Genomic DNA, 57,671 nt, shown 5'->3' on the forward strand with positions numbered 1-57,671 from the left:
GGGCAAGGCTCCGATGCCAACTGCCCGGGCGCTGTGCAGATGCCGTATATTCGCGGCAGCGAACCGCCACCCGGTGCAGCCTGTGGTGGTCAGAATCCCGCCGAATCGGTGATGGATTGGGTCAAGGACTGGATGAATTAAGCAAAGAGGGTTTCAAGTGAACAAGTGGTTGATTCCAGCGGTAACCGCCGTGGCTTTGCTCAGTGGCTGTTCCACCGTACAGCGCGGTTCGATTCCGGTCGTCGACTCCGGTACGGCCGTTTCCAATAGCGAGCGAGTCTCGGCCAACGGTGGTTTCCGTCAGACGACGGTCAAACGGCCAGTACAAGGCCAGGCGCAGGCGATTCCCCAAGGGGACACCGGCGTGGTGGTAATGGTGCCGGGAGGTGGCGCCACCACGTCGGCACCGATCAGCAGCACGCCGATCACGCCGGGCCCGATCACGCCTGGACCTATCGAAACCTCGCCGATCAACCAGGGCAGCTACAGCATGCCATCGACGCCGAGCAGTGTCCCATCGGCCAGTTCGGGTGGCTTGTCCGCCGATGAGCAACTGGACGGACCGGTATTGGCCCTGTTGACCACGGCGCAACAGCAGCAGGCGGGAGGGGATCTCAACGGTGCTTCCTCGAGCCTCGAGCGAGCCCAGCGTGTTGCGCCGCGTGAGCCGCAGGTTCTTTATCGTCTGGCCCAGGTACGCATGGCCCAGGGCGATGCGCCGCAAGCCGAACAACTGGCTCGTCGCGGCCTGACATTCTCCAGCGGTCGCCCGGCGCTCCAGGCGAGCCTGTGGGAATTGATCGCCCAGGCTCGCGAGAAGCAAGGCGATTCGGCAGGCGCGGCACTGGCCCGCCAGAAAGCCAAGGTTTCGCTCTGATGGATGTTCGGTTTCCCAAGATTGCCGATCAGCTACTGCTGATCGAGCGAGAGCTGCGGGTCCAGGGCTGGTGGAGTGATGTTTCGCCTTCGGCCGAGGCGCTGGCCAGTGTCGAGCCGTTCGCCGTCGACACCCTGGATTTCGAGCAGTGGCTGCAATGGATCTTTCTTCCGCGCATGAAAGCCATTCTGGAAAACGACCTGCCGCTGCCCAACGCCTCGGGTATTCTGGCCATGGCTGAAATGGTCTATGCCCAACGGCCAGGGCAGGGGACCGAGTTGCAGCGACTGCTGGCACAATTCGACCAGCTGATCGCCGACGTCAGCTGACGGTACTCACTGGCAGTTCTCGTCGATCTGCGCACGGGTTTCATCGATGCGCTGGCGCCGCTCTTCGTCGGTAAGCCGGCGCATTTCGCCTTCCACCTCTTCCCGTACCCTAGGGTTGTTCTGCAGCTGCGCCAGGTTTGTCCGTGCCTGTTCGCAAAACGCCTTGAGTTGAGCTTCCTGTTCAGCAACCTGCTGTTTTACCTGCTGATCGATGGTTTTCTGGTCGCCAATGACTCCTCCTGAAGCTGGCGCCGCAGGTTTGGGGGCGGGCGTCGCGGATTTGCCCACGGTGGTCGCTTGGACGCCCTCGGGCGGCTGGGCGCCGAAATGGGTCACGCCTTGGGCATCGACCCACTTGAAGATCTGGCCGGCCATGCTCATTGGGCTCAGGCCCACCAACAGGCTGGCCGTCAATAACATCATTCGCATGCTGTTTCCTTGTCCTGGGTTGCGCAATCGAAGCTAACAGAGTAGCCGTTTAAAGGTTTTTTCTTGCGTTCTCATGTGCTTACTTCAATAAAGCACATTGACGACTTGACTTGCAGAGGGCGAAACAGAAGAATCCAAAGTCCGCTGTAGAGGGACTGCCAGAAGCAGACCCACTCGGCAGATCATGAGGCGCACATCCGCGCCGACCTGTTACACCCGCAACGCGTTACCTCGCGCTGGGTGGGAAAGGCCCGCAACACTTGGGACGATCCCAATACTTGCTCAGTCAGTGCTGACGTAGTCGGCGACCACCGTCGCTCATGCTCTGCCGAGAAGTAAACCTATTAAGACCCGTCCCTTTCCCATGGGTCGGTATTCTGGCGTTTTAGAGGTGAACAACGTGGAGCTTTTATCTGGCGGTGAGATGCTCGTCCGCTTCTTGCGTGACGAAGGCGTCAAATATATCTACGGGTACCCCGGTGGTGCTCTTCTTCATGTCTATGATGCCCTGTTCAAAGAACCGGAAGTGACCCACATCCTGGTTCGCCACGAACAAGCGGCCACCCACATGGCTGACGGCTATGCCCGAGCCACCGGCAAGGCCGGCGTGGTTCTGGTGACATCCGGCCCCGGCGCCACGAACGCCATTACCGGTATCGCCACGGCCTATATGGACTCGATTCCAATGGTGATCATCTCTGGCCAGGTGCCCAGCACCATGGTCGGCACCGATGCGTTCCAGGAAACCGACATGATCGGTATCTCCCGGCCGATCGTGAAGCACAGCTTCATGATCAAGCACGCTTCGGAAATCCCGGAGGTCATGAAAAAGGCGTTCTACCTGGCCGAGTCCGGTCGTCCTGGCCCTGTCGTGGTCGACGTGCCAAAAGACATGACCAACCCGGCCGAGAAGTTCGAATACATCTATCCGAAGAAAGCCAAGCTGCGCTCCTACAGCCCGGCCGTGCGCGGTCACTCGGGACAAATCCGCAAGGCTGCCGAAATGCTGCTGGCGGCCAAGCGTCCAGTGCTCTATTCCGGCGGTGGCGTGATCCTCGGCGGTGGTTCTGAGCCCCTGACCGAACTGGCCAAGATGCTCAACCTGCCTGTTACAAATACGCTGATGGGGCTCGGCGCCTACCCAGGTACCGACCGCCAGTTCATCGGCATGCTCGGCATGCACGGCAGCTACACCGCCAACCTGGCGATGCACCATGCCGATGTGATCCTGGCCGTGGGCGCTCGCTTCGACGACCGTGTCATCAACGGTCCGGCGAAGTTCTGTCCGAACGCCAAGATCATCCACATCGATATCGATCCGGCGTCCATCTCCAAGACCATCAAGGCAGACGTGCCGATTGTGGGTCCTGTCGAGAGCGTGCTGACCGAGATGGTCGCGATCCTCAAGGAAATTGGCGAGGCTCCTAACAAAGATGCCGTGGCCAGTTGGTGGAAGCAGGTCGATGAATGGCGTGGCGATCGGGGCCTGTTCCCGTACGACAAGGGCGACGGCAGCGTAATCAAGCCGCAGACCGTCATCGAGACGTTGTGCGAAGTGACCAACGGCGACGCCTTCGTGACGTCGGACGTGGGCCAGCACCAGATGTTCGCGGCGCAGTACTACAAGTTCAACAAACCCAACCGCTGGATCAACTCCGGCGGCCTCGGCACCATGGGCTTCGGATTCCCGGCGGCCATGGGCGTCAAGTTGAGCTTCCCGGACAACGATGTTGCCTGTGTGACGGGTGAAGGCAGCATCCAGATGAATATCCAGGAGCTGTCGACCTGCCTGCAATACGGTCTGCCGGTGAAAATCGTCAACCTGAACAACGGTGTACTGGGCATGGTTCGCCAGTGGCAGGACATGAGCTACGGCAGCCGTCACTCGCACTCCTACATGGAGTCGTTGCCGGATTTCGTCAAGCTGGTCGAGGCCTATGGTCACGTCGGCATCCGCATCACTGACCTGAAGGACTTGAAGTCCGGGCTCGAAGAAGCCTTCGCCATGAAGGATCGACTGGTGTTTCTGGACATCCAGGTCGACACCAGCGAGCACGTCTACCCGATGCAGATCAAAGACGGCTCCATGCGCGATATGTGGCTGAGCAAGACGGAGCGTACCTAATCATGCGACACATTATTTCCTTGCTTCTGGAAAACGAACCGGGTGCTCTGTCTCGCGTAGTGGGCCTGTTCTCACAGCGCAACTACAACATCGAAAGCCTGACCGTGGCACCAACGGAGGATCCGACCTTGTCGCGTCTGACGCTGACCACCGTGGGCCACGATGAAGTCATCGAGCAGATCACCAAGAACCTGAACAAGCTGATCGAGGTGGTCAAGCTGGTGGACCTGTCGGAAAGCGCTCACATCGAACGCGAACTGATGTTGGTCAAGGTCAAGGCCACCGGTGCCCAGCGCGCCGAGATCAAACGCACTACCGATATTTATCGTGGGCAGATCGTCGATGTCAGCGCCAGCGTCTATACCGTTCAGTTGACCGGTACCAGCGACAAGCTCGACAGCTTCATTCAATCGATCGGCACTGCCTCGATTTTGGAAACCGTACGCAGTGGCGTCACCGGGATTGCCCGTGGCGACAAAGTACTGAGCATCTAAACCAAATTAGCGAATGGCCGGAACGGCCGGATATAGGGGAAATTCATGAAAGTTTTCTACGATAAAGATTGCGACCTGTCGATCATCCAGGGCAAGAAAGTCGCCATCATCGGCTACGGTTCTCAAGGTCACGCCCAGGCGTGCAACCTGAAAGACTCCGGCGTTGACGTGACCGTGGGCCTGCGTAAAGGCTCGGCCACTGTTGCCAAGGCCGAGGCCCATGGCCTGAAAGTCACCGACGTGGCTTCCGCCGTAGCCGCTGCCGACCTGGTCATGATCCTGACCCCGGACGAGTTCCAATCGTCGCTGTACAAGAACGAAATCGAGCCGAACATCAAGAAAGGCGCCACCCTGGCCTTCTCCCACGGCTTCGCGATCCACTATAACCAGGTTGTGCCACGCGCCGACCTAGACGTGATCATGATCGCGCCGAAGGCACCGGGCCACACCGTACGCTCCGAGTTCGTCAAGGGCGGCGGTATCCCTGACCTGATCGCGATTTACCAGGATGCGTCCGGCAACGCCAAGAACGTGGCCCTGTCCTACGCTGCCGGTGTTGGTGGCGGTCGTACCGGCATCATCGAAACCACCTTCAAGGACGAGACTGAAACCGACCTGTTCGGCGAGCAAGCCGTTTTGTGCGGTGGTACCGTTGAGCTGGTGAAAGCTGGTTTCGAAACCTTGGTTGAAGCAGGCTATGCGCCTGAAATGGCCTACTTCGAATGCCTGCACGAACTGAAGCTGATCGTTGACCTCATGTACGAAGGCGGTATTGCCAACATGAACTACTCGATCTCCAACAACGCCGAGTACGGCGAGTACGTGACCGGTCCGGAAGTCATCAACGCCGAGTCCCGTCAGGCCATGCGCAATGCCCTGAAACGTATTCAGGACGGCGAATACGCCAAGATGTTCATCAGCGAAGGTGCTACCGGCTATCCTTCGATGACCGCCAAGCGTCGTAACAACGCCGCTCATGGTATCGAGATCATCGGCGAGCAACTGCGCTCCATGATGCCGTGGATCGGTGCCAACAAGATCGTCGACAAAGCCAAGAACTGAGTCGCGAGCTTGATCGAAAAAACGCGGCCCAGGCCGCGTTTTTTCGTTTGGGCGTCGGCTTCTGGTATAAAGCTGCATCGTTTGGGGTCGAACCGTCGCCCCGGGCACCTGTCGAATTTTTCACACCGTTGCAAGGTACTGTCCATGAGCGAACGTCCCGACGAGCCGAACCAGGCTCCTGACGCCGAAAGCCTGTTGCCTATCGACGAGCATGTCGAAGAGGGGCATGACGCGGAAGGCCGTAAGGTCCGGCATCGTGGCATCTATCTGCTGCCGAACCTGTTTACCACCGCGAACCTGTTCGCCGGTTTCTATTCCATCATCAGCTCCATGAGTGCCCAGGCGGCATTAAGTGCGGGTGACAGCGCTGGGGCGAGTCGCTACTTCGCTTTTGCCGCGATTGCGATTTTCGTCGCCATGGTGCTCGATGGCCTGGATGGGCGCGTGGCCCGCATGACCAACACCCAGAGTGCATTCGGTGCCGAATACGATTCTCTGTCCGACATGGTTGCGTTCGGTGTCGCCCCTGCGTTGCTGGCATTCGGCTGGGCGCTGGGTGACATGGGCAAGGTCGGCTGGATGGTTGCCTTCATCTATGTAGCCGGTGCCGCGTTACGTCTGGCGCGTTTCAATACCCAGGTCGGCACTGCGGACAAGCGCTACTTCATTGGTCTCGCCAGTCCTGCGGCTGCAGGGGTCGTGGCGGGGGTGGTCTGGGCGTTCAGCGACTACGGGATCCAGGGCTCGAAGATGTCGTTTTTGGTCGCATTGTTGGTCGCGGCGGCCGGAATGCTGATGGTCAGCAACATCAAGTACAACAGCTTCAAGGAGCTGGACCTGAAGGGCCGTGTGCCGTTCGTGGCCATCCTGGCCGTAGTACTGGTGTTTGCGGTGGTGTTCAGCGATCCGCCACGTATCCTGCTGCTGGTCTTCCTCGCCTATGCCGCTTCCGGTCCGGTGCAATATTTGTTGCGTCTTCGCCGCCGCTAAATGTTGCCTTAATCTAATTTCCCCCATACTCCGCAGTCTATTGGTGCATCTCCCCCCAATGCTGCGGAGTCGTCATGCTGATCAAGATCCCCAAGTCGTCCGATTGTCATGAGTCGGACGTCACGCCCGAATCCCTTTATCTATCCCGTCGCCAGATGCTGGGGGCCGCCGTGGCTGGCGTTGCCATAAGCAGCCTGCCGCGCTGGGCCGGCGCCGCTGATGTGGCGCGTTATCCCAATGTGGAGCCTGGAAACGCGCCGTCCTGGTTTGCCGATAAGCTGCCTGCTACCCAATGGGATGCGGTGACCGCCAAGGGGGAGGCGATCACACCCTTCAAGGATGCCACCCACTACAACAACTTTTATGAGTTCGGCACTGACAAAGGCGATCCGGCAGCCAATGCGGGATCGTTGAAAACCGAGCCCTGGACCGTAGTGGTGGATGGCGAGGTGGGCAAGCCGGGGCGCTATGGACTGGAAGATTTCATGAAGCCTTATCAGCTCGAAGAGCGTATCTACCGTTTGCGCTGCGTCGAGGCTTGGTCAATGGTCATCCCTTGGATTGGTTTCCCCATATCCGCGTTACTCAAGCAAGTCGAGCCGACGTCCAAGGCCAAATACATTCGTTTTGAAACTTTGCAGGACCCCAAGACCATGCCAGGCCAGCGTTCAGGTTTCGCATTGATCGATTGGCCCTACGTGGAAGGTTTGCGGTTGGATGAAGCGATGAACCCGCTGGCCATCCTGGCGGTTGGTATGTACGGAAGGGAGCTGCCTAACCAGAATGGCGCTCCTTTACGGTTGGTGGTGCCGTGGAAGTATGGCTTCAAGAGCGTCAAGTCCATCGTGCGCATCAGCCTGGTGGGCGAGCAGCCCAAGACCACCTGGCAAAGCATCGCCTCCGATGAGTACGGCTTTTATGCGAACGTGAATCCCACCGTCGATCATCCCCGCTGGACCCAGGCGCGAGAGCGTCGTTTGCCAAGCGGTCTGTTGAGCCCCAATGTGCGCGATACCTTGATGTTCAACGGATACCAGGAGGAAGTGGCTTCTTTATATGCAGGGATGGATCTGAGGAAAGACTACTGATGCGTTTCCTGGCATGGCGGATAGGCGTTTTCGTCGCAGCGGCGATATGGCCATTGCTTTGGCTTTACGAAGCGTTGATGAATTCGTTGGGACCGGATCCAGGCAAGGTGCTGGTGGATCGACTCGGGTTGGGAACCCTGGTACTGCTATTGATCACATTGAGCATGACGCCGCTGCAGAAGCTGACCGGCTGGGCTGGGTGGATTGCTGTAAGACGACAGTTGGGGTTGTGGTGCTTTGCTTACGTCGTGTTGCATCTGGGTGGATATGCGGCGTTCATCCTGGGGTTCGATTGGTCGCAATTAGGCGTCGAGCTGAGCAAACGGCCCTACATCATCGTTGGATCGCTCGGCTTTCTTGGCCTGCTGGCCTTGGCAGTAACGTCCAATCGTTATAGTCAAAGGCGACTTGGAGCCCGCTGGAAAAAGCTGCATCGGCTGGCCTACCTGATCCTCGGGCTTGGTTTGCTGCATATGTTGTGGATCGTGCGAGCGGATCTCAAGGAGTGGTCGATATATGCCTTTATAGGCGGCGTATTGTTGGTGCTGAGGATTGGACCGGTTGCGCGGCGGATCCCTCGTTTAATCGGCAAGAAGATCCCGTCGGTAATAAAAACGAAATAAAGGGTTGACGGCAAATTCTGGATGTCTATAATTCGCCCCACTTCCGGCGCAGTCGAAACGGAAAACTCCTTGAGTTTCAATGAGTTAACTAAGTTTCGGTAAGTGCTTCGCTTCAGTTCATCGAAGCGCAGAAGGAGTGGGTAGGCCGGTTTGTTGGGCGCTATCGACGGTTCGATCCTCTCGGTCGAAAGCGGTAAAAAAGAGGTGTTGACAGCAGCGAGTAACGCTGTAGAATTCGCCTCCCGCTAACGAGAGATCGAAAGCGCAAGTGGTTGAAGTTGTTAAGGATTTCCAAGCGAAACTTTGAAAACTTCTTAAAATAACCGCTTGACAGATACACGGGGCGCTGTAGAATGCGCGCCTCGGTTGAGACGAAAGGCTCAACCCACCGCTCTTTAACAACTGAATCAAGCAATTCGTGTGGGTGCTTGTGGAGTCAGACTGCTAGTCAACAGATTATCAGCATCACAAGTTACTCCGCGAGAAATCAAAGATGTAACCAACGATTGCTGAGCCAAGTTTAGGGTTTTCTCAAAACCCAAAGATGTTTGAACTGAAGAGTTTGATCATGGCTCAGATTGAACGCTGGCGGCAGGCCTAACACATGCAAGTCGAGCGGCAGCACGGGTACTTGTACCTGGTGGCGAGCGGCGGACGGGTGAGTAATGCCTAGGAATCTGCCTGGTAGTGGGGGATAACGCTCGGAAACGGACGCTAATACCGCATACGTCCTACGGGAGAAAGCAGGGGACCTTCGGGCCTTGCGCTATCAGATGAGCCTAGGTCGGATTAGCTAGTTGGTGAGGTAATGGCTCACCAAGGCGACGATCCGTAACTGGTCTGAGAGGATGATCAGTCACACTGGAACTGAGACACGGTCCAGACTCCTACGGGAGGCAGCAGTGGGGAATATTGGACAATGGGCGAAAGCCTGATCCAGCCATGCCGCGTGTGTGAAGAAGGTCTTCGGATTGTAAAGCACTTTAAGTTGGGAGGAAGGGCATTAACCTAATACGTTAGTGTTTTGACGTTACCGACAGAATAAGCACCGGCTAACTCTGTGCCAGCAGCCGCGGTAATACAGAGGGTGCAAGCGTTAATCGGAATTACTGGGCGTAAAGCGCGCGTAGGTGGTTCGTTAAGTTGGATGTGAAATCCCCGGGCTCAACCTGGGAACTGCATTCAAAACTGTCGAGCTAGAGTATGGTAGAGGGTGGTGGAATTTCCTGTGTAGCGGTGAAATGCGTAGATATAGGAAGGAACACCAGTGGCGAAGGCGACCACCTGGACTGATACTGACACTGAGGTGCGAAAGCGTGGGGAGCAAACAGGATTAGATACCCTGGTAGTCCACGCCGTAAACGATGTCAACTAGCCGTTGGGAGCCTTGAGCTCTTAGTGGCGCAGCTAACGCATTAAGTTGACCGCCTGGGGAGTACGGCCGCAAGGTTAAAACTCAAATGAATTGACGGGGGCCCGCACAAGCGGTGGAGCATGTGGTTTAATTCGAAGCAACGCGAAGAACCTTACCAGGCCTTGACATCCAATGAACTTTCCAGAGATGGATTGGTGCCTTCGGGAGCATTGAGACAGGTGCTGCATGGCTGTCGTCAGCTCGTGTCGTGAGATGTTGGGTTAAGTCCCGTAACGAGCGCAACCCTTGTCCTTAGTTACCAGCACGTTATGGTGGGCACTCTAAGGAGACTGCCGGTGACAAACCGGAGGAAGGTGGGGATGACGTCAAGTCATCATGGCCCTTACGGCCTGGGCTACACACGTGCTACAATGGTCGGTACAGAGGGTTGCCAAGCCGCGAGGTGGAGCTAATCCCACAAAACCGATCGTAGTCCGGATCGCAGTCTGCAACTCGACTGCGTGAAGTCGGAATCGCTAGTAATCGCGAATCAGAATGTCGCGGTGAATACGTTCCCGGGCCTTGTACACACCGCCCGTCACACCATGGGAGTGGGTTGCACCAGAAGTAGCTAGTCTAACCTTCGGGGGGACGGTTACCACGGTGTGATTCATGACTGGGGTGAAGTCGTAACAAGGTAGCCGTAGGGGAACCTGCGGCTGGATCACCTCCTTAATCGACGACAGCAGCGGCTTCATGAGCTCCCACACGAATTGCTTGATTCATTGAAGAAGACGATAGAAGCAGCTTTAAGCTCCAAGCTGATAGCTCACAGCTAACAGTTACAAGCTCGAAATTGGGTCTGTAGCTCAGTTGGTTAGAGCGCACCCCTGATAAGGGTGAGGTCGGCAGTTCGAATCTGCCCAGACCCACCAATTTTGTTATGGGGCCATAGCTCAGCTGGGAGAGCGCCTGCCTTGCACGCAGGAGGTCAGCGGTTCGATCCCGCTTGGCTCCACCATAAACTGCTTCTGAAAGCTTAGAAATGAGCGTTCCATCCGCTGGATGATGAATGTTGATTTCTAGTCTTTTGATTAGATCGTTCTTTAAAAATTTGGGTATGTGATAGAAAGATAGACTGAACGTTACTTTCACTGGTAACGGATCAGGCTAAGGTAAAATTTGTGAGTGGCTCTTAGAGCCAGATCGAATTTTCGGCGAATGTCGTCTTCACAGTATAACCAGATTGCTTGGGGTTATATGGTCAAGTGAAGAAGCGCATACGGTGGATGCCTTGGCAGTCAGAGGCGATGAAAGACGTGGTAGCCTGCGAAAAGCTTCGGGGAGTCGGCAAACAGACTGTGATCCGGAGATGTCTGAATGGGGGAACCCAGCCATCATAAGATGGTTATCTTGTACTGAATACATAGGTGCAAGAAGCGAACCAGGGGAACTGAAACATCTAAGTACCCTGAGGAAAAGAAATCAACCGAGATTCCCTTAGTAGTGGCGAGCGAACGGGGACTAGCCCTTAAGCTTCTTTGATTTTAGCGGAACGCTCTGGAAAGTGCGGCCATAGTGGGTGATAGCCCTGTACGCGAAAGGATCTTAGAAGTAAAATCGAGTAGGACGGAGCACGAGAAACTTTGTCTGAATATGGGGGGACCATCCTCCAAGGCTAAATACTACTGACTGACCGATAGTGAACTAGTACCGTGAGGGAAAGGCGAAAAGAACCCCGGAGAGGGGAGTGAAATAGATCCTGAAACCGTATGCGTACAAGCAGTGGGAGCCCACTTTGTTGGGTGACTGCGTACCTTTTGTATAATGGGTCAGCGACTTATTTTCAGTGGCGAGCTTAACCGAATAGGGGAGGCGTAGCGAAAGCGAGTCTTAATAGGGCGTCTAGTCGCTGGGAATAGACCCGAAACCGGGCGATCTATCCATGGGCAGGTTGAAGGTTAGGTAACACTGACTGGAGGACCGAACCGACTACCGTTGAAAAGTTAGCGGATGACCTGTGGATCGGAGTGAAAGGCTAATCAAGCTCGGAGATAGCTGGTTCTCCTCGAAAGCTATTTAGGTAGCGCCTCATGTATCACTGTAGGGGGTAGAGCACTGTTTCGGCTAGGGGGTCATCCCGACTTACCAAACCGATGCAAACTCCGAATACCTACAAGTGCCGAGCATGGGAGACACACGGCGGGTGCTAACGTCCGTCGTGAAAAGGGAAACAACCCAGACCGTCAGCTAAGGTCCCAAAGTTATGGTTAAGTGGGAAACGATGTGGGAAGGCTTAGACAGCTAGGAGGTTGGCTTAGAAGCAGCCACCCTTTAAAGAAAGCGTAATAGCTCACTAGTCGAGTCGGCCTGCGCGGAAGATGTAACGGGGCTCAAACCATACACCGAAGCTACGGGTATCACGTAAGTGATGCGGTAGAGGAGCGTTCTGTAAGCCTGTGAAGGTGAGTTGAGAAGCTTGCTGGAGGTATCAGAAGTGCGAATGCTGACATGAGTAACGACAATGGGTGTGAAAAACACCCACGCCGAAAGACCAAGGTTTCCTGCGCAACGTTAATCGACGCAGGGTTAGTCGGTCCCTAAGGCGAGGCTGAAAAGCGTAGTCGATGGAAAACAGGTTAATATTCCTGTACTTCTGGTTATTGCGATGGAGGGACGGAGAAGGCTAGGCCAGCTTGGCGTTGGTTGTCCAAGTTTAAGGTGGTAGGCTGAGATCTTAGGTAAATCCGGGATCTCAAGGCCGAGAGCTGATGACGAGTTACCCTTTGGGTGACGAAGTGGTTGATGCCATGCTTCCAAGAAAAGCTTCTAAGCTTCAGGTAACCAGGAACCGTACCCCAAACCGACACAGGTGGTTGGGTAGAGAATACCAAGGCGCTTGAGAGAACTCGGGTGAAGGAACTAGGCAAAATGGCACCGTAACTTCGGGAGAAGGTGCGCCGGTGAGGGTGAAGCACTTGCTGCGTAAGCCCACGCCGGTCGAAGATACCAGGCCGCTGCGACTGTTTATTAAAAACACAGCACTCTGCAAACACGAAAGTGGACGTATAGGGTGTGACGCCTGCCCGGTGCCGGAAGGTTAATTGATGGGGTTAGCTAACGCGAAGCTCTTGATCGAAGCCCCGGTAAACGGCGGCCGTAACTATAACGGTCCTAAGGTAGCGAAATTCCTTGTCGGGTAAGTTCCGACCTGCACGAATGGCGTAACGATGGCGGCGCTGTCTCCACCCGAGACTCAGTGAAATTGAAATCGCTGTGAAGATGCAGTGTATCCGCGGCTAGACGGAAAGACCCCGTGAACCTTTACTATAGCTTTGCACTGGACTTTGAATTTGCTTGTGTAGGATAGGTGGGAGGCTTTGAAGCGTGGACGCCAGTCTGCGTGGAGCCATCCTTGAAATACCACCCTGGCAACTTTGAGGTTCTAACTCAGGTCCGTTATCCGGATCGAGGACAGTGTATGGTGGGTAGTTTGACTGGGGCGGTCTCCTCCTAAAGAGTAACGGAGGAGTACGAAGGTGCGCTCAGACCGGTCGGAAATCGGTCGTAGAGTATAAAGGCAAAAGCGCGCTTGACTGCGAGACAGACACGTCGAGCAGGTACGAAAGTAGGTCTTAGTGATCCGGTGGTTCTGTATGGAAGGGCCATCGCTCAACGGATAAAAGGTACTCCGGGGATAACAGGCTGATACCGCCCAAGAGTTCATATCGACGGCGGTGTTTGGCACCTCGATGTCGGCTCATCACATCCTGGGGCTGAAGCCGGTCCCAAGGGTATGGCTGTTCGCCATTTAAAGTGGTACGCGAGCTGGGTTTAGAACGTCGTGAGACAGTTCGGTCCCTATCTGCCGTGGACGTTTGAGATTTGAGAGGGGCTGCTCCTAGTACGAGAGGACCGGAGTGGACGAACCTCTGGTGTTCCGGTTGTCACGCCAGTGGCATTGCCGGGTAGCTATGTTCGGAAAAGATAACCGCTGAAAGCATCTAAGCGGGAAACTTGCCTCAAGATGAGATCTCACTGGAGCCTTGAGCTCCCTGAAGGGCCGTCGAAGACTACGACGTTGATAGGCAGGGTGTGTAAGCGCTGTGAGGCGTTGAGCTAACCTGTACTAATTGCCCGTGAGGCTTGACCATATAACACCCAAGCAATTTGTAGACTCGAAAGAGGCCAGATTGCGGTGTTGTGAAGACGAAACGAACCGAAAGTTCGAGATACTCACAAGCAACACGCTATCACATACCCATTTGCTGGAACGTGACCGTAAGGCACGCGCTGGCTACCGAATTTCTTGACGACCATAGAGCATTGGAACCACCTGATCCCATCCCGAACTCAGAAGTGAAACGATGCATCGCCGATGGTAGTGTGGGGTTTCCCCATGTGAGAGTAGGTCATCGTCAAGATTAAATTCCGAAACCCCTATCTGCTGATGCAGGTAGGGGTTTTGTTTTTGCTCGTCATAAAAATCCGCGACGGCTCATGTTAAATTTGCACAGTTATTTTTGAGCCGCAGCACTAGAATAGCCGCACCTTAGTTGAGCCCAGAGCTGTTTATGCCCGATCCGTCAGACATTGATAGGTTGTCAGATCTACCCCTGGACGATCTGGTAGCGTGTCATGAGTGTGACCTGTTGATGCGCAAGCCTCAGTTGGCCAATGGCGAGAAAGCCGAATGCCCGCGCTGTGGATACGAGCTCTACGCCCACCGGCACAATGTGATTGATCGCAGCCTTGCCCTGGTTGTCGCCGCTCTGCTGTTGTATGTACCCGCGAACTTTTTACCCATCATGCAGCTCAATCTGCTCGGACAATCCGCCCAAGACACCGTCTGGAGTGGCGTGGTCGGTCTGTTCGGCACCGGAATGCAAGGTGTATCGGTGGTGGTATTTCTATGCAGCATGGGCATTCCGTTGCTCAAGTTGCTTTGCCAATTGGCTGTACTGCTGACCATCCGCTGGAACATTGGAAGAAGTTACGGCTTGTTGTGGTATCGCATTTATCATCATCTAAGGGATTGGGGGATGCTCGAGGTTTATCTCATGGGCGTACTGGTTGCCATCGTCAAACTTGCGGACATGGCGGCGATTACCGTGGGGTTGGGCCTGGTGTGCTTTATCAGCTTGTTACTGGTTCAGGTCTGGCTGGAAGTGGTGATGTCACCGCACCAGATCTGGCACGCGTTGTCAGGGGAAGACGTCCATGCGAGCAATTGATGCGGGCATTTTGGTTTGCACTGAATGTCATGAATTGAATCGGCAGGACGACGCCGCCCAGAAGCAAGTCTGCACTCGTTGTGGCGCTCGTATTCACCCTCGGCGTCCCAACAGCTTGATGCGGACCTGGGCATTGCTGATCACGGCAGCGATTATCTATATCCCTGCCAACGTACTGCCAATCATGACCATCAACTCGCTCGGCCAGGGCGCGCCCAGCACCATCATGGCGGGTGTTATCGAGCTGGTTCAACACGGCATGATTCCCATTGCAGCGGTGGTGTTCATTGCCAGTATCGTAGTCCCCACCTTCAAGTTGGTCGGTATCGCATTGCTGCTGTTTTCCGTGCAACGTCACCAACCCATGTCGGCGCGCCAGCGCATCCTGATGTATCGCTTCATTGAGTTTATCGGCCGCTGGTCGATGCTGGATATTTTTGTAATCGCCATTCTGGTGGCGGTGGTGAATTTCGGCCGGCTTGCCAGTGTCGAAGCCGGTCTTGGCGCCATCGCGTTTGCCAGCGTGGTGATCCTGACAATGATTGCCGCAGTAACCTTCGATCCCCGACTGATTTGGGATAACACGGAGTCGGATGACGACCATGACTGATTTGCCTACTGCTAAAACCCGACCGGCTTCAAATTGGTCGGCCATCTGGGTCCTGCCGTTGATTGCCTTGATTATTGGCGGCTGGCTTGGCTGGCGTGCTTATAACGAGACCGGTATTGAGATCAACGTGCGTTTTGAAAGCGGTGAGGGCATCCAGGTCAACAAGACAGAGGTCGTCTACAAAGGCATGACGGTCGGTAAGGTGAAGGACCTCACGCTTGATGATGAAGGGAATTCGAAGGGGGTCATTGCGACCATCGAGATGAACAAGGAAGTCGAGCAATATCTCAAGACCGGCACACGTTTCTGGCTGGTCAAACCAAGTGTGAGCCTGGCAGGGATTACCGGGTTGGAGACGTTGGTTTCCGGTAATTACGTCGCCATCAGCCCGGGGGAAGGCGAGTCGACTCGCAAGTTCAAGGCCTTGGCCGAAGAGCCCCCGCTGTCTGACGCCAAGCCTGGCCTGCACTTGACGATCAAGGCCGATCGACTGGGGTCTCTGGACCGTGGCAGTCCGGTTTTCTACAAACAGATCCAAGTTGGCCAGGTGAAAAGTTACTCACTGTCCGAAGATCAACGCGCAGTAGAGATCAAGGTCTTTATCGAGCCGACTTATGCCAGCCTGGTCCGCAAGCACACGCGCTTCTGGAATGCCAGCGGCATCAGCATCGATGCCAATTTGTCAGGCGTCAAAGTACGCAGCGAGTCGCTGGCCAGTATCGTGGCGGGCGGCATCGCGTTTGCTACTCCGGAAAACCGCAAGGACAGCCCTCCGACGGATCCAAGCCTGCCATTTCGCCTGTATGAAGATTTCGAGGCAGCCGCCGCCGGGATTCGCGTCAAGGTCAAGCTCAGTGATTTCGAGGGATTGCAGGCTGGCCGTACGCCAGTGATGTACAAGGGCATCCAGGTCGGCAGCCTGAAGACGTTGAAAGTCGATCCGGACCTGTCCAGCGCCAGCGCCGAGTTGACGCTCGATCCGTTGGCGGAAGATTACCTGGTCGCCGGCGCTCAGTTCTGGGTCGTCAAACCATCGATTTCCCTGGCGGGCATCACGGGCCTGGAGGCGTTGGTGAAGGGTAACTACATCGCCGTGCGCCCTGGCGACAAAGGCGGAGCGCCGCAGCGCGAGTTCGAGGCCAGGGCGAAGGCGCCGCCGTTGGACCTTCGTTCACCCGGGCTGCATCTGGTCTTGCTGACCGAAAATCTCGGGTCGCTGGAGGTCGGTAGCCCGATTCTCTACAAACAGGTCAAGGTCGGATCGGTGCAGAGCTACCAGTTTTCCCGCAAGAAGAAGCAACTGATCATCGGAGTGCATATCGAGAAGGAATACGAAGGGCTGGTCAACGGCTCCACGCGGTTCTGGAATGCCAGTGGCGTTACCCTCACGGGCGGCTTGGCCGGCGGGATACAGGTCAAGAGCGAGTCCCTGCAAAGCTTGATGGCCGGGGGGATCGCTTTCGAAACTCCTGAGCCGAACGTGCCGTTGAAACGGCGCATCCCCCGGTTCCGTTTGCACGAAGATCGTGAAACCGCGCAGCAACGAGGCACTGTCGTGACGATCAAGGTCGATCGTGCCGACGGTTTGCGCAGCGGCACGCCGATCCGGTTCAAGGGGTTGGATGTGGGCAAGATCGAGGACGTCGACCTGAGCGCCGATATGCAGTCGGTGCTGGTCACCGCACGTATCACCGAAGTGCCCGAGCGTATCGCACGCACAGGGACTCAGTTCTGGGTGGTCAAGCCTGAATTGGGACTGATGAAGACATCGAATCTGGAAACCCTGGTGACCGGCCAGTACATCGAAGTTCAGCCCGCGACGAAGAACCTGGGGCCACAGAAAAACTTCGTGGCCTTGGCCGAACCACCCGAAAGTGTTGTTCCCGAAGCTGGCTTGAGCCTGGTGTTGAGTGCCGCCCGACGTGGTTCGTTGAAGATTGGCGTGCCGGTGACCTACCGCGAAGTGACCGTGGGTAAAGTCACGGGCTACGAGTTGGGCCAGACGGCGGACCGGGTGCTGATTCACATCCTGATCGAGCCTAAATACGCACCACTGGTGCGCAGCGGTACACGTTTCTGGAACAGCAGCGGCTTCGGCCTGGACTTCGGCCTGTTCAAGGGCGCGACGGTGCGAACCGAGTCGCTTGAAACCTTGATCCAGGGCGGTATCGCATTCGCAACGCCAGACGGCGAGCGGATGGGCAACCCGGCACGCCCGGAGCAAACCTTCCCGCTGTTCGACAAGTTTGAAGATGAATGGCTGACCTGGGCGCCCAAGATCAGTCTCGCCAAGTAAGCTTATCGGATGCAACACCCGTGGCGAGGGAGCAAACTCCCTCGCCACTGAGTATGCGATAACAAAAAAGGCCGCGATCCATTGGATCGCGGCCTTTTCACATCCAGATGATCACCTCAAACCGAATCCAGCTCCGGTTCATCTGCCTGGACGTTTATCGTGGCCTTCACGGCATCATGGCGACGAATGTATTTCCAGTCCGCCTCATCGATGTAGATGCCGTTCGGGCCGCTGCCGCCCTCCAGGTCGATGGCGACACTGGCGCAGACCTGTGGCTTCACGCTCGCCAGGATCGGCACGAAGCCCAGTTGCAGACTGGTTTCCAGCAGTGCGGCCTGGTTCTTCTCGTCGATGTCCGCCGCTTCGTCCAGGTAGTACGGCAGGCGCACGCGGCCGGCCTGTTCACGGTCCATCAGGTGCAGCAACAAGTACATGTTGGTCAGCGCCTTGATGGTCATGGTAGTGCCGTTGGACGCCGCGCCGTCGATGTCGGTGTGGATCACCGGCTGGCCATTGACCTTGGTGATCTCGAATGCCAGTTCGAACAGGTCCTTGAGGCCGAGCTGGTTGTGGTTCGCCGCCACCAGTCGTGCCAGGTATTCCTTGGCTTCTTCGTTCTTGTTGTCCTGCTCGGCGCTCTGGCTGAGGTCGAAAACCGACAGCGTCTCGCCTTCCTCGTACTGGCCGGCGCTGTGGATGATCTGGTCGATGTGCTTGAGCGCTTCCTTGTTCGGCGCCAGGACGATACGGAAGCTCTGCAGGTTGGACACCTGACGCTTGTTGATCTCGCGGTTGAACAGCGCCAGTTGATGCTCGAGGCTGTCGTAGTCGCTGCGGATGTTGCGCAGGGTTCGGGCAATGTCTGTGACGGCCGCGCGGCGCGCCTTGCCCAGGGTCAGGGCCTCGTCGGTGCGGTGGGCATAGGCGTTGATCAGCAGTTGCAGGCGCCGCTCCATGTCGTCTTCGCTGTCGAACTTGGCCACGCCCTTGAGGCGTACCTGGGCATACAAGGCCTCGATCTGACCGTCAACCCGCAGCAGCCCTTGCCAGCTGTCCTGGTAGTCGTTGAGCAGTGGCAGCAGGTTGTCCATGGAATCGTCGACCGGGTCCATGAATGGCGTACCGAACGGCAGGTCCGCCGGCAGCAACTGGCGACGGCGCAGGGCGTCGTCGAGGGTTCGCTGCTTGGCTTCCATGTCGGCGATCTGCCGGCCCACCAGTTGCAACTTGGCGGACAACTGCTGGACGCGCTCGGTGAAGGCATCGCTGGAGCGCTTGAGCTCATCCTGGGCGGCTTCCATCTGCGCCAGTTGCTCGAGCTTCTCGCCCTCTTCGGCACTCAAGGTCTGGGTGCGACGGAAGTCTTCCAGGGCTTTCTGTGCATCCAGCACTTGTTGGTACAGCGCCTCGGTCTGGGTCTTGCTTGCGGCGCGGTCGGCGGCCACGGCTTGCTGGGTCTTGAGCTGCTTGAGTTCTTTTTCCAGACGCTCTTTCTGATCCCGCAGCGCGGCACGGTCGGCCAGGGCTTGCAGGGCCGGCGGCTCGATGTGGGACAGGTCGATGGACAGGCCCGGCACTTCGAACCGCTCGCCCTTGAACCCGTCGAGGATCAGCTCCATGGACTTGACCCACTCGCCGTTCTCATCCAGCGCGATGCCATGTTCGCCCAACGGCAGGCTGAACAGGGCGCTGTTGAACAAGCGCATCAGGCGTTCCACGTCCTGCTGGGAGAACTCTTCGCGCAGGCGGGCGTAGCTGTTGTTGTCGGCGTGGTCGAGTTGCTGCTTGACCGACTTGAGGCGTTTTTCCAGGTCCCGCAGGCGCTCTTCCAGGTCTTCGGCGCTGAATTGACGGGACTGGGCCAGGGCGCCGGCCAGTTCGTCGTGAGCGTCCTTGGCGGCGAGCAGTTGCTGCTCCAGGACCTTGGCGTCATCCACCAGGGCAAAGCGATGCTTGAGCACCGACAGCTCGCCTAGCCAACGCTGGATGCCGCTGATTTCCCGCTCCAGGCGCATCAGCTCCTGAGTGCCGCCGCGTTGGTCGTTCTGCAGCGAATCCTGCTCGTTGCGGTAATGCTCGGCTTGGATGGTCAGCTCTTCCTTGCGTGCACTGGCGTAATCCGACCAGGTGCCCAGCAGCGAGTCGAGCAGCGGCGAGAGGCGATGCAGTTTGCCCCGCAGGACATCGCGCTGCTTCACGCCATTGGCCAAGGCTTCCACCAGCGGACCGGCCGCCACGAGTGAGTTGTAGTCCTGCTCCATGCGTCGTACGTCGCGGAAGGCTTCTTCGCACGCCGCGATGTAGTCCACGCTGCCGGAGCGCAGGCTGTGCTCGAACGCATCGAGGAAAAGTTGTTTGAGCTTGGCCGCGGTGATTTCACGCATGTGCAGCAGGTTGATGAACAACGCGCGGAAGGTCTTGAGGCTTTGCTCGCTGGTGGAGCGAAGCGGAATCAGCGTCAGGTCCAGCGGAATCGAAGTGTGGCCGCCCACCAGCAGGCGACGCAGTTCATCCGGCTTGAGTTCGTAGGCTTTCAGGCCCTCGCGCTCCAGGTTGGTGAACAGTTCTTTCTGCCGCAGGCAGGTGTCGTTTTTCTGGTAATGAGCCAGGTCCAGTTTGCCGGCATAGGCAAAGAACTGGTGGCCGAAACCGCCGCCAGGGCCGCGACCTACCACGCCAATCACGTGTGGGCCGTGGGGCAGGGCGACTTCCACCAGAATGTAGCTGGTGTCGGAGGCAAAGTAGAAGCGCCGGGATTGTTCCAGGCTGTACTTGCCGAAACTCATGTCCGACATGCGCGCCAGGATCGGAAACTGAAGGGCGTTGATCGAGGCGGATTTACCCAGGTTGTTCGCGCCGTACACCGACAGCGGTTCCTCCAGGGGGAACAGGCCGAGGCTGTAGCCAGCGGTGTTCAAAAGGGCAAAGCGGCGGATGCCGTAGCGTTCCTTGCTCATGCGTCGGTCTCCTGTTCTTCGGCAATGGCGCGGGCCAGTGCGTCTTCTTCGCTTTCTTCTTCACCGTCGAATTCACTGAGGTCCAGCGGGTCATCGGTCTGAAGCAGTTTTTCGTCGCTGTCTTCGTCGATCAGCACCGGCGCTGGCAGCGGCAACACGCTGTGCAGGCTGGCGGCCAGGTCGCGGTCCTGCTGGACCGACAGGCAGACGTCGAGGAAGCGATGCATTGGCGGCAGGAACCGGTACACGCCGTTCTCTTCGCTGGCGAAACCCAGTTGGGTCATGCGGCGCATGATTTTTTCTTCCAGCTCTTCCTGGGTCTGGACTTCGGCCTGGATGAACAGGTCGCGGTATTTCTCCAGCAGCGAAGGCAGCTCATCACGGCCCAGGCTGCCACCGTCGAGCACGGCGATCGGGTCGCGGCCCTGGTCGGCCAGGTGCTCGACGAGGATGAAGGTAAACAGGGCCAGGCGCTGGGCGGTCTTGTTCACGGCCGCGGCGGCCAGGTCCGGCACGAAGTAATAGAACCCGCGGGTATCGCACACCAGCTCGAAGCCCAGGGCCTTGAACAGCGTGCGGTATTGATCCTGGAAGTTCGATAATTGGGCGTACAGCTCCGGGTCGCGGCGGCTGACGTGATAACCCTTGAACAGCTCGCGGAAGATCGGCGCCAGCTGGGACAGTTCGGATAGATCAAGATGCATGGGGGATGCTCGCAGAATCCTCGGCGGCGGTGTCGCCGGCCGAGAGCAGGGCGAAGGAGCGCAGGCTGACCTGATGCTCGTGAGTATGGTAGTCGCGGCGTTCCAGACGCTCGCGCTTGAAGCGTTTTTCCCGCGACAGGCGCGAGAACCAGTACAGCAATTCGTCGGTGGCGCCGTCCGGTTCCTGCTCCAGCAGCCACGTCATCAGGTCCGGCATCGGCAGGGCGTCTTCGCAACGCTCGACCATCTCGCGCACGGTGCGTGGCGCACGCGGCGCATCGCCGCCCTTGTGGGTCTTGTGAGACTTGGGGAACCGCGCCGGTTTTGGTTCGAAGCGGGCCAGTGCATACACGTAGGCTTCGACCTGGCTGGCGCTGCCCAGGAAGGTGCTTTGCGGTCGGGTGAACAGCGGCATCGCCGCTTGCGGCACGGCATCGAGACCTTTACGGCGAATGGCGGCCAGGGCCAGGGCTGCGCCACGAGTCACGGCGTTGTGGCGGCGGGCCTCTTCGCGCAGCGGCAGCAGCAGCTCACGCGCATGGCGCAGGGTCAGCTGGGCGCTGGTCTGCATCTCCAGGATTCGCGCGTGGGTGCGCAGCAGCATGTCGTCGTCCACCAGGTGACCGAGGCGCTGCTGTTCGGTGAGCATGCGCAGCAATACATTCTCGACCTTGCGCACACCTTGCTCGAACGCGCCGTCGGCGTTCACCAACTGGATCATCGGCTCGACGTATTCGTCCCAGGTCGCCAGCACTTCGGCGTAGCGCTGGCGCAGCGGGATCTGCCGGTCGCTGGTCTTGGCCCGTTCGGCGACGGCGACCAGCGCCTGTTCGTCATTGGCGAGCTTCTTGAGAACGTCGCGCACGCGCATGTCCAGTAGGCGCAACTGGCGGGCGAGGTCGTTGCCGTCGCGCACATCGAAGGCGTCCTGGATATAGCCGGCCAGACGTTCGAGGTGGCGCAGGTAGGCTTCGATTTCCAGGCACAGGCCCAAGCGGTGTTCGCGGCGCAGGTAGGCGAGGAAATCGTGGATCTGGGCGTTGAGCTCGAAGCGGTTCGGGCTTTTCGCTACCGGTACGAGGATGTCCAGGCGGATCCACACGTCCAGCAGATGGGTGATGTCCTGGGGCGTGCTGTCCAATTGTTGGGCGGCCAGCTGTGAACGCAATTCGTTGAGGCTCAGGGTGCCCTGGTCGAAATGCTCACACAAAGGTTCCAGCAATGCCCAGTGTTCAGCGAGGGCGCGCAAGACGCGCTTGGGTTCGATCATCGCAATGGCCGTCGGGTTGGCAATTAAAAGCGGCGATTGTACTGCATCGGGCCGGTTGCGATTCACCCCCGAGACGGACTGTCGTCGCGTATTGATCAACTAATCCACCGACAGGGAAGCGGTCCGCGCCGAAGGGCGGTAGAATCGCTGCCACTTTCAGTTATCCCCAAGTGGCCGACCTTTGCTTATCGAGTCCCGTCGCCGCGCTTATCTGACCGCCATGCAGGTGGTCAATTGGCTGCCGCGTACCGAATTGCCCTTTGCCGCGCCATCGCGGCCTGAGCTGTTGCAAACGCCTGAGCCGGTGGAAATCGCGCCGCCTCACGCAGCGCCCGTAGCCAAGGCTGCCGCCGAACCGGTTGCGCCTGCCGCTGAACGGCCGAAAATCGAAGTCCCGCGTCCGAGCCTGGCCTCGACCCGTACGAATGCCAAACCGGTAGAAGAGGCCGACGTAGCGCCGGCCCCGATCAAGGTCGCCCATGTGCCGCCGCCGCGCTTCGCCCTGCAATTGCTGCGGGCCGGGCGTTGCCTGTTGCTGGTGGAGTTACCCACAGGCGAGCCATTCCAAAGCCGCGATCCCGCTTACCTGTTGCTCAAAGACATGCTGCGCGCCGCTGGCCTGCCGGACAGCCCACAGATCATTGGCGAACCGGTGCGCTGGCCGTTGTTGTCGCGGGGCACGATGGATCAGGGGCCCGAGGCGGCTCGGGATTTCGTCCAGGGATTCGTCTCGGCGCGGCTCGAAGACGAACCGTGTGTGTGCTTGTGGCTGGTTGGCCTGCCCGCGGTGAAATTCGCTGGCGAGGCGGACTTCGACGCGTTCTACCGTGAATTGCAGGTCGAAGGCCTGGGCTCTGCCTGGGCGTTGCCGGGGCTTGAATCGTTAATGGAAACGCCACAGCGCAAGGCTGAAGTCTGGCAAGCCATGCGCCGGCTGATGGCGCGCTGGAAAGAATCGAATGAGTGACGCTGTATCGTTCCGCCCGATGACCGAGGCGGACCTCGACGCTGTGCTGAAGATTGAATACGCGGCCTATAGCCACCCGTGGACCCGCGGGATATTTCTTGATGGGCTGGGCAAATACCAGATCTGGCTGATGTTCGAAGGCCAGCAGCAAGTCGGCCATGGGGTGGTGCAGATCATCCTGGATGAGGCGCACCTGCTTAACATCACCGTCAAACCGGAAAACCAAGGGCGGGGCTTGGGCCTGCGGCTGTTGGAACACCTCATGTCGATTGCCTACAAGGCCGAGGCGCGTGAGTGCTTCCTGGAAGTGCGCGACAGCAATCGCACGGCGTTCCGACTGTATGAGCGCTATGGCTTCAACGAGGTTGGGCGGCGCCGCGACTATTACCCTGCCGTGGGTGGGCGCGAGGATGCGGTGGTCATGGTGTGTACGCTGGTGGATTGAATCGACTGGTCTGCGGTCATCGCGAGCAGGCCCGCTCCCACAGGGTCAATGGCGTTCCCAAAACCTGAGAGCACAAAACCACTGTGGGAGCGGTGGCGTTACCGGTCAGCGCTTGCCGTCGAGCGGATCGATATCGGCCATTTCCGCTTCGTCCAACCCGTCGCCTCCACCTATATCGTCTTCTCCAACGACGCTCAGGTCCCAATCGGCCTGTTCATCCTCGCCGGCCTCGTGGGCATCCCGGGCACCGTCTTCGTGGATCAAGGTTTCGGGGCTCATGTCATCATCGGTCGGCTGGCGGTCTTCCATTGAGGCCCCTGTCATGCCCGCTTCACGCACGCGTTCATCCGGCATCAGTTGCTCGCGTTCTTCCTCCGGCAATTCATCGCCGATCCTGGCGTCGTATTCATCGTCATCGAATTCCAGCTCACGCATCGAGCCCATGCGGTCTTCGTTGTCGTCGATGGGTTCCGGTTGCACCGCATCGTAGGGACGTCGTGAATCATTCATGGCAATTCCTCATACTGTGGGCCTTACTAAGAGTCGACCGATTGTGGGGCCAGGAATTCCAATGCATCGCCGACGTGACCTCGACCGGCGGTCGTCTGTCACAGTTGGGCACTCTCTATCGAGGCTGGACAGCATGAATGAATTACAAGATCTGATTGATAACAACGCGCGCTGGGCCGATGCGATCAAGCAGGAGGATCCTGACTTCTTCGCCAAGCTGGCTCGTCAGCAGACCCCTGAATACCTGTGGATCGGCTGCTCCGATGCGCGGGTACCGGCCAACGAAATCGTTGGCATGTTGCCGGGTGATCTGTTCGTGCACCGCAATGTCGCCAACGTCGTACTGCACACTGACCTGAATTGCCTTTCGGTCATCCAATACGCAGTCGACGTGCTTAAGGTCAAGCACATCCTGGTGACGGGTCACTACGGCTGCGGCGGCGTGCGTGCTTCGATGCAGGACCGCCAACTGGGCCTGATCGACGGCTGGCTGCGCTCGATTCGCGATCTGTATTACGAGCATCGCGATGCCTTGGCCAAGCTCCCCTCCGAAGAAGAACGCGTGGACCGTTTGTGCGAGCTCAACGTGATCCAGCAAGTGGCGAACGTGGGCCACACCAGCATCGTGCAGAACGCCTGGCACCGTGGGCAGAAGTTGTCGATTCATGGCTGCATCTACGGCATCAAGGACGGCCGCTGGAAAAGCCTGGACACCACGATCAGCGGCTTCGAGCAACTGCCGCCGCAGTATCGACTACGTCCGGTCGACGCGCCCTGAGGGCAACCTCTAGTCGCGATGACAACGGCGCCGCCAGTGCCGCAAAAATTCCATTCCTCGCTCATTCGGCGATTCGTCATAGCCAGTGATCCAGCCGTGGCAGTTGGATGAACCGCACCGGCAGGCGAATTGCCGATACAGCTTGCGTTCAGTACTGGCGTAGTCCATCGCCAGGCGGTCGCCTTCACGGATATCCGTCAGGGACCACAGCCACAATTCGCTCATGTCCAGGAAGACATTGGGATTGCAGGAGTGCAGCAGCAATCCGGCGAAGTGTGGGTCGTACATGTGGACATCCGGCAGAAGCTGCAATGTGTGCAGGCGTCGGCGGCTGATCAGCAACCCCGATACCCTGCACATCCGCGTCATGGGGGCGAATGGCTTGCGGGCGATGATCCCATTGCCGCGACCGGCGTTGGTCTGGCGCACTTCAAAATCGCGCACCGAGGGATAGCCCTGGCGAGGGCTGAATTGTTTTCCCGGATAGATGCAGTCCCGGGTCTTTGAATCGACGCAATTGTCGATGAATTCGATCATGACCGTCCTTGTCGGTGCTGGACACTCGACTTTTCAGCGCTGGCCTCCAGCCGGCGGCGGTTAAAAACTCCAATAGCTTCCTCCAAGCCGTAGTGCGTATCTACTGTCGACTCTGACAGGTGCCATAAGCGCTTTCCCGTGTGAGCGCAGGCTTACACAGGAAAGGCTCGTCAGGGTTTATACGGCTTCGGCCGGTAAGGGCATGGGCACTTTCAACTGCTGCAGTTGCGATTTGACCGGTGGTGTTTCGCACTTCTTGTCTGCGTCCACCTCGCTCAGCTTGCGAACCGAGGTATAGAACAGCTCGCAAGTCTGCTCTTTTTGCGTGACCTGCCACGTCTGGGTGCATCGGCTCAGCAATGCGCTCGGGTCGGTACCTGGCTTGCTGCCCATTCCGGCCTGCCAGCATGCAGCGCTCAGGTCCTGGCCCATGACTTTCAAGCCCGCGGCATCGGCCTTGGCCTGGTCGCCGTCATAACTGTCCGGATCGGCTGCGTACCAGATGTAGCTGGGGTGGTTGGAGCCCAGCACCGGAACCTTGGCCCCCGGCGCAGGCTCGATGGTCGCCAGGCCGAGTACCGCCACGGTCTGGCCGTATTGGGTCTTGATCCAGTCCCGGACGGGCGCTCCGAAAGCCACCATCGGCAGCGACGCCCCGCTGGCGTTCCGAGTGACTTCCTTGACCATGGTGGTCTGGTAATCGTTGAAATAGCTATACAGGCCGGCGAGTGTACTGCCCGCATTGGACGGCGCCGCAATGGGCGCGATGTCGATGATGGTCTGGTAAGCAGGCGTGTCCCCGGCGGCGATGCCGTTGGCGGTCAGCAGCGTGGCCCAGCGGTCGGTGGTGGCCGACTCCAGGTAATCCTGGGCCTGGGTCAGCGAATAATCCGGCGGGAAGTGCAGCAGCTCGACGCTCTTGCGGTTCTCCAGCGCCATGCCCAGGGGCAGGAACAGGTACCAGTTGTAGGCCCATTTTTTATCGGTGTTGAGTTTCGTGGCGCCGTTATAGGCGAGGTCGCCGGCGTTGAGCAAGGCGGCCAACGGTTGGCCATAACTCTTCGGCACGCCGCTGATGTTGGCGTAGACGGTGCCGTTGTCGCTTTTGACCTCGACTTTGGCCGCGTCGTAGCCGTCGCGCTGGACGCTTTGCGTCAAATAATGCTCGACGGTCTGCTCGAGTGTCCAGTTGCGAAAACAGATGACATTGCAGTTGTTGGGGTAAGCGAAGAGGCGGGTGACGCGTTCGGTGCTGCCAAGGTTGACACCGATGTCGGCGGCTTGGGCGGTGGCGCTCAAGGCCAAGGCGGCGAGAGGAAGTACGGCGAGTTTGAACATGCTCAGATCCTTTTCAGCGTGGGCCCTTGGAAACAGGGTGTATCCATACTGAAACAGACGGAGCCGAAGAAGAAGTGGGCCGATGGAAAATCGGCCCTTTTTTATGGCTTTATGGCATTACTGGCGGCAAATAGGTCAGCGTGGTCCCCAGGGCCCACAGCAGCACCAATACCAGCGGCGTGTGAACCAGCAACTGCACGAAAGAGAATCCGATCAAGTCCCGCGCTTTCAACCCCAGAACGCCCAGCAACGGCAGCATGTAGAACGGGTTGATCAGGTTCGGCAGTGCTTCGGCGGCGTTATAGATCTGCACGGCCCAGCCCAAGTGGTAGTTCAGGTCGTTGGCCACCTGCATGACATAGGGCGCTTCGATGATCCACTTACCGCCGCCGGAAGGAATGAAAAAGCCCAGCACCGCCGAGTAGACGCCCATCAACAGGGCGTAGGTGTCATGGGAAGCGATCTGTACGAAAAAGGTCGAGATATGGTGTGCCAGCGTCTGCGCATCGCTGCCCTTGACGGTGGTCAACAGTGCGGCAATCGATCCGTACAACGGGAACTGGATCAGCACGCCGGTGGTGGTTGGCACGGCGCGGGCCACGGCATCGAGAAAACTGCGTGGCCGCCAGTGGAGCAAGGCGCCCAACATGATGAACAGAAAGTTATAGGTGTTGAGCCCGGAAATGGCGCTGATGGCCGGCTTGGTCGAAAACTCATGGAACAGCCAACCAGCGGCGAGCAGCACCAATGCAATGGTCAACAGCGGGCTGTGTTCCAGCCATTCCCCGGGGCGGGTGCGCGGTTGCAGCGCCGGCATGCTGAAACTGGGGTCGATCCCGCAGGCGGCGGCGTCACGGGCGCTGTTGGGGCCCGGCGCGGTGGCATACGCGATGATCACCGAGATCACGATCAGCGCCAGCAGCATCACACCGGACTGCCAGAGGAAAATCGTCTGGGTAAAAGGGATGACGCCGGTAATCGACAGGATCGATGGCGGCAGGCTGGCCGGGTTGGCTTGCAATTGCGCGGCCGAAGAAGACAACCCCAGCGCCCACACCGCGCCCAGGCCCAGGTAAGCGGCAGCGCCAGCGGCGCGATAATCCATCTTCAAGTCGGCGCGCCGGGCGAGGGCACGCACCAGCAGGCCGCCGAACACCAGCGACAGCCCCCAGTTGAGCAGCGATGCGACCATGGAGATCACGGCCACCCACGCCACCGCGGAGCGGCCATTGCTGGGAATGCGCGCCAGGCGGTCGATCAGCTTGACGGCTGGAGGCGAGCTGGCCACTACATAACCGCCAATCACCACGAACGCCATTTGCATGGTGAAGGGAATCAGGCTCCAGAACCCATCGCCGAAAGCCATGGCTGCGGCAGTGGGCGTGGCGCCAATGAGCTGCGTCGCCAGCGTGACCACCAGCACCGCCAGCGCGGCAAAGACCCAGGAGTCGGGGAACCAGCGCTCGGCAAAACTGGAACAGCGCAGCGCGAAGCGGGCGGAACGGCTGTCTTCAATGTCAGTGGTCACGGCAATTACCTCGGGTTTTTATGATTATCGGTATCTGGAGCGACGAAGCATCGGCGGTCGGGCGCCAATATTGGAACATTCCAATGACCGTGGGAGACGGACCGGCGTTCGGAGTACGACGTGATTTTTTTCAGACCGAACACCGGCGCTCTTCAGAAAAAAATCCTTGGGCCGATGGCAAGGAACAGCAGTAATTCTCCTGCCTGCCGGAGCTTGCCATGTTCAACAATCGCTTGAAGCAGGAGCTGCTCGCTCTTCGCCAAGAACTCTCCAGTCTCATGCAGATAAAAGAGAGCCTTGATCGCGAAATGCTCGGTTTGACCCTCGATGCTGAGGGGAGGATACAGTCGGTCAACCAGAACTTTCTCGATGACATGCGTTACAAGAGCCAAGACCTGATTGGCCGTTCTGTCGAGGAACTGGTACCGGCTTACCTGAAGTCCAATGAATTCCAGGCGCGCTTCAAGACCGCGCTGACCCGTGGCGAGCATTTTTCCGGCGCCGTGCGCCTGATGCGGGGCGACGGCAAAGAGGCCTGGCTGCGCTCGATCCTCCAGCCCATACGCAATGCCGAGGGGCGAATTCGTTCTTTTTCGATGTACTCCAACGACCTCACTCGCACCATCGAAAACTCCCGCGAGCATGAGAACCTGATAAGTGCCCTGGTGCATTCGACGGCGGTAATCGAGTTCGACCTGGGTGGCCATGTATTGACGGCCAATGACCGTTTCCTCAATGCGATGGGTTACAGCCTCGCGCAGATCAAGGGCAAGCATCACCGTACGTTTTGCGAGCCTGAGCAATACAACAGCGCGACCTATCAGCAGTTCTGGAAGCGTTTGAACAGCGGCGAGTTCGTTGCCGGGCGCTTCAAGCGTATCGACAGCAGCGGTCGCGAGGTGTGGCTGGAAGCTTCCTATAATCCGGTGGTCGATGCCAACGATCGCCTGTACAAGATCGTCAAGTTCGCCACCAACATCACCGACCAGGTCAAGCAGGAAAAAGCCGTTGCCGCGGCCGCCAACATCGCCTACAGCACTTCCCTGCAAACCGATAACAGCGCCCAGCGCGGCACCACCGTCGTGACCCAGGCCGTGGACGTGATGCGCGACCTGGCCCGGCATATGCAGACCGCTGGCCAGGGTATCGAGGCACTGAACGAACAGTCGCTGGTCATCGGAACCATCGTCAAGACCATCAGCGGCATCGCCGAACAGACCAACCTGCTGGCGCTCAACGCCGCAATCGAGGCTGCCCGGGCCGGTGAACAAGGGCGCGGTTTTGCGGTGGTGGCCGATGAGGTCCGGCAACTGGCGTCGCGTACCAGCCAGGCAACCGATGAGATCGTCGGCGTCGTTCGCCAGAACCAGGACATGGCCCGCAATGCCGTGGCGCTGATGACCGACGGCCAACACCAGGCTGAACAGGGCCTGGCCTTGGCGGCCGAGGCGGGAACGGTAATCGTCGAGATCCAGGACGGCGCGAAGAAAGTCGTGGACGCGGTGAGCCAGTTTGCCAATCAGTTATCAACATAAGGGCGATTTATTGTTGTTTTTTACAAATTAATTATCGTATTTCGATAATTTTAGGGCTATGTTCTGGGCTCCTTTCGTTCTGTTGGAGCCTCACATGGGTTCGAATCGCCTAGCTGTTTATAGTCAACGCATGGCTGCCATCACGCTGATATTCATTGCGGCCATGATGGTCATCAATGCCCTGGTCTGGGTGTTTCCTGATATCGAGTCGCAGTACGGCCTGGGCTTTGCGTTGACTCAGCGTCAGTTGTCCAGCCTGTCAGGGGAGGCGACCTTGTTGACTGGTTGGCAGAGCCTCGGCGCGATCTTCTTATCGAGTATCCCTCTGCTGGCGCTGACAGTCGGGCTGGTCAATCTGCGACAGCTCTTCAAGCGCTATGCGCAGGGGCAGTATTTCTCCGGCGAAGCCGCCATTGCACTGGGCAAGGCCGGCCGCGCGGTGGCATTGTGGGTGCTGCTGGATTTCCTGTGCGAACCTTTGTTGAGCCTGCTGCTCACGATCAATGCGCCCGTTGGCCAGCGATTGCTGAGCTTGAGCATCACCGCGCCGTCCTTCGTCGCTTTGTTTCTGGCGGCGTGCATTGCGATCATTGCCCGGATACTGTCCCAAGCCGCTGAAGTCGATTCAGAAAACCGAACTTTCGTTTGAGATACCCATGCCTATCGTGATTCAACTTGATGTGATGCTGGCGATGCGCAAGGTCAAGTCCAAGGATCTTGCCGCCGCCATTGGCATCACCGAGGCCAACCTTTCCCTGTTGAAGCAGGGAAAGGTCAAGGGCATACGTTTGGCGACCCTGGAAGCCATCTGTGACTATCTGCACTGTCAGCCGGCCGACCTGCTGGTTTACCAGCCGCGAAGCGAATCCGATCAGTCGCCCAGCGCTTGACCTTCGCGCCTTGGATCTGCCCCGCCAGCCAGCGAGGATTTCCCTTGGCCATCACGCACCCGGATGATCGCCTGGGTGCCGCTGGTCATGTCGATTTCGCCCACTGTGTGGCCTTTGTCTTTCAACGCCTGGACCAACGCCGGGCTGAATTGCCCTTGTTCCAGTTCGGTGGGGCCATTGCGGCTGCCGAAGTTGGGAAGATTGATGGCGGCTTGCGGGTCCAGGTCCCAATCCAGCAGGCCGATGACGGACTTGGCGACGTATTCAATGATCTGCGATCCACCTGGGGAACCAACCGCGGCCAGCCATTCGCCGCTCTGGCGATCAAAGATCAGGGTCGGAGCCATGGATGATCGCGGGCGTTTGCCGGGCTCGACGCGGTTGGCGACTTTGCGCCCGTTCTCTTCGGGAATGAAGGAAAAGTCAGTCATCTGGTTGTTGAGCATGAATCCCTGCACCATCAAGTGCGAACCAAACGCTGACTCCACCGTGGTCGTCATCGACACGGCGCCGCCCTGGTCATCCACGGCCACTACTTGCGAGGTGGAAATTCGCAGGGGCGAGCGATCCGGCGCGAAGGCCATCTGGATGCCCGGTGGTGTTCCCGGCTTGGCAACGCCCATGCTGCGAGGGCCGATGAGGCTTGCGCGGCTCGCCAGATACGTGGGGTCGACCAGACCTTTGACCGGCACGGGGACAAAATCCTGATCGGCAACGTAGAGGGCGCGGTCAGCGTAGGCCAGGCGCTCAGCCTCGGAAATCATGTGCACGGCTTCGGGCAAAGGCTCGATACCAGCGGGGTTCGTGGATTTGATCGGTTTCAATGCCGCGAGGGCGGTTGGGCCGTCGCGCTGTTCCAGGTTCTCCAATGTTCCGAGGATCTGCGCCACGGCAATCCCGCCGGAGGAGGGCGGCGCCATGCCACAGACTTGCCAGCGTTTGTAGTCGGTGCACAACGGCGCGCGCTCGCGGGCGGCGTAACCTTTGAGGTCGCTCAACGACAGACTGCCCGGATTGGCGTGGCTTTGGACCTTGGCGACAATTTCTTCAGCAACGGGCCCTTCGTACAAAGCATTGGGGCCTTCGTTGGCAATACGCTTGAGGACGCCCGCCAGTGCCGGATTTTTAAGCAGGGTGCCCACTGCCTTGGGGCTGCCGTCGGCATTCAGGAAATAGGCGGCCATGTCGGGGGAGCCGGGTAAAGAGGCATCGGTGGCAATCATCGAGTGAAGTCGAGGCGAAATCCTGAACCCCTGTTCCGCCAATACAATCGCCGGCTCGAACAGTGTCGCCCACTTCAGGCGGCCATGTTTGCGATGGGCCAGCTCCAGGGCACGCAACACGCCCGGTGTACCCACGGAGCGGCCGCCGATCTGCGCGGCGGTAAACGGCATCGGTTTGCCGTCGGCCTGGATGAAGAGTTTTTCGGTAGCACCGGCCGGCGCCGTTTCGCGGCCGTCGTAGGTACGCACCGCCTTGCCGTCCCATAGCACAATGAACGCACCTCCGCCGATGCCGGAAGACTGCGGCTCCACCAACGTCAGCACTGCCTGCATGGCAATTGCCGCGTCGATGGCCGACCCGCCGCGCCGGAGCATTTCCCGGCCGGCTTGCGCGGCAAGCGGGTTTGCCGCGGCGGCCATGTGTTTGTCGGCATGACGTGTCTGTAGATCGGTGCGGTAGCCGGAAGCGATTTCCGGAGCCGTGGGCAAGGCAGAAGCGGACGTGGAGGAGGGCGGAGCCTTGCAGGCGACAAGTGCCAAGGCGACAGCCAGCAGCGAAACGGCTGACAGGCGATGAAGATTCGATTTGAGATCTGAAAGCACGTGTCGCTCCGTCCATGGGCCAAGGATATTGAGATCGACTGTAGCGATACGAGGCGTGGGGCGCAAATCGACGGGGGGCGGCGATTCGGCTTCGCCCCCACAAGACGTCAGGCGTTCTGCGCCTGGAGAAAAATAGAAAACAGCTCGGACTGGGACTTGATCCCCAGTTTGCTGTACATATGTTTTTTATGGACTTTTACGGTTTCGGCGGAAATTTCCAGCTTGCGAGCGATTTCCTTGCTGGAGCAACCGCTGAGCATCAAGCGCCCGACATCCAGCTCCCGTGCGGTCAATTGCGCGCCTTTGAGCTGCTGGACTGACGCTTCCAGCTGCACGCGCCAATCGGCTTGCGGCGGTGCTGGTGCAAGGGCCACCACTTCGTTGATTTCGTAAGGCAGGCGCTGGCGCAACAGGCCGAGCACCCAGGGCTGGATGAGTGACAGCAAGGCAGTCTGCTCGCCACTGAACCGCTGCTTGCTGCCCAGCGACAGGCAAAGCGTGCGGTCGCCTTCGAGCTGGCAATTGAATTGGACCTCATCGGACACCACATTCAGGCGGAAGTAACGCTGGTAGTACTCGGTCAACTCGAAATGTTCCGGTGCGACTTCCGACAGGCGATACAGCCCGGTGCGCGACTGCTCGCGACAGGCGATGTAGAACGGATCGAGCAGATACAGGCCGCGCAGATAATCCTGGAACAATTGATCCGGACTGCCGTCCGCACCCGGGCACTCTGCGAATACCTGCGGGCGCTGGTCGGCGCTGAAAAGCAGTGCTACCCAACTGTCGAAAGGTACGTATTGATCGAGCAAACGGACCAGCTGCGTCCAGAAATTAGGCTTGTCCAAGGCGTCGATCAGTTGCCCGACCGAGCGGTGCCACGCGATGTCGTCTAACGAAAGTGTCATGCCTCTACCCCTATCGGGTTACCCCAGCGGCGTGATTTCCCGCCGTGGGTCTGCTGCGCATACTGGCTCACAGACACCGACCGGGCAATCTTTCAGCCCGCCTGGTTAGAACAAGGAATACCCATGAAAGTCGAACTCGCCCAGTTGGCGGGCCGTGATAACGACACGGCCTATAACCTCGAACACGCCCTTCAGGCGATTGCCGCCTGTGCGGCCGATACGCAGTTGATCGTATTTCCCGAAACGCACCTGATGGGCTTCCCATCGCTTGAGACAGTGGCAGAAACCGCTGAGCCATTGGATGGCCCGACTGTCAGCGCGGTGCTTGCTGCGGCCCGGGAGCACAACATTGCCGTGGTCATAGGCGTGGCCGAAAACGACCGTGGTCGCTTCTACAACACCACGCTGCTGATCACCCCGCAGGGCATCGCGCTGAAGTATCGCAAGACCCACCTCTGGGCGTCGGACCGCGGTGTGTTCGAGGCCGGCGATCGTTACGCCACGTGTGAGTGGAACGGTGTGCGCGTTGGTCTGCTGATCTGCTACGACATCGAGTTCCCGGAAACCGCCCGAGCCCTGGCGCAACTGGGGGCCGAACTGCTGATCGTCACCAACGGCAACATGGACCCCTACGGGCCGACTCACCGCACCGCGATCATGGCTCGAGCCCAGGAAAACCAAGCGTATGCGCTGATGGTCAATCGGGTGGAAGAAGGGGATGGCGGGTTGGTGTTCGCAGGCGGCAGTGCGTTGGTGGACCCGCTGGGCACGCTGTTGTTCGAGGCCGGGCGCGAAGAAGGGCAGTTTGCGGTGGAATTGGACCTGAACCAACTGACGGCGGCGCGGCGTGATTATCGCTACCTCGATGATCAGCGGCTGAAGATGCCGGGAGAGATTGTCGAGCATCCCTATGGATTGCGAGAGCTGTTGATTCCTTCGCGTTGATCCTGAATCTGTGTCGTCAGGGCTTGCCCGCGAAGAGGCCCTGACAAGCAACACGTTTGCGTTGAAAAAAAACAGAACAAGAACCTAACACCCGAAATTGCGCCGAACTCGGCTCTGCCATAAATCTAATAATTCGGAGTAGTCACTCATGGCTCATTTGCAACGCACCCTGTCATTGGGGTCGGTGGTGCTGTTCGGCATCGCCTATATGACACCGATCATTGTCCTTGGCACTTTCGGTATTCTCGCTCAATCCACCTCCGGCATGGTCCCCGCCGCTTACCTGGCAGCACTGGTGGCGATGTTCTTCACCGCGATGAGCTACGGCCGAATGGCCGCGGCGTTCCCTGTCGCCGGTTCGGCCTACAGTTATGTCCGCAAGGCGATCAGCCCGAAACTCGGTTTCATCGCCGGTTGGGCGGTATTGCTCGATTACCTTTTCTTGCCCATGGCCATCTGGCTGATCGGCGCGGCCTACCTTCATTCCGCATTCCCGACCGTGCCGCAGTGGCTCTGGGTGCTGGTCTTCATTGGCATCACAAGTGCGATCAACATCGTCGGTCTGAAACTGGCCAACGGCATCAACGCGCTGTTGATGCTGGTGCAATTCCTGGTGCTGATCGCCTTCGTTGCGTTGTGCGTTCATTATGTCGGCGGGGATGCGAGCACACCGTTATGGTCGGTCGAGCCCTTTTTTAACGGTGACATGCAGATGCCATTGATCATGAGCGGCGCAGCCATCGCCTGTTATTCATTCCTGGGGTTCGACGCGGTCAGTACCCTGACCGAAGAAACCCGCGACCCGCGCCGTACCATTCCACGAGCGATCATGCTGATTACCCTGGTCGGCGGATTGATCTTCGTCAGCGTGTCGTACTTCGTGCAGATCGCCCATCCGTCGTCCCAGTTCGACAGTGTCGACGCGGCGGCCTATGAAATTGCCCGCAATATCGGTGGCGACCTGTTCGTATCGATCTTCCTGATCGGCCTGATCGTTGGCCAATTCGCGTCGGGGCTGTCGGCCCAGGCCAGCGGCTCCCGGCTGTTGTTCGCCATGGGCCGAGATGGCGTACTGCCGAAATCGTTCTTTGGCGCCTTGCATGAACGCTTCGGTACGCCGGTCAACAGCATTCTCTTGTGCGCTGTGGTCGCGTTGCTGGCGCTGAAACTGGACGTCACCACCTCAACCTCGTTCATCAACTTCGGCGCGTTCCTGGCATTCAGCCTGGTGAACCTGTCGGTGATTTTTCACTACTGGATCGGCGCGCAGAAGAAAGGGCTGCGTGAATTCGTGTTGTTCCTGCTGTTCCCGTTCGTTGGTCTGGCGGCTGATGTATGGCTGATGGTCAGCCTCGATCACTTGGCGATCTACCTTGGCCTGAGCTGGCTGGCGATTGGCGTGGTGTATCTGGCGGTGCTGACGGGAGGTTTTCGTCGCCAGCCACCGGAGATGGATTTCCAGGAAGCCACATAAATCACTACGCCCCGTGGGAATAGCTGAATCTTGCGGGGGCATTCCGGGAGATACACCCAGAAACAAGAAAGCCCGCACTAGGCGGGCTTCTTGTTGTTCAAAGACATTCAGGAACATCTTTGAACAGGACTTGGTGGTACACAGTCATTTGAACTGGATCTGTACGTCACTGTTTTTAAGGCAGTATTTTAATAGCTTAGAAATGGGCATACACGTGGGCATACACGCCCTGCTGCGCTGTGGTATTGGAAGTGCCCTTCAGACATTGACTCCTTCTGCTGCCGCGCGCCCTAAATGTTAATGGCGCATTCACAGCTTCCGTATTGGATGGTCAGGTTGGAGTAGCTCAGCTATTGAAATGAGTAGATTGTCCGCAGACCAAGGCTTCTGTAGATAGAGAGTCGGAGAGGGGACTGTTTCAGGCATCAGCTCATAGCCGGACATGAGAATTGATTTCACAGAAGGCCATTTTCCTCGGACCATTCGTATAAATTCCATTCCGTTAATCTGGCCTGGCAAACCATAGTCAACGATCACCAGGCAACAGGGCCGCTTGGATTGCAGCAGATACACCAACGCTTGATCGGCGGTTTCAAACACTACTGTTTTTGCACCAATTTCCTCTACGATCTGCCGGGTAAGCCCTCGCAGAGTCGAGTCATCCTCAACGATCAAGATTTCACCGTCGATTCGTCTTACAGCTTCCCAATCAGCGCTCATAGCTGGCCTTATCGACGCCTCAGGCGGGCGGATGATGAATGGGAGAGTGTATTCGTTATTCTCAATCTTGCGTTGGTTTGCTTGCTGGAATGAACCGGTGGGCCATCAAGCGGCCCGTTGCTGCAGACGCCAGCAAAGTGACCGGCAGGAAGAGATAGCGCCGGGGACCCTGCTGTTTTCCCAAGGTACGGGGTCGGAAACCCGCGGGATCTTGGTAGCGACAGAGATTGCAGCTTACTGAAATTTCAACGTTGAAATTGAAAGGATCCTCATGAAAAAAGGGGATCGTTACCGCAACGGTAAAGGTGAACCATTGTGTTGTTGATAGCGAACGGTTGAACCCGGTCAACCTTGGGGACACTGTAAACCACGTCAACCTGTCAACCGACGTAGAAAACTCAGTCGCTAACAAGATGCTGCGGGTTTTTTGCCCCGTACCCATCCGAAATGCCCAGGGTCCCCGGCGAACCACCAAGCGATAGGGCAAATGCACATGTGAACCGCCAGTTCACCAGGTTCACATGTTCACTAAGCTGTGCACTTTTTCGCTAACACGATCACGCGGGTTTCCGACCCGTGTCTTAAAGAAACCTCAGGGTCCCCGGTAAATTTTGGAACTGCTCCTGACGTTCGCTGGTGGCATTGGTGCTTCCGGGGAGCGGGGGAATACGCATCCTTGTGAAAAGCAGTGTTACGAGCGTTACTGGTGTAACGGTTGTCGATAACTTACTGTATTTATTGGATTTTATCGGCGTAACACTATGTTTAAGCATTAGCTTTTTAGGCGTGTTACTAAGCCAATTGGTGTAACGCTTAGAGGTCTGGTAAACCCATAAGACAGGAAAGGAGCTCTTGTCGAACTTTCGCCTGGCCATCAGCAACGATTGGCAATTAGGCACGAGCCCTTTGCTAGGCGTCAGCAAGCTATCAGCGATTAGCCCGCTGGTGTGACAGGCCGCTACCGGCCAAAAACGGTCATTCAAGAAAGACAGAAAACGACCAGAAGCAGCCTCTCAGGGCGGCGCAGAAACGGACGTCTGACAAAACACCTATTCGTCTTAAATACGATCAACGGCGAACAGCACATCGGTACGATCAGGGGGCTGCGGTGTCTTGCCAAGTACAAGGCACCGGACAGTGCCAACATAATCATCTATCACACACAGTGAGGAGATTGTGCGGCAACCAGATCGCCCAGCATCGTTTACTGATGGCAATCAGCCGCATATGATGCACTCACTGAAAGCACATCAGCCCCAACGGCCTTAGCAATGGAAGCTAATAGTGAATATCTGCGCTCTCGACATCGCGCTTCTCAAGCCCGGCAGCTTGTTGCTATCGCGGTCACATCCGTACACGCCCCTCACCTCACTAAATGCCATGTGTGCCGCCGAATCGTTTGGGGGGGGCACGCAACTGCAGCGGTTCTCAACCGTTCAGAATAGCCGGCTCCAATCCGACAAAGAACGCTGAGCGCTATATATGAAACTTCATGAAGTTAAGGCTCGCGAGTTGAACGGTAGAGATACCATTCACCGATTTAAGGCCCAATTCAAAGCCGCAAGCCTAGAATGCTTAGCACTCCTCGAAGACCGCGCCATTGAGCGAGTCTTTTGCGACTACCACGAAGATTACGTGGTAAAGTTTGTGGATGACGGGGAGATTTACTACCGCTTCGTACAGGTCAAAACAAAGACAAAGCAGAACCATCTTTACAATATCCTAGAGATATTTGGTATCAAGAAAACCAAAAAAGACGGCCATGATTTACCCAACAGCTTTGCCGGCAAGATGTTGTTGCACGTAGATAACTTCGGTGACACCTGCCACTCTCTCGTCATCTTAACGAACATCAACTTCGACGATGATGTCGAAGGGTTGGTCAACGATGCACAATCCGGCAATGTTGTATCCAAGCACACGGCAACGCTCATAACTGAAACTAAAAAGCTTGTACCAAGTCTGGCAGTAAAGACCGACAAAGAAGTTCTCGACTTCCTGTCCCACCTAAAGCTAGTGCCTCGCCAGCAAATCCTGAACGAAGACGACGACAACTTCGTATCAAGCGCACATAGTCAAATTTACAAATACAGTGAAATCAATTTAACTCCGAAGGAGATTCGGCTTCTGATCATTCAGCTTCTTTCACTAATAGAAAGCAAATCATCAGAAGAAATAAAGGACAGCATGACCGAGGATATGCTTAATGATAAAGCGAGTGTGACCCTAGATGACATGCTCGACATCCTTGCCATTTCTCGCCCGGCCTACTATCTCCTCAGAAACGGCGGCGACCCAAATGCTATTAAAAGTGTTTCGATTCTTCAGCGCGTATTAAAGCGAAACAACTATAAGGAAGAAACGCTTAACTCATTTGCAAACTTCAAATCGCAGTGGGAAACCTGGTATCGAGTTAACAGGCACACAATCCAAGAGCTAAAACTACTTGAGCTGATGGGTGAAATAACAACCCTGACAGACAACCTGGCTGTCGGAAAAATAGACATGAAGACAATTACAGGCGCGGTCGTCAAGCTAACAACTAATCTTCGCACGCTATTAGGCCGCAATGACCTAACTGAAGAATTAGTTTTTGGAGCCGTACTGTCCGAAATCGTGAAAGGAGAGTCTTCATGAATTTTCGTGAAGCTGTGGCTGCAGCAAGCACTGAGTCCCAAAGTCTTAATTTCTCGTACTCGCCAAGAAACAGGTCTGACGTTTTGGGTAATGAAACTTTATTTCATATCCCGTTAATCGCATTGACCATAATTTTACTCGCGCGTAGCCAAGCAAAGCCTAAACGTAACGACATTGGTATGTTGGTTGGGCAGTGTTTTGAACAGAGCATTGCCAGTTTCAAGGGTTCAACTCAAGAGCTAGGTTGGTCTGCGAACTTAAGAGTAAGAACAATTAAGGCGCTGACATTCTTGGAAGACGCTGGTATGGTTGTTGTTAACAAACACAACTCTTGGATCGATGCCGCAGAGCCTGGCAAGAAATTCATAGACAAAGTTATGAGCGAGGAAAGCCACCTTTGCGTGGCGCTCCTAACCATCAAAAGATCATATAGAAATATCTGCAAAGAACGAGACATCGAGGCCAAACTAGATGAAATTTGAATCCCTACAGTTCTTTGCAAGCCATGCTGGTGGATGGGGCTCTCAGGAGCTGAGGTTTGGTAAATCTGTTACTCAGCTATTTGCCCTTAATGGAAGTGGGAAAACACCGCTAATCCAATCCATCATGTTTTGTCTCGGACTAGACGTCCAGTTTCGTGATGACATCATTCGGAATACTGGAAAGGTCGTCCTGCGAGTAAATATAAACACTAACTTACTTTCCTTTGAGCGGATGGTAGGAGAGAAATACGACATCACCGTTAGCAGCGACGGCAGAACTATCAATCGCTTCTATAATGATGAAGACTTTTCCAGGTTCATGCTAGGCCTCTTGAACCTAAGATCTGAGCGTCTGACTACCAATAGTGACACCGCTACAATTCCGTATTTCTCGGCGATACTGCCACTATTTTATCTAGACCAGGACACCGGTTATTCTGACTATTACGTTCCGCCGCGACATAGCTTTATCAAAGCTCAGTATTCCGAAATGATTCGCCTAGCCGTGGGCCTCCCTGCCAGAAGCTCATTCGACGCGGCCAAAAAGACGATTAATCTGAAAAAAGAGCTCGACTACTTGGATAAGACTATCACAGATAGCCGTAAGCTCATGGAGAGGCTGCGACAAGACCTCCCAGCCGCTCCGCGACTTGAAGCGGATATTGAGCGTGGTATTAACTCACTCAAAGCTCGTCTTGATGAGTTGAAGACGACCAAGGACATTAAAAGCGAGACATTAAACAGCTTCGACTTCTTGATTACCGATCTTCGTCGCCAGCACCGAGAGATAGCCTCACAGCATATAACCCTAGAGTCGAGGATTCGCAGTTCGTCTCAAATACGAGATGAGATCGAAAGCGAAATCGAGACCCTGGATTTGAATGAAGAAGCTCGCCGTGCATTCATTTCTTTTAGCGAAATATGCACAACCCCCTCGTGCGGAATGTTTCTCGTCAGCTCTGACTCGTATGGCAAAAGCCTGCTTTATCTCAAAGATCAGATGAAAGATCTGGAAGCCGTGACCTCCGCAAATATACAGCAGGCTGAAGCTCTGCAGACCAAGATGACTTGGCTAGAAGGACAAATCGCTGATCTTTCCGCAAAGAGAGGGATTGCAGAGCGCGAAGCAGGGATTGAGATGTTCATTGAGGCGATCAGTAAAATTGCCTCCGAACTCTTCGAGTTAGAGCTCGAAAAAGGTCAACAACAGAAATACAAGAGCCAAGAAGGTAAGCACCTCGAACTGCTGAATCGGCGAGAGGCGGTTCAAAACGAGCTAGAGTCTCTCGGAAAAACCAGAGAGCAATCTCCGGATGTAATGCGATTCAAGCTCGCGTTAGCCGAGAAAATGGCCCGCTGGCTCGACATCCTAAACTCCAAGAACATCTCCAGAGAGATCCAGATCGACAGTGATCTGAAGCCAATTCTTGGCTCTGAGAAGCTTGGGATCATCAAAGGAAGCTCTAAGGCTCGTACGGTGCTCGCATTCCACGCTGCGCTATTTGAAATTTGCACCGGCAATCCAATCTCTCCCTTCCGAACATTGATATTCGATACCCCTCGGCAGCAGGAGATTCACTCAGAGGATCTGGATGCGTACATCAAAGAGCTCAAAGTAGTGGCTTTAGAAAATAACGCTCAGGTTATCTTCTCGACTACCAGCTACCGCTTCGAGATCGACCCGGCGACGGATGAAGAATGGCTTCCAAAGTTCGGTGGTTTTGAACAGCCAATGTACCTCGGATATTTCAATAACACTCTGGACTCATAGTCTTTAGTTCTCCGAACTGACCCAGCAGTACGGCCTATCCCCCGCACTGTACAGGTGCTCCATGACAGCTTTGGTTCAGCTTCTCAGCTTTATCGGCTAAGTTGTTCTTTATGAAGACAGTAGTTCAGGCGCGACCTTGAATTGCACGTTAGTTTGTAGACGCTAAATGGCTGCTTTTGGCCGGTTTCTGCCTCTCACCACGAGCAGAAATCGGCTAAAAGAAGACGATCAGCCATGCCTGTAGCTGCCAATATCAATCTGTTATGGCTTAAAAAAATTCTGTAATTTCAAGCATGACTTCGTTGTAGGAATTCTTCGAATGTATATGGCCCATGCTCTGGCTCAAACGCATCTGCAAATTCCAGATGGGTGCAATACGATTCGGCTAGGCTTTCATTTCCTTCTGGTGGCATGAAGTCAACGTCCATTTCTCTCATGATTTCGAATACGGGCGATTTGTAGGGGTTGGGTATGTACCCCTTGATAAAAGCTTGATAGAGAAACACCCACTGCCGATCTTTTTGATAAACATCAAGTTCGCTTAGGGTTTCGAATGCTCGTTGTAGGTTCTCTGTCCAGCCTGTTATTTGCATCAATATACACATTGACAGGCAGTCTTGAGAATGGATAACTGCCGCTTCAGCTAACGTATTAAGGGCCAGCCCATGTTTACTGATGAAGTGTAAAGGCCAGCACATTCCATCCGATCGCCCATTTTTGGAGTTCTCGATTATGATTTGGTTTAGCCTTTCTTCGTAGTCAGAGTGTTGAATTTCATGTTTTTCGAAGATTATCCCCAAGTAGGGCAGTAATAGTGGGTAATGCCAGCTCAAGTTTGTCACATAGTCAGTGATGACTCTGATCCAATCATTATCAAGCAAGTGGATTAGTTGCTGCATGGCGTATTTTAATACACTGCCATCCGGTGTTTGATTGTTTAATGAGATCGCATACTCTAAAAAGTGTATAGTGTCATCCGTTTCGTACTTCTTGCCTTCGCCAACTTTTTGAGGGAGTGCGGCATGAAGTTTTGCTACCCAGTCGGTTTGTATTGCAGCGGGCAATGGTTCGACTTTGGTTTTCGATAAATTTAATGAGAATTTGAACTTTTTCAATTCGCTGGCAAGTTTTTGCAAAAAGCGTTCGGCCTCCGATGAATCTTTGCAATAGCACACATAGTCATCAACATATCGGGCAAATTCATATCCTTCTTCACGTAGTCTCTCGTCTACTACACTTAGTATGAGTTCGACGATGACGGTCGACGTCGCCGGTCCGATTGTAATGCCCTGAGTTTCAAGGCGTCGTGTATTCCTTTGCCACTTATCCAAATCTTTAGACCAGTGCTTGTTGACGTTGTCTTTAACCCCAAGCTGCCTTTTGGCTTCTTTTTCGCCCATCCCCGCCCATTCAATAGCGTGCGTATAAACAGAGTTAAAGCAGCTTGCAACGTCCGTATTCACCAAGTAACGCTTGCCGAATGATGTCTGGCTTTTCTCCAGAACTTTCTCTCGAAAGCTGTCGTAGTTCATCACTACTAATCGCTTGTCAACATGAAAGTATGGTTTGATTTTGCTACTTTCGTTATCGCAGATTCCCCGCATGTGCTCCCAGTTTTCAGAGATACATTTTGCAAGCCGCCCATACGCCTGCGGATGGGGAATTCCTAGAAGTCTGGGCACGTTGTTGTACCTAGTGGAAGCATATTCAACAAAATCAAAGCCCTTTGAAGGCCTTCCTGTCTTATTGCTCTCTGGGTCCTTTGCACGTTCATCGCATGCGTCTGGCTCCTGAATGATTCGAAGAACCACTTCGGGTGTGAATCGTCTGGAATTGAAGATCGGTGGAATCTCGCCGACGCCCTGCTTTTGATTCGGGAAGTAGTTGAATCGGGTTAGCGCTTCAAACACAAATCGTTCGTCGTCCATTATGTAACCTGTCCTATTTAATGAAGTAACTTGTGTGGATCCATGCTCGTTTGTGTGCTGAAGGTACCGTACCCAGATATCTGGGCTTACCTTTCAGGTGAGTAGGGTAGTCGAAGAATCTGTTACTGGCAGCGTTGCCGACATTGCACGCCCAGGGTTTTGGATCTGCTTGATCGTAAGTAAGCAGGTGATGTTCTCATCGTGACGATACTCGGCCGGTCGAAGGTCTGCTTTGGCCGATTCTGTTGAAAAAGTCGGCTTCGGTTTCCACGGCAGAAAAGTACGCGCTTGAGATTGAAATCCTTACTTTGAGCAGAGGATTCCGGGCTCAGATTTCGCATAGCTGCGTGCAAAAAAGGCGTCTTCAGCAGTCAGTATGCGAGCAGTTTGGAAGGACCGACTTTTTCAACACAATCGGCCGAAAGCAGCCCTTTAATCAATGCGTTGGTGGGACTGAACAGTTAAACCTGTCGGCTCAACCAATTCCCTATAGAGCAGGCAGCGGAAGCCGGATAGGCTTCCACGTGCGTTAACTCCGGCGCTTCAATTGCTGATCGATGAGACTCAGCTCTGCTTTGATCGCGTTTGCGGTGAGGTTCTGTATCGCTGTGCTTTTCCCCCAGCGAGAGCCCATGAGCTTGAGCAGGGCGCTCAGATGGGTTTTTCTTGCCTTCAGAGTTTCGGCACGACTGGAGTTGTTCTGCATGGCGGTGTTCATACTGCTGGTCCTTGTGCATTGTTTAAACAGCCCACACATGTGGGCTGTTTCAGGTGGACAGGTCGTTACATGGCCAGCACGTCTTGCACGCTGTACTGCCCCGCGCGCTCCGAAAGGTCATGCGAGGTCCAACTGCCAAAGTTCTCGCCTTGCTCTGGAACGTCCAACTTTCGCAAGGCGACAGGATCTCGGTTAATCATGCGGTGGGCCGCCCAAAGCTTTCCGCCGATATCAAGCAACGCTTGAGCTGCCTCATTCCATCTCTCCTCGAGAACCAAGGTCGCGAGGTACAGCGAGTCATTCTGGATTTTTGTGTGCTCTTGTTGGGCTTCTGAGATGTGTTGGTCGACTGTGGTCAACTCTTGTTCCAGAGCCGTGATAATCAGCTGCTGACGACGGTTCTGCTCGGCTACAGTCGTAAGGTTTTTCGCGGCCTTTTGAGCGTCGACATTGGCAGTCTTCTCACCTTCTGCGTCGCCCCAAGCTACGGCTTGGGCATAGGCCGTCGCCGCTTCTGTCTCAGCCTGTCGAGCCTTTGCCATTTCATCTGTCGCTTGCTGGCGGATCTGACTCAGCCGGGTGCTAAGGCTCTGGCGCTTTTCGTTGAGTTCCTGCTCGTCGGCTTTCCAAGTCGCCATTGCATCAACGTAGCCCGCCATCAGGGTTTCGTAATTCGCGAGCTTTTCACGACGATGGATTTTTTGATTCAACCTATAGATCTCAAAGTCCAGAGAATCAAACTTCCTTTTTCGCTCTTCATACTGATGCTGTACTTCTTGTTTCCTGCGTTGGTCAACGACCTCGGCGCTTTGCAGCGCAGTCTTGAGCGGAAGCATTTCGGTTTTGACATTTTCCATTTCGAGGATTAATTGTTCGCGGCGATCTGTCAGTTCTTTGAGTTCATTCATTGTCTTGTCTCTGTGCAATTCGTTTGGGTTGGTTGAGCGGCTGGCGAGGCCGGGAATGAGCCGGCGCTACCTCGATCAGTAGGGAGGCCGTCAGGCAGCCCGAGCCTCGCTCTCATCCGTTCCCGGTATCGTCTTCACGATGTAGCAGCGTTGCGGGCCTAGACCGGGCAACCGGACCAAGCTCGATGCCTTGCCGTCGCTACCCGGTTCCAGCACACCCCGGTGCAGCAGCTCCTTGTTCACGGCGTTGATGTTCATGCCCCGGAATATCTCGGAGCGCCATGCCTCGGGCAGCACGTAGTAGGTATGGGTGGTGTGCATGGTGTCCCCCATGCCGTGCTCCAGGGTTTTACGGAACCCCAAGCGGTCAATAGTGCGGGGCCCGTGCTCATCGATCTTCGCGGCGGCGGTTTCCCAGCGGGTGAAGCGGCTTTCACCAAAGCGCTCGATGATCTGGCGAAGGCGGGCCAAGATCGCATCACCTTCAAGGTTTCCGGCGCCGCCACGCTCATTCAGCCATGCGCTCAGGCAGACGCGTGCCGCCGTGGTCGCGGTGCCGTCGGGCCAACCGGTGACGCCGAGAGCGGTAGCCAGCTCTCCGGCCGCTGCGGCTAGACCAAAGCGTGCAGCGGCTCGGTGTGCCTGTCCGCTGGCCGAAGCGGGGAGAGCTTTGGCGACGAACCCTTCCAGAGTCCGACGAAGGATGGTTGACCATCCATGCATCTTGCCGGGCTCGCACAGGGCCGCCAGGAACGCGGTGAGAGGCGTGCCGTAGTATTTGGCTACCCGAGCTTTGAGTGCGTCAGAGAGAGCCGCTGCGTCATCGAAACCACTCAACACATCGAACATGCCCAGGCCTTTGCTGGCATCGGCTGGCACGGCCAACATGCGCACTTCCATACCGGCTTTCAGCTCCTTGTTGGCCTCGGCCATGTGCTGCGCCAACGTCTTCTCGCCGGTCGAGAGAAACAGTAAGCGCCACTCCTGTACCTGTCGGCCCGCTTGTCCTCGATCATTGGCGCGAGCCTTACCGGTGCCATTGCCCAGCATGTACACCGTTTCGCCGATGATGCGCGGGTCGCACATGCCGATTTCATCCAGCACCAGGAGCCCGTCTGAGTGGGCGGCAGCGATGGATTCCAGGGCGTTGTCTGTCGAGCGCCAAGAACGCACCACACGCGGCCCGCCATAGATCGAGGCGGCCACTTGCAGGTGGGTGGTCTTGCCACCGGAGCTGTCGCCATAGAGGTGAAACCCGCCTGATTCGTGACCGAGCATATTCAACAGCGGTCCCGCAAAGGCCACGCTGACGACGAACGCCAAACGATGGTTGCCTACGCACAGCGCGCCGATGTGCTCTTGCCATTGCTCCAGCGTGCCAGACTCGCTGATCGGTGGGAGTTGTGCCCCAGCCTCATAGAAGTGCAGATGTTCGTCATGCGAGCCGATCTGCCGTTCGGGCAATAGGAAGGCATTGCCGTGCCAGCCCAGCCGAGTGACCAGGCGAGCCCGTTGCGCACTGTCAAAGCCCTGCAAATAGCTTTGCAGGTCGTTGCGTGCATTGCGTCCTGAGCGGCTGCCCGCCAGACGTAAGCCCATGTCCACAAGGGGGCCAAGTACGTCCTTGCCAAAGTCGCCGGTCATGGTGCGGGCCGGAATGTTCCAGCGCTTCTTCTGGCCGTCCGGGTCGTCGAACTCGACCAGCAAGCCCCAGTTATGCCCCTTGCCGTCACGGGTGCGTGCGAGGATCTCCAGAGGCGAACACACAGGCCGCGCTTCGCCGTCGTCGCCGGAATAAAACACGCCTTCTGGCGTCAGGCGAAAACCACCGGGCAGCAGGTCGTTTTTTGGTTTGGCGGGCCGCTTGGTTTTGGGCTGCACCTTTGTTTCGATTTCTCCGGCCGGAGCGGGAGCGGGTGCCGAGCCAAGCAGTTCGCCAGTGCGCTCCAGCTCGGCGAGGTGGGCCGATGTCCAGCCCTTGGCGAGTGCGTCGGCTGCATCGTCGCCATCGTCCCATTGACCACCTTTGGCAAAGGTCGGTTTGCCATTTTTCAGCGTGGGCTTGCGTTTGAAGACGTCCAGGGCGATTGCTTGCACTGAGGCGGCGCCGATTTCACGCAGCTTTTCCGCGACGGCCTCCATGCAGCTCTGACCGCTGGAATCGTTGTCCGGCCACAACAAGACCGCCCGTCCTTTGAGTGGCGTCAGGTCGGCCTTGTGCCAAGAGTTGGAACCGTTCGGCCAGCAGGTCGCCATGTAGCTCGGCATCAGCTCGGCGGCAGCGTCGGCGGCTTTCTCACCCTCGCACAGTACGACTGGGGCATCGAGCCGTTGCGACAATTTGTCCAGGTGCAGAAGAGGGCGCGGATCGGGCAGTCCTTGCCAACGCCATTGAGTGGTTTGGCCGTCGACGCGTTGGCACCAGGTCAACGGTGCAAAGACTTTTCTTGGCTTGCCTTCTTCGTCCGGCCCAAGGTCGAAGCGATAAAGCGCCATGAGGGGCTGGCCTTGCGCATCGCGATAGATCCACACCTTGGAGGGCACGCCGTGTTGCCGGTGCTTGGCCGGGCACTTGTTCATGGCCTCGACCGGGATCGGTTGGATGGCGATCCATTCTGGTGCTTTGTTTTTGCTCGGTGTGGGCTTTGATTGCGCGGCGCCTGCCGATACGTGCAGCAGATCCGCCAGCTTGTTGCAGGCTTCGACGTCTGTGCCGCCTTCGAGGTAGCGCACCAGGTCGATCAGGTCGCCGCCTTTGTCATCGGTAGCAAAGTCCGCCCAAGTGCCTTTGCTCAGATTGACCTTGAGCGACCCGGCACGTTTGTCCGTGCGGGTCGGATTGGGGGCGGTGTATTCCTTGCCGCCATCGACACGCTTGCCGTTGGGCAGCCAGTGCGCAAGGACGCGATCAATGTCCTTGAGTGCGGCGCTTTTCACGTCGGCAAAGCTGGGGCGTTTTGTTGGTTTGTTCGTGCGCTGGGTCATGTATCGGCCCCCGGCATAAACATCGCATCGTTCACGTCATCGATCAGGGCTTTTGCCATTTCGCCAAGGTAAAGCGCGCACCAACTGTAGCGCTCGCCTTTATCGCTCATGGCGGCATCAAGGGAGAGTTGATTGGCGTAATGCTGGAGGAGCGAAACCGTTTCGAGCGCGTCCTCAATGGGAATGCCCGCATTCACCCGAAACACGCCCTGGCCGGAAGTTTTATTGAAGAAAGACGCTCGGCCTAGTGTGGTGTGAGCGCTCATACGGCACCGCCTTTCTGATCCATCGGAACAGACGTGGTGTCACCGTGCAGGGTCAGGGTTTTGATCAGTCCCAGGGTGCCCCGGACATCCCAAATAACAGCGGCCAGGACATGATTGGCTAGGCGTGGTCTGTCGCTTTCGCTTTCGAAATGGTCCTCAAGCAACATCAGCACGGACTCTGCGCGGTTGATCGCACAGGTGATTGCATCAACCGGGACACCCTTCTCGATGTCTTTGCTGACGCAGAGAAGGTCTTCAGGCAAGGCGAAGCTGAGGGAGGCGTTCATTGGGCACCGCCTGCGGCTTCGAGAGCGCGAGCTTTGACCATATGGGCGTTGTAACGGGCAAGACGAGTAGCGAGGCTGGAGTTGGCGTGTAAAGCGGCGAGAGCCATTGCACGGTGTGCAGCGGCGCGAATTTTGGACGGATTGAGGGCGTGGTGCATTTGTGAAGGCTCCTTTTGCTGAGGAGCTGCCACCGCTTGCGGCCAAGCAAGGAAAGGTGACAGCTGTACGCGGGTTGGCCGACCGGGGCAAAAGGGACCCGGCACACCCGAAGGTGTCCCACGCACAGCCGCCATAACACGATACGACGGGCACAAAAAAAGCGCCTGCTATCGGATGGAGGGCGCTTGTGCGCCTTTTGCAATTCGGACGGCCAAGTCCGGTCGCTGATTTTGCAGCGACGCCCAGAGAGTAACGTCCGTTTTTCGAAAGTGCAACCATGGGGGTGTCTTGCGGATTTTTCGGGTGTGGCATAAATTGTTCGGGCATGTAGATTTACCTCAACGCCTCCGGATCGCCCCCGGAGGCGTTTTCGTTTCAGGCATTGACTTCCCAGCGCAGGGAAACAAAGGGCAAGAGGTCGCCATCTAGGCAGGCGCGTGCATCTTCGTAGGCATCGATTTGTTGGCCTTCGTCAACGATGATTGCTCGGGGCGCTTCGCAGGGAACTGACAATGCGCACCAGATACCATCTGCCCATCGCATCACCATCACGTCCCGTTTCAGGCGTTTTTGCTCTGTGCGGTAGCGCTCCAAGCGTTGCATGAGACGAGGCGAAAAGCCGATCTGCCGAAGAATGGAGAACGGGTGCATCAGGGCTTTGTTGGCGATCTTGCGGCTCATGCGGCCACCTGATCACGGGCCTCGATGCGGCTACGTGCCCATGCTTGAACTTCAGATAGAACCCAAGCCACGGGCGCACCGCGAGCATTGCTGTTGCTCAGTTTGACTGGCTGAGGAAAGCTACAGTCGGGGCGCTGCATGAGCTTGTAGATAGTGGAGCGCTTCATTCCAACGATGCCCTCCAACTCTCGCATTCTGATCAGAGTCGAAGATGCGTCAAAGTGTGATGGGGCGTTGGCGGGTGACTTGCGGGAAAATTCGGTGACAGAGGTATTCATAGGTATTGCTCTCGATTGGTTTGGACTGACGAGAGCAATGATCTAGGCGGTGAAGTGCGGTGAGCAGTTCACTTCCAATTGAAATTTCAGTTACAGAACGAAATTGCGTTTGAGAATGGCCTCTACGCTTTTCCGCGTGAGTGCTTTTTCCGTTTCGAGGGCGATCCACTCGGGACGCTGTTTTAGCGGTCTAGCAACTTCACGTTCCAGCCAAGCATGCACGGCGGTTGGGATGTTTCGCTCCGGCATGCCTTTCGCCAGGTAGTGCATGCCTTGCTTAACAATTGCAGCATCTCGGGCACAGGTGTCCTTGCTACGCTCCATACCGCTGATGATGCCGCCTTTTTTGCGAGTCGCATTCTTGCTCGCTCGATCAGCGACGGGCGTCAGTTCATCATCAATCAAGCAGGGCAGGGATATGATTGGCTCCAGGTGAAGGACGTACTGATCGAGCGCTTCAATGCGTTCATCTGGATTGGCCTGTATCTCTACAAACTGACAGTAGAGTTCCCTCGGCCAGTCGGTCGGAGGCTCTGAAAAATGAGACCAAGCCTTTTGATCTGTTGTTCGCATCCAGTCGTTTAGCTCCCCCAGCGCTTTCACAGCACAAGCCATGATGTAGGCTGCGTGGGCATCGCGATCCGAAGCCGTACCACACTCGCCGTATTGACGAACCCAGTGGGCGAGACGTGCTCTGGTGTCGGTGGAGGCATACTGAAAAATTGCCTCTTCATGCATTGTCGTCTTAATGCAGAGACTGCTGGGATCGAAGTCGTTGCTGTCGTCGCGAAGGCGAAGGCAGCATTGTTCGATCAAATAGCACACGTCATGAATCTGTTCACGGCAGAGCTCGTATAGCGGCTGTGCCGAGAGAAAACTCATTAGCCCCGAGGTAAACGCGGAATCTACTAGTGATTGATGATCAGCCATGGCCGAGCGCCTCAGGCGTTGTGTCGCGCTTCATCCCGCGCCCTGTGTGCCGCAAGTGAAACCAGCGTGAGTCGCTCGATGACCAGACACGTCTAACGTCAGCCCGCAGTGAGTTAGGGGGGATAGACGCGTTACACATTGAGGCAATGTCACACGCGGTGTACGGATGTTTGCGCGGGCGTGTAACAGGCGTGAGGCCCAATGAAAATGGGCGTCTGGCGAGGTTAGTTACACGAGTAACACCCGTAACATGGATTTTCTCGGGGGTATGGTAGGTGCTCATACAGCCTTACCGAACTGACCTTGAATAACATTTCCGGCTTCAAGTGCATCAAGATGATCCGCATACCACTGCATCATCTTTGTGCGCTGTTCAAGGTACTGGGCTTTGTTGTAAATCCCTCGGACACCTTGTGCCTTGTGACTGAGTTGGGCCTCGATATGGTCAGCGGGGTAACCATGCTCATTGAGGATGGTGCTGGCGATGTGGCGGAAGCCATGACCGGTCTGGCGGCCTTCGTAACCAAGGCGCCTGAGCGCCATGAGAAATACGGTGTCGCTTCGGGGTTTGGTGCGATCACTTCTTCCTGGAAATAGAAGAGGGTATGCCCCGGTAAGTTGCCGAAGCTCCAAAAGGGCATCTACGGCTTGAGTGCATAGCGGCACCAGATGTTCGCGGCCTTTTTTACGTCCCTTGCGTTCGACAGGCACTGTCCACAGTTTTTTGTCGAAGTCGAACTCCAACCAATGAGCTTCGCGAAGTTCGCTGGGACGGACTGCCATCAGGGTCAACAGCCGCAGGCCAAGCTGAACATCTTTGGCATGCGGATAGGAACGTATCGCTCTGAGTAACTGAGGAAGCTCGTCAGGTGAGACATGAGCGTAGTTCTCTGTCTTTCCCGATGACAGAAACTTATGCACGCCCTCCAAGGGATTGTTGACGGCTCTGCCGGTTACGCGAGCCAGGTCATAGATATCTTTGCAGTAAGCCCTCACGCGGCTCATCTGTTCCAAAATCCCCTGGCGCTCAAGTCCTCTCAATAGTTCCATCCACTCCATAGACATGATCGAGGTATAGGGGCGTTTACCTAGCGAGGGGAACACGTGGCGTTCGAGTGCGCCGAGTATCCTTTTGGCAGTCCCAGCATCCCAGCCGCTGAGGCGAGACGTATGCCATTCCCTGGCTAGTGCTTCAAATGTGTCATAGGCTGCGTCAATGTCAGCCGCCTGACGAGCCTTCTTGGAGATGATTGGGTTCTTGCCCTCTGAGGCGTCAGCTCGCAGCTCTGCCGCTTTCTGCCGAGCGAAGGCGCCGCTTACTTCTGGATAGCCGCCGAGACCTAGCCAAGACCATTTGCCGTCCGGTTTCTTGTAGCGTAATTCCCAAGATTTCTGGCCGTTTGGTTTGACCCTGAAATACAGCCCAGGGCTGTCTAGTTCGCGGTATGCCCCGGCCTCAGGCTCCAGGCTGGAAAGTGTTGTATCAGCGAGAGGGCGTCGCTTGATATCGGCGCGTTTCATCCGTGTATGCCTCCAGTTCAATTAGTTCTGAAGCATACACGTGGGCATACACGGTGGGAAAGGATAGGGGTAGATAGAGGTGGACAGCCAGAAACAAGAAAGCCCGCACTAGGCGGGCTTCTTGAGGTGATTCATAGACTGCTGTAGACATCTATGGATCGGTACTTGGTGGCTACACAGGGACTTGAACCCCGGACCCCAGCATTATGAATGCTATGCTCTAACCAACTGAGCTATGTAGCCAAGTGGCGCGCATTATTCGCTGGTAACGAAGATGTGTCAAGCGTAAATCCAAAATATTTCTCTGCACTTTCAACCGCTTAACCATCCTCGTCGCCAATGTGCGTCAACTGAGCTGAAATCTCCCTGTGTTCGCGCTCAAGGCCTGGCTGCCTTGGCTCAAGGTGTCCGCCGCCACGTTCACCGCGCGGGCGCCTTCCAGCAGGCGCATGGCCGCTTGATCGACCTGCTGGATATTGCCGCTGACCTCGTCGGCTGTGCTGGCCTGCTCATCCACCGCGGTGGCGATTTGCGCCAGGGTATCGGTGACGCTCTGTACGGCGCTGGCAATTTCCCCCAGACGCTCGCCAAGGCCGGTCACGGCTTGCGCATCGGTCTGGGCCTGGCCGCAGGCCGCTTCCATCAGGCTGACGGCTTCGTTGACCGTGGCGCGCAGGCTGTCGACGGTGCCGGCGATCTGTTGGGTGGAGGACTGGGTACGTTGCGACAGGCTGCGCACTTCATCGGCCACCACGGCAAAGCCCCGGCCTTGTTCACCGGCGCGGGCGGCTTCGATGGCGGCGTTGAGCGCCAGGAGATTGGTCTGCTCGGCCACGCCGCGAATGGTATCGACCACCAGCTGGATCTGTTGGCCCTGCTCGCTGACCCGGCCCAAGGCGGCGGCGGTTTCGTTGAGCCGCTGGTTGAGCTGCTGAATGCTCGCCGTGGTGCGCTGGCTGTCGCGGCTGCTGTCGGCGGCGATGCGGCGGGTCTGTTGGGCGCTGTCTGACGCCTGTTCGCAACTTTTCGCAACGCCTTGGGAGGTCGCGGCCAGCTGCGTCGCGGCGGCGGCGATCTGGCTGATTTGCATCTGCTGAGCCTCGACTTCGCCCAAGGCGCCGCTGGAGTGTGTATTGAGGGTGCGCACGGCGTCGCTCAGTTGCAGCGTTTCGTGATCCACGCCCAGCAGGCTGGTGCGCAACTGCACCACGGCGACATTGAGCGCGGTGCTGATAGCTGCCAGCTCGTCGCGTCCTTGCACGGGTACCTGGAGGCTCAGGTTGCCGTCACGCAGGGCTTCGGCCAGTAGGGTTATGCCACTGGCGCTGCGGCGGATAGAGGCTTGCAGGCAGACGAACAGGTACAGCGCCGCCAACAGCAGGCATCCCAGCACCGTGGCGACCAATGTGAACTGGCGGATCGCCGAGCCGTGGTAATGGTCCAGCCGCGTGTCCAGTGCGACCAGCGATTGTTGTCGCAGGGTCGCCAGGTCCCGAAGAAGGGCGTCCATGTGTTTCTCGAACGCTTCCGGCTTGAGATTGATGGAGCCACCGAACACGCCGTCATCCAAGACTTTCAAACCGGCGTCCAAGTGCTTGAGGCTGCCCTGGAACTGTCCGGCCCAGGATTGCAATTCGCTGGGCAAGCGTGTCTCCAGCAACGCACCGGTCTTGACCAACTGATCCCGGGCGTCGCCGATGCGGCTGCGCAAGTCACGCAGTTGCAGGCGGCTCTGCAAAGTGAATTGGCCTGATACCACCGAGGCCTGGCCAACGCTGGCCAGGCGGCCGACACGTTCGATCAGCTCGGGTGTCTGCTGGGTCGAAATCTGGGTGAGCAGGTAGGTTTCCAGCCAGGAGGCGAGCGTCAGGCGATTGTCCATGACCATCTGTTCGCGCAACGCTTGCAATGCGCTGAGGGCAGCGGTGAAACGATCATAGCCATCCGGCCACCAACCCACGGCGCCCAGGCTCTTGGAATCCAGGCCGTTGAGGCTGGTCTGCAAGGCCTGGTAGCGGGCGAGGGTGTCGGCTTCGACGCCCTCGGCCTGCAAGGTCGCGCCAAGATCGTTGGCGACCTGGTTGAGCTCCGGTTGTACCGCATCGAACGCGGCCATGGCGGCGATCGTCGCAGGGGTGGGTTGTCGATTGGTCTCCGTGGCCCGCCAGCGCGCCGCGCGATTACGCTGGGCGGCGAGCAGGTTGTCCAGGTTATCCAGGGCGAGCAACTGGCGTACGCCGGCGCGCTCTCCGGAAATCAGGTTGAGTTTGTCCCGGTAGTCCTGGCCGATGAGCCACAGGCTGCCCATGAGCGGCAGGATGAACAAAAGGAACAACAACTGGAATTTACGGGCGAAACCAAAATGCCCCAGCAACCGGATGCCCGGTGATAGAAAAGCCTGCATGCCCATACTCCCCTGAACACCCTTGCACTTTTTTTGTGCGTTTTTACACAAGTGCCGAAACGGGTGCTCTTTCAAAAGGCCTCGAAAGCTTGTCCAGGCCGGCTCTGTAGGCCTGCTCTGTAGCGAAACTTCCCATTCTCGGTCCCCTTTGTAAGGGGCCGCGTCGTAAGACTTTTACAAGGCAAGATTCAGACCATGGCGTTGCGCTATCACCTTGTTTGCCGACTATTTTTTATCGGTCGATAGCAAGCTAAGGGGATAGCCTTGTCGCACTGAAAAATGGCACATTGGCGAACCTTGCCCATGTGCTCCCACCTGCCGTCTGGAAACTTCCCATGGCTATCAGCAATACTCCGGCTGACGCGACGCCCATTGGCGCCACGCCCCAAAGCAGTCCTTTGGTCATGCGCATCATTGGTGCGGTGGCGTTGGCTCATCTGATCAACGATCTGATCCAGGCTGTGCTGCCGTCCATCTATCCGATGCTCAAGGATAGCTATGGCCTGACGTTTACCCAGGTCGGCCTGATCACCCTTACGTTCCAGTTGACCGCATCTTTGTTGCAGCCTTGGGTCGGCTATCACACCGATCGGCACCCGAAGCCCTGGCTGTTGCCGGCCGGAACGGTGTGCACGCTGATCGGCATCGTGATGATGTCCATGGTCGGCAGCTTTGCCATGATCCTGCTGGCGGCGGCCTTGATCGGTATCGGCTCGTCGACTTTTCACCCCGAGGCATCGCGAGTGGCGCGACTGGCTTCCGGCGGTCGTTACGGCCTGGCGCAATCGACTTTCCAGGTGGGCGGAAACGCCGGCTCCGCATTCGGCCCGCTGCTGGCCGCAGCGATCATCATTCCCTACGGTCAAGGCAATGTGGCCTGGTTCGGCTTGTTCGCGCTGTTTGCCTTGTTCGTGCTGTACCGCATCAGCCGTTGGTACGCCAATCACCTGAACCTGTTCAAGCTCAAGCAAGGCCAGGCGGCGACGCATGGCTTATCCAAGGGGCGGGTCCTGAGTGCGTTGGTGGTGCTTGGCCTGTTGGTGTTCTCGAAGTATTTCTACATGGCCAGTTTCACCAGCTATTTCACCTTCTACCTGATCGAAAAGTTCGACCTGTCGGTGGCATCTTCCCAGCTGCACCTGTTCCTGTTCCTTGGCGCAGTGGCGGCGGGGACCTTCTTCGGCGGCCCGATCGGCGACAAGATCGGACGCAAGGCGGTGATCTGGTTCTCGATCCTTGGTGTGGCGCCCTTCACCCTGATCCTGCCTCATGTCGACCTGCTGTGGACCAGCATCCTCAGCGTAGTGATCGGCTTCATCCTGGCGTCGGCTTTCTCCGCCATCGTGGTGTATGCCCAGGAGCTGGTGCCGGGCAACGTCGGGATGATCGCCGGCGTGTTCTTCGGGTTGATGTTCGGCTTCGGTGGGATCGGCGCCGCGCTGCTGGGGCATCTGGCGGACATCCGGGGTATCGAATACGTGTATTGGCTGTGCTCGTTCCTGCCGTTGTTCGGCGTGTTGGCGATTTTCCTGCCAAGGACCAAAAGGGCCTGAATCGAATATTCCGAGCCCCGTTTCAACGCAGTATGGGCCAGCGCGGATACCTTTCGTACAGAGCTTCGGTCAATCCATCAGGCATTTTTGCTCTCGACCCCGGATGGGGTCGATGTACCGTTTATCGTTGTCCCTGAGCCATGAATGAACTTGCCGCTCTTTGGTGTTTCCGACGCAAAGAGCCTGTTCCAGTCAATTGGCTCCAACAAGAAGCCACCGGTCATGGTTATGACCGAGGCAGCGTGCAAAGCGTTGTCGCTCTACCAGGTGACGAAACTGGCATTTCTTTTAAGGGACTAAACCATGGCAACCGTCGATAACCCGAACCTGAATTCCCATACCGTAAGAACCGGCCCCGGCACTGTCCAGGTCGACCTCACCGGCCAGCTAGATGATGCCCAGAGCATCATTATCCAGCCGGACGGCAAGATACTGATTGGCGGCTATACCGAGTACCTGGCATGGGGCTACCCCGGGGCGCCAGGTGAGGAAAGCTACGGCTACGAGCAGAACCATTCCGTTATCAGCCTGAATGCGGATGGCAGCCTGGACACCCGCTTTCATGAAGGTGGCGTCGATACGATACCGACCACGACAGCCCCAGCGTCCCGCTATGAGTTAACGGCGGTGCAGGCCGACGGCAAGGTGCTCGTCGCTGTGGCGCTGAACACCGGCATACAGGTGGAGCGCTACAACAGTGACGGGACGCGTGATGTCGGCTTTGGTCAGAACGGTGTCATGACGGTCGACATCAACCATGATTTCAAGGATATCGACCTGACGGCCAATATGGACGGCACCTTTCAGGTCAGTGCCCGCGGGTTTGACCAGGCTACCGTGACCAAGGCTGGCAATGACGGCAGCTTGTTCGACGGCTTTGGTCACAACGGCGTGCTCACCGTCGACATTTACGAAGACCCGTTTTTCAACGGAGGGATCTCCACTGCAGTGTTGGCAGATGGAAGTGTCGTGGTCGGGGCTGCCTACAATGCCGCCGGCATGGGCGATCCGACGTTCGCCTTGCAGCGTTTCAACGCCGACGGTCAGTTGGATACCCGTTTCGGTGACGACGGCGTCCTGCATTTGAGCGCTGCCATGGGGTTTGGGGAAGACTCGGTGGTCACCGTGCAGGCTGACGGAAGGATCATCGTGATGGGGCATGGCGAGGGCGATCGCCTGGCTACCGTGGCGCGGCTCAACGCTGACGGGTCATTCGACAGTAGTTTCGGCAGCAACGGCTCGGTGACCTTCGAGGCCGATACGCCGGTGGCTTTGACGGTGCAAGCCGATGGCAGGATCTTGGCTGCCGGCACGAACAAC

At 56.9% G+C, this 57,671-nt stretch carries 47 protein-coding genes, 3 tRNA genes, 3 rRNA genes and 2 pseudogenes (2 of these 55 cut by a window edge); 32 read left to right on the forward strand and 23 right to left on the reverse strand.

Annotation, left to right across the window (positions count from 1 at the left end):
- The 3 genes in view from mrcB to M1D68_RS04210 are tightly spaced (at most 16 nt apart) and all read left to right on the forward strand, a layout consistent with a single transcriptional unit that may run on beyond the window.
- Positions 1-141 carry the 3' portion of a penicillin-binding protein 1B gene (gene mrcB, locus M1D68_RS04200; RefSeq protein WP_420767593.1) on the forward strand. It extends 2,178 nt beyond the left edge of the window, so 141 of the gene's 2,319 nt are visible here — the last part of the coding sequence; the start codon falls outside the window, past its left edge; it ends in the stop codon at positions 139-141.
- 16 nt (positions 142-157) lie between these two features.
- On the forward strand, positions 158-877 hold the full coding sequence (locus M1D68_RS04205) for a tetratricopeptide repeat protein (RefSeq protein WP_457969389.1): 720 nt from the start codon (positions 158-160) through the stop codon (positions 875-877).
- On the forward strand, positions 877-1,206 hold the full coding sequence (locus M1D68_RS04210; protein WP_434701208.1) for a YqcC family protein: 330 nt from the start codon (positions 877-879) through the stop codon (positions 1,204-1,206). The genes M1D68_RS04205 and M1D68_RS04210 overlap by 1 nt, the downstream gene beginning before the upstream one ends.
- A gap of 6 nt (positions 1,207-1,212) precedes the next feature.
- On the opposite strand, the gene M1D68_RS04215 is transcribed toward M1D68_RS04210, so the two are convergent.
- On the reverse strand, positions 1,213-1,635 hold the full coding sequence (locus M1D68_RS04215) for a DUF4124 domain-containing protein (RefSeq protein ID WP_420767590.1): 423 nt from the start codon (positions 1,633-1,635) through the stop codon (positions 1,213-1,215).
- Between the two features lie 400 nt (positions 1,636-2,035).
- Here M1D68_RS04215 and M1D68_RS04220 point away from each other — a divergent pair, with 400 nt between their 5' ends.
- The 14 genes from M1D68_RS04220 (at position 2,036) to M1D68_RS04285 (ending at position 17,511) form a co-directional block, all read left to right on the forward strand.
- Positions 2,036-3,760 (forward strand): acetolactate synthase 3 large subunit, encoded by a 1,725-nt coding sequence (locus tag M1D68_RS04220; protein WP_420767589.1) that lies wholly within the window; start codon positions 2,036-2,038, stop codon positions 3,758-3,760.
- Positions 3,761-3,762: 2 nt separating this feature from the next.
- Positions 3,763-4,254 (forward strand): acetolactate synthase small subunit, encoded by a 492-nt coding sequence (gene ilvN, locus M1D68_RS04225; RefSeq protein WP_003176102.1) that lies wholly within the window; start codon positions 3,763-3,765, stop codon positions 4,252-4,254.
- Positions 4,255-4,299: 45 nt separating this feature from the next.
- Entirely contained in the window at positions 4,300-5,316 is a 1,017-nt protein-coding gene (ilvC, locus tag M1D68_RS04230) for a ketol-acid reductoisomerase (protein ID WP_003228216.1), read from the forward strand.
- 144 nt (positions 5,317-5,460) lie between these two features.
- Positions 5,461-6,306: a CDP-diacylglycerol--serine O-phosphatidyltransferase gene (gene pssA / locus M1D68_RS04235; RefSeq protein ID WP_420767588.1), complete on the forward strand. Its 846-nt coding sequence runs from the start codon at positions 5,461-5,463 to the stop codon at positions 6,304-6,306.
- A 74-nt stretch (positions 6,307-6,380) separates the two neighbouring features.
- Entirely contained in the window at positions 6,381-7,394 is a 1,014-nt protein-coding gene (gene msrP / locus M1D68_RS04240; protein ID WP_434562290.1) for a protein-methionine-sulfoxide reductase catalytic subunit MsrP, read from the forward strand.
- Positions 7,394-8,017, forward strand: coding sequence for a protein-methionine-sulfoxide reductase heme-binding subunit MsrQ (gene msrQ, locus M1D68_RS04245; RefSeq protein WP_457969393.1), 624 nt, complete (start codon positions 7,394-7,396; stop codon positions 8,015-8,017). The genes msrP and msrQ overlap by 1 nt, the downstream gene beginning before the upstream one ends.
- A gap of 550 nt (positions 8,018-8,567) precedes the next feature.
- A 16S ribosomal RNA gene (locus M1D68_RS04250) occupies positions 8,568-10,106 on the forward strand.
- Positions 10,107-10,229: 123 nt separating this feature from the next.
- A tRNA-Ile gene (locus tag M1D68_RS04255) sits at positions 10,230-10,306 on the forward strand.
- A 10-nt stretch (positions 10,307-10,316) separates the two neighbouring features.
- Positions 10,317-10,392: transfer RNA gene (locus M1D68_RS04260), tRNA-Ala, on the forward strand.
- 241 nt (positions 10,393-10,633) lie between these two features.
- A 23S ribosomal RNA gene (locus tag M1D68_RS04265) occupies positions 10,634-13,525 on the forward strand.
- Between the two features lie 154 nt (positions 13,526-13,679).
- Positions 13,680-13,795: ribosomal RNA gene (gene rrf, locus M1D68_RS04270) — 5S ribosomal RNA — on the forward strand.
- The 16S, 23S and 5S rRNA genes sit together here with 2 tRNA genes alongside, the layout of an rRNA operon.
- 150 nt (positions 13,796-13,945) lie before the next feature.
- Positions 13,946-14,605 (forward strand): paraquat-inducible protein A, encoded by a 660-nt coding sequence (locus tag M1D68_RS04275; protein ID WP_434675380.1) that lies wholly within the window; start codon positions 13,946-13,948, stop codon positions 14,603-14,605.
- Positions 14,592-15,215 carry a paraquat-inducible protein A gene (locus tag M1D68_RS04280; RefSeq protein WP_434562296.1) on the forward strand — a complete coding sequence of 208 codons (624 nt, stop codon included), beginning with the start codon at positions 14,592-14,594 and terminating at the stop codon, positions 15,213-15,215. The genes M1D68_RS04275 and M1D68_RS04280 overlap by 14 nt, the downstream gene beginning before the upstream one ends.
- The gene (locus M1D68_RS04285; protein ID WP_457969395.1) at positions 15,208-17,511 is read left to right on the forward strand and encodes an MlaD family protein; all 2,304 of its coding nucleotides are present in this window, start codon (positions 15,208-15,210) and stop codon (positions 17,509-17,511) included. The genes M1D68_RS04280 and M1D68_RS04285 overlap by 8 nt, the downstream gene beginning before the upstream one ends.
- A 116-nt stretch (positions 17,512-17,627) precedes the next feature.
- On the opposite strand, the gene mksF is transcribed toward M1D68_RS04285, so the two are convergent.
- From mksF to mksB, 3 genes are read right to left on the reverse strand one after another with little or no spacing between them, the layout of a single operon-like run.
- The gene (gene mksF / locus M1D68_RS04290) at positions 17,628-20,468 is read right to left on the reverse strand and encodes an Mks condensin complex protein MksF (protein WP_434609553.1); all 2,841 of its coding nucleotides are present in this window, start codon (positions 20,466-20,468) and stop codon (positions 17,628-17,630) included.
- Positions 20,465-21,172 carry an Mks condensin complex protein MksE gene (mksE, locus tag M1D68_RS04295; protein ID WP_181289764.1) on the reverse strand — a complete coding sequence of 236 codons (708 nt, stop codon included), beginning with the start codon at positions 21,170-21,172 and terminating at the stop codon, positions 20,465-20,467. The genes mksF and mksE overlap by 4 nt, the downstream gene beginning before the upstream one ends.
- Positions 21,162-22,442 (reverse strand): Mks condensin complex protein MksB, encoded by a 1,281-nt coding sequence (gene mksB, locus M1D68_RS04300; RefSeq protein ID WP_434562302.1) that lies wholly within the window; start codon positions 22,440-22,442, stop codon positions 21,162-21,164. Before mksB ends, mksE begins: the two co-directional genes overlap by 11 nt.
- Positions 22,443-22,623: 181 nt before the next feature.
- Here mksB and M1D68_RS04305 point away from each other — a divergent pair, with 181 nt between their 5' ends.
- A complete protein-coding gene (locus M1D68_RS04305) occupies positions 22,624-23,409 on the forward strand; it encodes an energy transducer TonB (RefSeq protein WP_457969397.1) in 786 nt (261 codons plus the stop codon).
- Complete coding sequence (rimI, locus tag M1D68_RS04310; protein WP_420764047.1) at positions 23,402-23,854, forward strand: ribosomal protein S18-alanine N-acetyltransferase; 453 nt, start codon at positions 23,402-23,404, stop codon at positions 23,852-23,854. The genes M1D68_RS04305 and rimI overlap by 8 nt, the downstream gene beginning before the upstream one ends.
- A 105-nt stretch (positions 23,855-23,959) precedes the next feature.
- Here the strand turns inward: rimI and M1D68_RS04315 are convergent, their stop codons facing one another.
- Positions 23,960-24,364, reverse strand: coding sequence for a serine kinase/phosphatase (locus M1D68_RS04315; RefSeq protein ID WP_445571320.1), 405 nt, complete (start codon positions 24,362-24,364; stop codon positions 23,960-23,962).
- Positions 24,365-24,497: 133 nt separating this feature from the next.
- Between M1D68_RS04315 and can the strand changes: the two genes are divergently transcribed.
- Positions 24,498-25,142, forward strand: coding sequence for a carbonate dehydratase (gene can, locus M1D68_RS04320; RefSeq protein WP_457969398.1), 645 nt, complete (start codon positions 24,498-24,500; stop codon positions 25,140-25,142).
- A gap of 9 nt (positions 25,143-25,151) precedes the next feature.
- On the opposite strand, the gene M1D68_RS04325 is transcribed toward can, so the two are convergent.
- The 3 genes from M1D68_RS04325 to M1D68_RS04335 form a co-directional block, all read right to left on the reverse strand.
- Complete coding sequence (locus tag M1D68_RS04325) at positions 25,152-25,679, reverse strand: SET domain-containing protein (RefSeq protein ID WP_420764049.1); 528 nt, start codon at positions 25,677-25,679, stop codon at positions 25,152-25,154.
- Positions 25,680-25,856: 177 nt separating this feature from the next.
- Complete coding sequence (locus tag M1D68_RS04330) at positions 25,857-27,017, reverse strand: hypothetical protein (protein ID WP_457969399.1); 1,161 nt, start codon at positions 27,015-27,017, stop codon at positions 25,857-25,859.
- 109 nt (positions 27,018-27,126) lie between these two features.
- Complete coding sequence (locus tag M1D68_RS04335) at positions 27,127-28,545, reverse strand: short-chain fatty acid transporter (RefSeq protein WP_457969400.1); 1,419 nt, start codon at positions 28,543-28,545, stop codon at positions 27,127-27,129.
- A gap of 374 nt (positions 28,546-28,919) precedes the next feature.
- On the opposite strand from M1D68_RS04335, the pseudogene M1D68_RS04340 reads away from it, so the two are divergent.
- The 4 genes and pseudogenes from M1D68_RS04340 to M1D68_RS04355 all read left to right on the forward strand — a co-directional run.
- Positions 28,920-29,492 (forward strand): annotated as a pseudogene (locus M1D68_RS04340) (PAS domain-containing protein); the annotation flags it as partial.
- A 156-nt stretch (positions 29,493-29,648) separates the two neighbouring features.
- Positions 29,649-30,080: pseudogene (locus M1D68_RS04345) on the forward strand (methyl-accepting chemotaxis protein); the annotation flags it as partial.
- 130 nt (positions 30,081-30,210) lie between these two features.
- Positions 30,211-30,729, forward strand: a complete 519-nt coding sequence (locus M1D68_RS04350) for a DUF2975 domain-containing protein (protein WP_420764052.1) — start codon at positions 30,211-30,213, stop codon at positions 30,727-30,729.
- Positions 30,730-30,736: 7 nt separating this feature from the next.
- Positions 30,737-30,970: a helix-turn-helix domain-containing protein gene (locus M1D68_RS04355; protein WP_434562314.1), complete on the forward strand. Its 234-nt coding sequence runs from the start codon at positions 30,737-30,739 to the stop codon at positions 30,968-30,970.
- On the opposite strand, the gene ggt is transcribed toward M1D68_RS04355, so the two are convergent.
- Both ggt and M1D68_RS04365 read right to left on the reverse strand, forming a co-directional pair.
- The gene (ggt, locus tag M1D68_RS04360; protein ID WP_457969401.1) at positions 30,952-32,796 is read right to left on the reverse strand and encodes a gamma-glutamyltransferase; all 1,845 of its coding nucleotides are present in this window, start codon (positions 32,794-32,796) and stop codon (positions 30,952-30,954) included. The genes M1D68_RS04355 and ggt overlap by 19 nt on opposite strands.
- A 107-nt stretch (positions 32,797-32,903) precedes the next feature.
- Positions 32,904-33,704, reverse strand: coding sequence for a helix-turn-helix transcriptional regulator (locus M1D68_RS04365; RefSeq protein WP_420764055.1), 801 nt, complete (start codon positions 33,702-33,704; stop codon positions 32,904-32,906).
- A 123-nt stretch (positions 33,705-33,827) separates the two neighbouring features.
- Between M1D68_RS04365 and M1D68_RS04370 the strand changes: the two genes are divergently transcribed.
- Complete coding sequence (locus M1D68_RS04370) at positions 33,828-34,649, forward strand: carbon-nitrogen hydrolase family protein (RefSeq protein WP_457969403.1); 822 nt, start codon at positions 33,828-33,830, stop codon at positions 34,647-34,649.
- Positions 34,650-34,797: 148 nt separating this feature from the next.
- Positions 34,798-36,123, forward strand: coding sequence for an APC family permease (locus tag M1D68_RS04375; RefSeq protein WP_420764057.1), 1,326 nt, complete (start codon positions 34,798-34,800; stop codon positions 36,121-36,123).
- 309 nt (positions 36,124-36,432) lie between these two features.
- On the opposite strand, the gene M1D68_RS04380 is transcribed toward M1D68_RS04375, so the two are convergent.
- Positions 36,433-36,843, reverse strand: coding sequence for a response regulator (locus M1D68_RS04380; protein ID WP_457969405.1), 411 nt, complete (start codon positions 36,841-36,843; stop codon positions 36,433-36,435).
- A 1,482-nt stretch (positions 36,844-38,325) separates the two neighbouring features.
- On the opposite strand from M1D68_RS04380, the gene M1D68_RS04385 reads away from it, so the two are divergent.
- The 3 genes from M1D68_RS04385 to M1D68_RS04395 are packed head-to-tail and all read left to right on the forward strand — an operon-like array spanning position 38,326 to position 41,733.
- Positions 38,326-39,480 (forward strand): dsDNA nuclease domain-containing protein, encoded by a 1,155-nt coding sequence (locus tag M1D68_RS04385; RefSeq protein ID WP_457969407.1) that lies wholly within the window; start codon positions 38,326-38,328, stop codon positions 39,478-39,480.
- Positions 39,477-39,962 (forward strand): hypothetical protein, encoded by a 486-nt coding sequence (locus M1D68_RS04390; protein WP_457969409.1) that lies wholly within the window; start codon positions 39,477-39,479, stop codon positions 39,960-39,962. The genes M1D68_RS04385 and M1D68_RS04390 overlap by 4 nt, the downstream gene beginning before the upstream one ends.
- Positions 39,952-41,733: a hypothetical protein gene (locus M1D68_RS04395; RefSeq protein ID WP_457969411.1), complete on the forward strand. Its 1,782-nt coding sequence runs from the start codon at positions 39,952-39,954 to the stop codon at positions 41,731-41,733. The genes M1D68_RS04390 and M1D68_RS04395 overlap by 11 nt, the downstream gene beginning before the upstream one ends.
- Before the next feature lie 287 nt (positions 41,734-42,020).
- On the opposite strand, the gene drt4 is transcribed toward M1D68_RS04395, so the two are convergent.
- The 12 genes from drt4 to M1D68_RS04455 form a co-directional block, all read right to left on the reverse strand.
- Positions 42,021-43,661 carry an antiviral reverse transcriptase Drt4 gene (gene drt4 / locus M1D68_RS04400; protein ID WP_457969413.1) on the reverse strand — a complete coding sequence of 547 codons (1,641 nt, stop codon included), beginning with the start codon at positions 43,659-43,661 and terminating at the stop codon, positions 42,021-42,023.
- Between the two features lie 529 nt (positions 43,662-44,190).
- A complete protein-coding gene (locus M1D68_RS04405) occupies positions 44,191-44,379 on the reverse strand; it encodes a hypothetical protein (protein WP_457969415.1) in 189 nt (62 codons plus the stop codon).
- Positions 44,380-44,444: 65 nt separating this feature from the next.
- Positions 44,445-45,287 (reverse strand): chromosome segregation protein SMC, encoded by an 843-nt coding sequence (locus M1D68_RS04410; protein ID WP_457969417.1) that lies wholly within the window; start codon positions 45,285-45,287, stop codon positions 44,445-44,447.
- 90 nt (positions 45,288-45,377) lie between these two features.
- Positions 45,378-48,272 (reverse strand): DUF927 domain-containing protein, encoded by a 2,895-nt coding sequence (locus M1D68_RS04415; RefSeq protein ID WP_457969419.1) that lies wholly within the window; start codon positions 48,270-48,272, stop codon positions 45,378-45,380.
- Positions 48,269-48,538: a DUF3077 domain-containing protein gene (locus M1D68_RS04420; RefSeq protein WP_009045449.1), complete on the reverse strand. Its 270-nt coding sequence runs from the start codon at positions 48,536-48,538 to the stop codon at positions 48,269-48,271. The genes M1D68_RS04415 and M1D68_RS04420 overlap by 4 nt, the downstream gene beginning before the upstream one ends.
- Positions 48,535-48,825, reverse strand: a complete 291-nt coding sequence (locus M1D68_RS04425; RefSeq protein ID WP_046063904.1) for a hypothetical protein — start codon at positions 48,823-48,825, stop codon at positions 48,535-48,537. Before M1D68_RS04425 ends, M1D68_RS04420 begins: the two co-directional genes overlap by 4 nt.
- 534 nt (positions 48,826-49,359) lie before the next feature.
- The gene (locus M1D68_RS04430; RefSeq protein WP_123351176.1) at positions 49,360-49,665 is read right to left on the reverse strand and encodes a hypothetical protein; all 306 of its coding nucleotides are present in this window, start codon (positions 49,663-49,665) and stop codon (positions 49,360-49,362) included.
- Positions 49,662-49,943 carry a helix-turn-helix transcriptional regulator gene (locus M1D68_RS04435; protein ID WP_457969421.1) on the reverse strand — a complete coding sequence of 94 codons (282 nt, stop codon included), beginning with the start codon at positions 49,941-49,943 and terminating at the stop codon, positions 49,662-49,664. The genes M1D68_RS04430 and M1D68_RS04435 overlap by 4 nt, the downstream gene beginning before the upstream one ends.
- A 90-nt stretch (positions 49,944-50,033) precedes the next feature.
- The gene (locus tag M1D68_RS04440) at positions 50,034-50,873 is read right to left on the reverse strand and encodes a hypothetical protein (protein WP_457969422.1); all 840 of its coding nucleotides are present in this window, start codon (positions 50,871-50,873) and stop codon (positions 50,034-50,036) included.
- Positions 50,874-51,152: 279 nt separating this feature from the next.
- Entirely contained in the window at positions 51,153-52,394 is a 1,242-nt protein-coding gene (locus M1D68_RS04445) for a tyrosine-type recombinase/integrase (protein WP_457969424.1), read from the reverse strand.
- A gap of 166 nt (positions 52,395-52,560) precedes the next feature.
- Positions 52,561-52,637: transfer RNA gene (locus M1D68_RS04450), tRNA-Met, on the reverse strand.
- Between the two features lie 103 nt (positions 52,638-52,740).
- Positions 52,741-54,798, reverse strand: a complete 2,058-nt coding sequence (locus M1D68_RS04455) for a methyl-accepting chemotaxis protein (protein WP_434609569.1) — start codon at positions 54,796-54,798, stop codon at positions 52,741-52,743.
- A 335-nt stretch (positions 54,799-55,133) separates the two neighbouring features.
- Here M1D68_RS04455 and M1D68_RS04460 point away from each other — a divergent pair, with 335 nt between their 5' ends.
- The 3 genes from M1D68_RS04460 to M1D68_RS04470 form a co-directional block, all read left to right on the forward strand.
- Positions 55,134-56,351: an MFS transporter gene (locus M1D68_RS04460; protein ID WP_434562324.1), complete on the forward strand. Its 1,218-nt coding sequence runs from the start codon at positions 55,134-55,136 to the stop codon at positions 56,349-56,351.
- A gap of 144 nt (positions 56,352-56,495) precedes the next feature.
- The gene (locus M1D68_RS04465) at positions 56,496-56,651 is read left to right on the forward strand and encodes a hypothetical protein (RefSeq protein ID WP_420764060.1); all 156 of its coding nucleotides are present in this window, start codon (positions 56,496-56,498) and stop codon (positions 56,649-56,651) included.
- 3 nt (positions 56,652-56,654) lie between these two features.
- A protein-coding gene (locus M1D68_RS04470; RefSeq protein WP_457969426.1) for a calcium-binding protein crosses the window boundary here: on the forward strand, positions 56,655-57,671 show its beginning. It continues 1,059 nt past the right edge of the window; 1,017 of the gene's 2,076 nt are visible here — the first part of the coding sequence; it begins with the start codon at positions 56,655-56,657; the stop codon falls past the right edge of the window.

Source organism: Pseudomonas sp. R4-84 (genome assembly GCF_054130985.1).

Excerpts from the sequence above, each read along its gene's own strand:
- pssA (WP_420767588.1), top strand. The coding sequence starts at position 5,461 with ATGAGCGAACGTCCCGACGAGCCGAACCAGGCTCCTGACGCCGAAAGC.
- M1D68_RS04410 (WP_457969417.1), bottom strand. The coding sequence starts at position 45,287 with ATGAATGAACTCAAAGAACTGACAGATCGCCGCGAACAATTAATCCTC.
- M1D68_RS04395 (WP_457969411.1), top strand. The coding sequence starts at position 39,952 with ATGAAATTTGAATCCCTACAGTTCTTTGCAAGCCATGCTGGTGGATGG.
- M1D68_RS04325 (WP_420764049.1), bottom strand. The coding sequence starts at position 25,679 with ATGATCGAATTCATCGACAATTGCGTCGATTCAAAGACCCGGGACTGC.
- M1D68_RS04455 (WP_434609569.1), bottom strand. The coding sequence starts at position 54,798 with ATGCAGGCTTTTCTATCACCGGGCATCCGGTTGCTGGGGCATTTTGGT.
- M1D68_RS04330 (WP_457969399.1), bottom strand. The coding sequence starts at position 27,017 with ATGTTCAAACTCGCCGTACTTCCTCTCGCCGCCTTGGCCTTGAGCGCC.
- M1D68_RS04380 (WP_457969405.1), bottom strand. The coding sequence starts at position 36,843 with ATGAGCGCTGATTGGGAAGCTGTAAGACGAATCGACGGTGAAATCTTG.
- msrP (WP_434562290.1), top strand. The coding sequence starts at position 6,381 with ATGCTGATCAAGATCCCCAAGTCGTCCGATTGTCATGAGTCGGACGTC.
- M1D68_RS04465 (WP_420764060.1), top strand. The coding sequence starts at position 56,496 with ATGAACTTGCCGCTCTTTGGTGTTTCCGACGCAAAGAGCCTGTTCCAG.
- mksB (WP_434562302.1), bottom strand. The coding sequence starts at position 22,442 with ATGATCGAACCCAAGCGCGTCTTGCGCGCCCTCGCTGAACACTGGGCA.
- M1D68_RS04355 (WP_434562314.1), top strand. The coding sequence starts at position 30,737 with ATGCCTATCGTGATTCAACTTGATGTGATGCTGGCGATGCGCAAGGTC.
- M1D68_RS04460 (WP_434562324.1), top strand. The coding sequence starts at position 55,134 with ATGGCTATCAGCAATACTCCGGCTGACGCGACGCCCATTGGCGCCACG.
- drt4 (WP_457969413.1), bottom strand. The coding sequence starts at position 43,661 with ATGGACGACGAACGATTTGTGTTTGAAGCGCTAACCCGATTCAACTAC.
- M1D68_RS04420 (WP_009045449.1), bottom strand. The coding sequence starts at position 48,538 with ATGAGCGCTCACACCACACTAGGCCGAGCGTCTTTCTTCAATAAAACT.
- M1D68_RS04445 (WP_457969424.1), bottom strand. The coding sequence starts at position 52,394 with ATGAAACGCGCCGATATCAAGCGACGCCCTCTCGCTGATACAACACTT.
- M1D68_RS04435 (WP_457969421.1), bottom strand. The coding sequence starts at position 49,943 with ATGAATACCTCTGTCACCGAATTTTCCCGCAAGTCACCCGCCAACGCC.
- M1D68_RS04425 (WP_046063904.1), bottom strand. The coding sequence starts at position 48,825 with ATGAACGCCTCCCTCAGCTTCGCCTTGCCTGAAGACCTTCTCTGCGTC.
- rimI (WP_420764047.1), top strand. The coding sequence starts at position 23,402 with ATGAGTGACGCTGTATCGTTCCGCCCGATGACCGAGGCGGACCTCGAC.
- M1D68_RS04440 (WP_457969422.1), bottom strand. The coding sequence starts at position 50,873 with ATGGCTGATCATCAATCACTAGTAGATTCCGCGTTTACCTCGGGGCTA.
- M1D68_RS04375 (WP_420764057.1), top strand. The coding sequence starts at position 34,798 with ATGGCTCATTTGCAACGCACCCTGTCATTGGGGTCGGTGGTGCTGTTC.
- ilvC (WP_003228216.1), top strand. The coding sequence starts at position 4,300 with ATGAAAGTTTTCTACGATAAAGATTGCGACCTGTCGATCATCCAGGGC.
- M1D68_RS04430 (WP_123351176.1), bottom strand. The coding sequence starts at position 49,665 with ATGAGCCGCAAGATCGCCAACAAAGCCCTGATGCACCCGTTCTCCATT.
- M1D68_RS04275 (WP_434675380.1), top strand. The coding sequence starts at position 13,946 with ATGCCCGATCCGTCAGACATTGATAGGTTGTCAGATCTACCCCTGGAC.
- M1D68_RS04315 (WP_445571320.1), bottom strand. The coding sequence starts at position 24,364 with ATGAATGATTCACGACGTCCCTACGATGCGGTGCAACCGGAACCCATC.
- can (WP_457969398.1), top strand. The coding sequence starts at position 24,498 with ATGAATGAATTACAAGATCTGATTGATAACAACGCGCGCTGGGCCGAT.
- M1D68_RS04285 (WP_457969395.1), top strand. The coding sequence starts at position 15,208 with ATGACTGATTTGCCTACTGCTAAAACCCGACCGGCTTCAAATTGGTCG.
- ilvN (WP_003176102.1), top strand. The coding sequence starts at position 3,763 with ATGCGACACATTATTTCCTTGCTTCTGGAAAACGAACCGGGTGCTCTG.
- M1D68_RS04385 (WP_457969407.1), top strand. The coding sequence starts at position 38,326 with ATGAAACTTCATGAAGTTAAGGCTCGCGAGTTGAACGGTAGAGATACC.
- M1D68_RS04390 (WP_457969409.1), top strand. The coding sequence starts at position 39,477 with ATGAATTTTCGTGAAGCTGTGGCTGCAGCAAGCACTGAGTCCCAAAGT.
- mksE (WP_181289764.1), bottom strand. The coding sequence starts at position 21,172 with ATGCATCTTGATCTATCCGAACTGTCCCAGCTGGCGCCGATCTTCCGC.
- M1D68_RS04210 (WP_434701208.1), top strand. The coding sequence starts at position 877 with ATGGATGTTCGGTTTCCCAAGATTGCCGATCAGCTACTGCTGATCGAG.
- M1D68_RS04365 (WP_420764055.1), bottom strand. The coding sequence starts at position 33,704 with ATGACACTTTCGTTAGACGACATCGCGTGGCACCGCTCGGTCGGGCAA.
- M1D68_RS04215 (WP_420767590.1), bottom strand. The coding sequence starts at position 1,635 with ATGCGAATGATGTTATTGACGGCCAGCCTGTTGGTGGGCCTGAGCCCA.
- M1D68_RS04415 (WP_457969419.1), bottom strand. The coding sequence starts at position 48,272 with ATGACCCAGCGCACGAACAAACCAACAAAACGCCCCAGCTTTGCCGAC.
- mksF (WP_434609553.1), bottom strand. The coding sequence starts at position 20,468 with ATGAGCAAGGAACGCTACGGCATCCGCCGCTTTGCCCTTTTGAACACC.
- M1D68_RS04405 (WP_457969415.1), bottom strand. The coding sequence starts at position 44,379 with ATGAACACCGCCATGCAGAACAACTCCAGTCGTGCCGAAACTCTGAAG.
- msrQ (WP_457969393.1), top strand. The coding sequence starts at position 7,394 with ATGCGTTTCCTGGCATGGCGGATAGGCGTTTTCGTCGCAGCGGCGATA.
- M1D68_RS04350 (WP_420764052.1), top strand. The coding sequence starts at position 30,211 with ATGGCTGCCATCACGCTGATATTCATTGCGGCCATGATGGTCATCAAT.
- M1D68_RS04280 (WP_434562296.1), top strand. The coding sequence starts at position 14,592 with ATGCGAGCAATTGATGCGGGCATTTTGGTTTGCACTGAATGTCATGAA.
- M1D68_RS04370 (WP_457969403.1), top strand. The coding sequence starts at position 33,828 with ATGAAAGTCGAACTCGCCCAGTTGGCGGGCCGTGATAACGACACGGCC.